We start from the raw sequence: 43,444 nt of genomic DNA, 5'->3' as shown, positions 1-43,444 counted from the left end.
GCGACTTTTTTCTCGACCATGCGCATCAGCAGCATCAAGCCCATGTTCAGGGTGAAGTAGATCAGCGTGGCCAAGGTGAACGCCTCGAACAGGTTGGCGGAGAACTCGGCGGTCTGCTTGGTTTGCGCCAGCAGCTCCATCAGGCCGATCAGCGAGGCCACCGAGGAGTTCTTGAACACGTTCAGGAATTCCGAGGTGAGCGGCGGAATGATGATCCGGTAGGCCTGCGGCAGCAGCACGTTGCTGTAGATCTGCGGCAGGCTGAAGCCCATGGCGCGAGCGGCGGCCTCCTGGCCGCGGGGCAGGGCCTGGATGCCGGTGCGCACCTGTTCGCAGACGCGCGCTGCGGTGAACAGGCCCAGGCAGATGACCACGCTGATCAGTGCCGAGGTGGTTGGGTTGAGGTCCTGCTTGAACCATTCCTGCAGGCCTTCGGGCAGCAGATCCGGAACCAGGAAGTACCAGATGAACAGTTGCACCAGCAGCGGCACGTTGCGGAACAGTTCCACGTAAGCGGCGGCAATCCCTGACACCAGACGGTTGGGCACGGTACGCATCACGCCAAGGATCGACCCCAGCAGCAACGCGATGATCCAGGCGGTGATGGCGATGGCGATGGTCCAGCCCAGACCGGTGATGTACCAGTCCAGGTAGGTTTCGCTGCCCACCCCGGTGGACTTGAAGAACACGCCCCAGTCCCAGTTGTAATTCATCGGGATTTCCCCTCAGACGATTGTTTCACGGGCACCTTTAAGCATCCGGGGGTGCAGGGCACCCTCGGATGAAAGGTTAGACACTTAATGAGTGGCCTGTCGGATCGATTCGCGCGGATGGGCGCCAGGCCACTATCTGCCGGTCAGGACTTCTTCTCGTCCGCGGCCTTGTCGGTCGGCTCGGCGATCAGTTTCTTCAGCTCGTCGCTCATCGGGAACTGCAGGTTCAGGCCTTTTGGCGGGATCGGCTGCTGGAACCACTTGTCGTAGCTCTTGTTGACTTCGCCCGACTTGAAGTAGGCGACGATGGCCTCGTCGACTGCTTTCTTGAACGCCGTGTCTTCCTTGCGCACCATGCAGCCGTAGATTTCATACGACTGCGGAGTACCGGTGATGACCCAGTCGGACGGCTTGCGGGCCTTGGCCATTTCACCGGCCAGCAGGGCGTCGTCCATCATGAAGGCCACGGCGCGACCGCTTTCGAGCATGTTGAAGGCTTCACCGTGGTCTTTGGCCGAGATCACGTTCATCTTCATCTGTTTGTCGGCGTTCATCGCCTTGAGGATGCGCTCGGAGGTAGTGCCGGCGGTGGTCACCACGTTCTTGCCGGCCAGGTCCGGGAAGTCTTTATAGGATGGCTGGCCATCCTTGACCTTGGTCAGCAGGCGGGTGCCGACCTCGAAGATGCCCACCGAGAAGCCGACTTGCTGCTGGCGCTCGACGTTGTTGGTGGTGGAGCCGCACTCCAGGTCCACGGTGCCGTTCTGCACTAGCGGGATGCGGGTCTGCGAGGTGACCAGGTTGTACTTGACCTTGATGTCGGTGCCCAATTGCTTCTTCAGGGCTTCGACGACGGCCAGCTGGATGTCGTGGGAATAGCCTACTGGCGCGGTGCTGCCGGCCAGGTAGGAGAACGGGATGGAGGAGTCGCGGTGGCCCAGGGTGATGGTACCCGAATCCTTGATCTTCTTCAGAGTACCAGTCAGCTCTTCGGCCATGACTGGCGATGCGATGACAGCGGCCGCGATGGCGGCGCCCAGCAATTGACGAACGATGCGCATCAAATTTTCCTCGACGTGTTTGTTTTTTTTATGGAGCCGTTGGCGGACTCTTTCGTTCAACGAATACAGCATGAAGCGTGGTGCATTCGGCTAGCAAGTGTAGAGCATGAGTCGTGCCAAGCCCTGATATCGATCATAACGCCGTGAAAACACGGCGGATTAATCTTTTTTGACGTGTTTGTTGGAGTACTGGCTTTCGGTATTCCGAATGGTGTGTTGGAGGGTGTTCGGAAATCCGAATGAGTGGGCCTGATTGACCGGGTTGCTGTTTTAAGTACCGCATCGCCGCTGCGTCGCAGTGCTTTTCTGTTTTTTTAGACAGGAGACCTACTGTGGCAACTCAAGCACTCTTTCCGTCGGCCTCGGTCGACCATCTTATCGAACGGCAACTGCCGGCATGGCTACTCGGCGCCCAGCGTGACCATCGCGATCGCTACCAGCAAGTGCTGCGTGAGCAGCAGGCCCTTGTCGAACGTCTGCGCCACTTGCTCGATCGGATTGTGCCGCCGGAACAATTCGCCGCGCCGTTATTGGAAAAAGCCCTGCTCGAAGCGGGCTTGCCAGCGATGGATCCACGCCAGGCGTTCGTTGATATCAAAGAACAGTTCAAGCGCCCCTCCGCTGCAGAGAAGTTCTACCAGCCGAGCGTCACTTACCATTCCCGGCAAAGCCTGCTCGCGGCTGCCCTGCACAATTTTCAGGCGCAGGAAACCCAACCCTGGTTCCTGCGTGAGGCCAAGTTGATCGGTGCCAAGAACAGGCGGCTGGCGTTGAGCTTCGAGCGATTTGCCAGCCTTTGTCGCACGCTGGATGTGGGCGAGCGTTATCAGGCGCTACTCAGGAGCGTGCTGCAACCCCGAGCGGGACGTGGGCAACCTGAGGGGCAGGCGCGCAGGAGCATTGAGCAATTGTTCGAAGAAACGTTGCGCGCGCAGTTGCAGGCTGCGGTGTACGAGGCACGGTTCAAGGGGCATATGGATGAATGGGATCTCCAGCGTCTGTTGTCGCTGTTCGCCAGGCAACCCTGGCAAGACCGCAAGTCGGGCAGCCTGACGCCCAGGCAGCTCTACCTGTTGGGCAAGTGCGTGACGGGGGTCATGACCTTTGAATGGCGTCCCGAACCGGGTGCTGATGTCGACGAGGTGATTGCCTGGATACCCGACGACCCGCAGAAAAGCCTGCGCCATTACGACAATTGGGACGCGCTCTATGCAGACTTCGCGCTGCGTTTACAGGTGCCTGGTTTTTATCGGTTTTTCTGCCGTTTCATCCGGGTACGAGACCGCTCGGGGTTTGATACGGCGCTTGCCAAGGCGATAGGCCAATCGAGCGCTGGGCAGGCGATTGAGCTGGATGGGCGGCATCTGCCGATCGAGGGGGATCCGTTTGCCCAGGGGCGAGCGTTGCAGATCGCCCGGATTTTCGACGACGCTCGCTGCCTGGCTGTCCCCACGGACGATGAAGATCGTGAGGCACGCCAGGCACGCCTGCAGCGGATGCTGAGCGCAGGGCTGGATATGCTGGGGCTGGCGGCCATTTTCGTGCCTGGGCTGGGCGAAGCGCTGCTGCTGGTCAACGCCGGACAGCTTTTGGGCGAGGTTTACCAAGGCTACCAGGCGTGGCGGCTGGGGGATCGCCAGGGCGCCTTGGATCACTTGTTCGGGGTTGCCCAATGCGTGGCACTGGCCGGTGTAGGCGCGGGGGCGGTGCATTTGCTGCAGCGAGTGCCGTTCGTCGATCTGCTGGAGCCGGTCACTGATAGCGCAACAGGGGCCAAACTGCGTCGAAATCTTCAACCCAGGCATACCGAGGATTCACCGGCGGCATTGCTGCAGGGCTGGCAAGCAGGTCGTTTCGAGGAGGGCCTTGCCGAGCACGCGCAGATCTTGCTGAACGCCAGCGGGTTGAGCGTCGACCAACTACGCAGACTACGGGTCGAGCAGGCGAAGCCGCCCGCGCGATTATTCGACCTCGACGAGCGCGTCAGGCTGCATATCTCCCGTGCGGAACTCAGCGGGGCGCAGTTCGAGCAGCAGTTGGCCAGCCAAGGGGTCGTGCCCACAGCCGACCAGGCGCTGCTGATCTCGGCTTTCCCAGGGCTGACGTCACGCGCTGCCGAAGAAATCATCGAGCACGCCAGTTCGGCGCAAATCGCACAATTGAGCAGCACCAAGCGGGTTCCTCTGAGCCTGGCCGAGCGGGCACGTTGGGCGCTGCGGGACAGCCGCATCGATCTCGCTTGTCTGGGGCTGCGGCTACAAGCAGGGTTCAATAGCGACAGTGAGCAATTGGCAATGAAACTGGTCGACCTCAAGGCGCCTTGGTCCGGTTCGACGGCAGTGCAACTTCGCGAGGCAAGCCCGGGGGGCCGGCTGCTGTTTGCCAGCCAGGCACCAGGGAGTGGGCCGGCTCGGGTCATTGTGCGACAGGGGCAGGGGCGTTACCGCCTGGAGGGGGCTCCATCGTCAGCGTCCGGCGGGGACGAGGCGCCGTTGCTCAAGGTGCTGCTGCAATGCCTGGACAAGGAGCAGAAGATCGCCTTGGGTCATGCTGACCTGAGCGTCAAGCAGTTGCGTCAGTGGTTGGTCGAAGCCGTCCGTGACGATCGCGAGCAGGCCGCGCGCCTGCTCGGCCTATCACCGATCGGTGCCGGCGTGCGGCCGCCCGGGCGGTTTGGCGACGGGCACCTGGCTTACCGCCTGAGCGGTGGCGGTGAAAGTAGCCAACAAGCGATTCGCCGCGGTATTCACCAGATCTTTCCGACTTTCAGTGAGCTGCAACTGGATGCCTACTTGAATGCCGTGCGCGCGCGAGGGCACAACCTTTGGGACCATTATCAGGTGTTGCAGCGTCAGCTTGCCGACCTGCGGCAGGCCCTGGACACTTGGCAGTCGCAATGGCGCACGCCCGCCGATGCTGTCCGGCGCCGGCGGGTGGTGGAAACCTTGCGCCGTGGTTGGCGGCGCAAGCTGGTGGATGCCAACGATGAGTATGAGCTGGTGATCAGCGGCGAGCACGTCGGGCAACTGCCGACCTTGCCGACAGGGGTCGACTATGCCCATGTCCAGCGCCTGGTGTTGCGCGACATGGGGTTGCAGACGATAGACGCCGATTTTCTCAGGCGTTTCCCCAACCTGGTCGAGCTCGACCTGAGCGGCAATCGTCTCACCCAGGTACCGGACGGCATTGAGACACTGGTGCACTTGCGCAGGATGGACCTGTCGCGCAACCAGTTGGCCATCGACACCGAGGCCAACCGCCGTTTCGCCCGGTTACGGTTGTTGGACACGATTGAACTGAGTTTCAACCCGCTGACGCAGGCGCCGGATCTTTCAGGGTTGCGTCATGTCCGGCATGTGCATTTGCGCTCGACCGGGCTGGTCGATGTGAACGAGCTGCTCGAGCGTGCGTCGTGGCGAGCGCTGGTCGATGCCCGAGATAACCGGATTAGCGAGCTTGCACAGGATCTGCATGGTTTGAGCTTGCGCCTGCCGCGTGTCGACCTGCACGACAATCCGTTGAGCGCGACAGGACGAGCGCACCTTGATCAAGTGCGTGGCAACGTCGCCGCGGGGCGTCGGGGAAGTGCTTCGTACCGGCACCGTGAAGCCACGACCGCAGTGCGCGGGCAGTGGACCGACACGCGCGACAGCACTTTACGCAGCCAGCGGGAAATGACCTGGGATCGCTTGCGACAAACATCGGGCTCCGATGACCTGTTTCGTTTTCTCGCTGACTTCAGCGCAACGGAGGATTTCGAGGCGCATCCGGGGCACTATCGGCGCAGGGTATGGCGCATTCTCGATGCCTGTGAGCAAAACGAAGTGTTGCGCGAGCAACTGTTCCGCGAGGCCGGTGGTCCACGCAGTTGCGAGGATCGCTTGTTGCTGTTGCTCAGTCAGCTGGAAGTGGGGGTACTGGTCCAGCAAGGGGTGGGTGGGCTTTCGGCGGCCATGGCCGAGCAGGGACTGTTGCGTCTGGGGCAGCAGCTATATCGGTTGGATCGGGTGGACGCCATCGCCGCCCGCCAGGTTGAACGGATGCGCGCCAGCGGGGGGCGAGAGGTCGACGAGATCGAGGTTCGCTTGTTCTACCGTAACCGCTTGGCACAAGCCCTGGAATTACCGGTGCAAGTCGACGACATGCACTTCGCTGCCTATGCCAATGTTACCGAGGCTGATCTGCTCAAGGCCCAGCTCGAAGTGCTGCAGAGCGAGACGCCGCAGGCGGTACGAGAGACGCTGATCCATCGACCGTTCTGGGAGCACTACGCGAGGCGGCGCTATGCGTCCCGTTTCGAGGCACTGGCAGAGCCGTTTCATCAGCGTTTGGCCACCCTCGAGGCGGAGGCGGCCAATGGTTCTGAACAATCCTATGTAGCGGGGGCCAATACGCTCATGCAGGAACTGCAACAGGCAGAACAGCAATTGCTCAAGACGTTGGCCGAGGAGGCCTGGGCGCGTTTGCCGATATGAGTGCTGGCCGTGGGCTCGTTCTTGGGACCACGGCGCCTCGGTAGGGCTCAGGCTGCGCGGGTAGCGGCTTGGGCGGCCTGCTTGCGCTGCAGGTAGTCCGCCAGTGCCTGCTGTTCGGCGGCGCTGGTGAACAAGCCCAGTTTGGTCCGGCGCCAGAGGATGTCTTCGGCGCTGGCGGCCCATTCCTGGGCGCAAAGGTAGTCGACCTCGCGCGTGAACAGCCCACCGCCGATGGATTGCCCCAGGTCCTCGGGGCCCTGCACCGCCTCGAGCAACTGCCAGACGCGGCTACCGTAGGTCTGCGCCCAACGCTTGGCGATGTCCACTGCCAGCCAGCCATGGCGGGCCAGCAGGGCATCGACCAATGCTGGCGCGGTGGTCATGTCCTCGCCACCGGGCAGGGGCGAGGTGGCGGTCCAGCTGCCGCGCATCTGGGTGAAGTAGGGTTTCAGTTCGCCCATCGCCGATTCGGCCAGCTTGCGGTAGGTGGTGAGCTTGCCGCCGAATACCGACAGCAAAGGGGCCTGCCCCTCGCTGGCGGACAGCGCCAGGGTGTAGTCGCGGGTTACTGCCGAGGGGTTGTCCGACTCGTCGTTGCACAGTGGGCGGACGCCGGAATAGGTGTGCACGATGTCACTGCGCCCGAGCTGATGATTGAAGTGCTCGTTGACCACCTTCAACAGGTAGTCGGTTTCCTGCTCGGTGATCGCCACTTTGGCGGGGTCGCCGCTGTATTCGCGGTCAGTGGTGCCGATCAGGGTGAAACGCTCCAGATACGGGATGCAGAAGACGATACGCTGGTCTTCGTTCTGCAGAATGTAGGCATGGTCGCCCTCATACAGGCGCGGCACGATGAGGTGGCTGCCCTGGATCAGGCGGATACCGTACGGTGCGTCGAGCTTGAGATCATCCTTGATGAAGCTGGCCACCCAGGGGCCGGCGGCGTTGACCAGGGCGCGGGCGCGGAGGGTCTGCAGGGTGCCGTCGGCGTGCTGCAGTTCCACCTGCCACAGGCCATCGATGCGTTCGGCGCGCAGGCAGCGGGTGCGGGTGCGAATGTCCGCGCCGTTTTCCCGGGCGGCCATGGCGTTGAGCACCACCAGGCGGGCGTCGTCGACGGCGCAGTCAGCATACTCGAAGCCGCGGGTGATGGCCGGCTTGAGCGGGTAGCCTGGGCCGAAGCGCAGGCCGCGCGAGGCGCCCAGGCGCTTGCGTTTGCCCAGGTGATCATAGAGGAACAGGCCAGCGCGGATCATCCAGGCTGGGCGCAGGTGCGGACGGTGCGGCAGCACGAAGCGCATTGGCTTGACGATATGCGGCGCCTTGGCCAGCAGCACTTCGCGCTCGGCCAGGGCTTCGCGCACCAGGCGGAACTCATAGTGCTCCAGGTAGCGCAGGCCGCCATGGATCAGCTTGCTGCTGGCCGAGGAGGTGTGCTGGGCCAGATCGTCCTTTTCGCAAAGGAACACCTTGAGGCCGCGCCCGGCGGCATCGGCAGCGATGCCCACGCCATTGATGCCACCGCCGATCACGGCGAGGTCGTAGCAGTCGTGCAGGGGTGGCTGGGACGAAACGGGCTGGGACACGGGCAAGGCCTCCTGGGGCGTTCGCATCGAATGCGAACATTGATGTTCGTTTTCGAAAATACTAGCGCAATGAACAGGCGGCTGCCAGTCAGTCTTTATAGAAAAAACTGATCGGATGACAGGGAAATGAACATTTACGAAAAGACAAGATGATTGGTTTGCTAAGTGGAGGCCTCGAGCGTCGCGTGGGCGGCGCTCGGTCTCAACGCGGTAGAGGCGCTCAAACCACGTCGAGGCGGATCTTGTGCTGATTGAGTAACTGGCTGAGGGCCGCAGATGGTGCCTGGTCGGTCACCAGGCAATCGACCAGGTTGATCGAGCCCAGGCGTACCATGGCGTTGCGGCCGAACTTGCTGGAGTCCGCGGCGAGAATGACCTGGCGGGCATTGGTGATGATCGCCTGCGACACGCGCACTTCCTGGTAGTCGAAATCCAGCAGGCTGCCGTCTTCATCGATGCCGCTGATCCCGACCACGGCGTAATCGACCTTGAACTGGTTGATGAAATCGACGCTGGCCTGGCCGACCACGCCGCCATCGCGGCGCACCGTGCCACCCGCCACCAGCACCTCGAAATCATCCTTGGCGGCGAGAATCGCGGCTACGTGCAGGTTGTTGGTGATGACCTTCAAGTGGCTATGGTTGAGCAGGGCTCGGGCGATGGACTCGGTGGTGGTGCCGATGTTGATGAACAGCGAGGCGTGATCGGGGATTTGTTGGGCCACGGCTTCGGCGATGCGCTGCTTTTCATCGCGCATCTGGTCGGCACGCATGGCGTAGGCGGTGTTCTCGATGCTCGAGTCATAGGCTGCGCCACCGTGGTAGCGGCGTAGCAGGTTGACTTCGGCGAGCTGGTTGATATCGCGGCGGATGGTCTGCGGGGTGACGACGAACAGCTGCGCCATCTCCTCGATGCTGACATAGCCACGTTCGCGGACCAGCTCGAGAATTTGTTGTTGGCGTGGAGGCAGATTCATGGGCGGTCCTTTGGGGCAGCCGGACAAATTCTGCAATGATGCCGTAGCTCGGGGTGTAGGACCAGCCTGGTAATTGCCTGAAGGGCCGTCGCCGCAAGCCCGCTGCCACCACCGATCAGGTAGGAGCGGGCTTGCCGCGGTATACCTCAAGCCTCAGGCGTCGTGGTCTTCCCAGTCGCGGGTGCGGTCCACGGCCTTGCGCCAGCCCTTGTACAGCTTCTCTTTGGCGGCTTCATCCAACTGCGGGCTGAATTCGCGCTCGATGATCGCCTTGTCGCGCAGCTCGTCCAGGCCGCTCCAGAAACCGCAGGCCAGGCCGGCCAGGTAAGCGGCGCCAAGGGCAGTGGTTTCGCGCATTTTCGGGCGCTCGACGCAGGTGCCGAGGATGTCGGCCTGGAACTGCATGAGGAAGTTGTTGGCCACCGCACCACCGTCCACGCGCAGTTCCGACAGGCGCTGGCCGCAGTCCTGCTGCATGGCGTCGAGCACGTCGCGGGTCTGGTAGGCAATCGACTCCAGGGCTGCGCGAATGATGTGATCGACCTTGACGCCGCGGGTCAGGCCGAACAGCGCGCCGCGGGCATAGGGGTCCCAGTATGGGGCGCCCAGGCCGGTGAAGGCTGGTACCAGGTAGACGCCGTTGCTGTCCTTGACCTTGCTGGCGAAGTACTCGGTGTCGTAGGCGTCGTTGACGATCTTCAGTTCGTCGCGCAGCCACTGCACGGTGGAACCACCGTTGAATACCGCGCCTTCCAGGGCATAGGCCACTTCGCCGCGCGGGCCGCAGGCGATAGTGGTGAGCAGGCCGTGAGACGACTTGACCGCCTTGTCGCCAGTGTTCATCAGCAGGAAGCAACCGGTGCCGTAGGTGTTCTTGGCTTGGCCCGGCTCGACGCACATCTGGCCGAACAGCGCCGATTGCTGGTCGCCGGCGATACCGGCGATATCGATGCCGCTCTTGGTCTTGCCATAGACTTCGGACGACGGACGGACCTTGGGCAGCATCTGGCGCGGAATGCCGAGGATATCGAGCAGTTTTTCGTCCCACTGCAGGGTATGGATGTTGAACATCAGCGTGCGCGAGGCGTTGGTGTAGTCGGTGACATGCACCTTGCCGCCGGAGAACTTCCAGATCAGCCAGGTATCGACGGTGCCGAACAGCAGCTCGCCGCGTTCGGCGCGTTCGCGGGCGCCTTCGACGTTGTCGAGGATCCACTTGAGCTTGGTGCCGGAGAAGTACGGGTCGGTGACCAGGCCAGTGGTTTCGCGGATGTACTGCTCGTGGCCGTCGCGCTTGAGCTGGGCGCAGATCTCGGTGCTGCGGCGGCATTGCCAGACGATGGCGTTGTACACCGGGCGACCGGTTTCCTTGTCCCATACCACCGTGGTTTCACGCTGGTTGGTGATGCCGATGGCGGCGACCTGGGCATGGCTGATGCCGGCCTGGGCCAGGGCCTCGACCATGGTGGCGCTCTGGGTGGCGAAGATTTCCATCGGGTCGTGCTCGACCCAGCCGGCCTGCGGGTAGTGCTGGGCGAACTCGCGCTGGGAGGTGCCGACCACGTTGGCGTCACGGTCGAAGATGATCGCTCGCGAACTGGTGGTGCCTTGGTCCAGGGCGATGATGTAGTTCTTGTCCAGGGTGTCTGTCATGTCGATGGCCTTGCAAGAAATTGGAGTAGGTCAGGGCGTGGCGGGTGCGGGCTGATCAGCCTCGGGCACGGCGCGGGCATCAGGAAACCTGGGTATCACCCTGGGGATTATCGTCTGTCTGGGTTGTTTCGGCGTGCGCGCTCGGCAGGTTGCGGGCAATCAGGCCGCGGTACAGGGCCGCACCCAGGCTGGCGCCGAGAATCGGTGCGAAGATCGGCACCAGGAAATACGGAACATCGCGGCCGCCGGTGAAGGCCACTTCACCCCAGCCAGCAAGGAATGTCATCAGCTTTGGGCCGAAGTCACGTGCCGGGTTCATCGCGAAGCCGGTCAGTGGGCCCATGGCGCTGCCGATCACGGCGATCAGCAGGCCGATCAGCAAGGGCGCGGTGGCACCCCGTGGCAGACCGTTGTTGTCGTCGGTCAGGGCCATGATCACGGCCATCAGGATGGCGGTGATGATCACCTCTACCAGGAAGGCCTGGCCGGTGGACAGCGCCGGGTGCGGGTAGGTGGAGAAGGTCGAGGCCAGCTCGAGGCTAGCCTGGCTGCCACGGACCATGGCATGGCTCTGTTCGAAATCGAAGAACAGGTTGCTGTACAGGAAGTACACCAGCGCGGCGCCGCAGAACGCGCCACAGACCTGGGCCAGCATGTAGAACGGCAGTTTGCGCTTGTCGAAGCCGGCGAACAGTGCCAGGGCGATGCTCACCGCCGGGTTCAGGTGCGCGCCGGAAACGCCGGCGGTGAGGTAGATCGCCATGCTCACCCCGACCCCCCAGATGATGCTGATCTCCCACAGGCCGAAGCTGGCGCCGGCGACCTTGAGCGCGGCGACACAGCCAGTGCCGAAGAAGATGAGTAGGGCGGTGCCGAGGAATTCGGCCAGGCATTGGGCGGACAATGTCGGTTGTCGCAGTGCAGTCGTCATGTATGACCTCGGTTCTTGTTGTTGTGAGGCGCAGGGCGCTCGACAGCAAAATGCCCGGCATCAATCCCCATTGACGACAGGCGGGTACAGGAAGTGCACCTTATAAGTGCACCATTTATTCATAAACGAAAAAATATAGACAAGAAACGCTGATGTCAAAGGTCGAAAATGAACGTCTGGCCACATTCTGACTGCCAGGCCTTGGCATGAATCCATGGCCGCTGCTCTAACCTGGGCCTTGCGCTGGCTGGTGTGACGGATTTGCCCTAAAGTAGCCGCCGACCTGTGAGCTACTGGAGCTACCATGACCCCCGCCCTGGACCTGTTGAAAAAAGCCCGTGCCGAGCATCGCGTGCACAGCTACGAACACGATCCGAAGAGCGCTTCCTATGGCCTGGAGGCCGCGGAAAAGCTTGGTCTGGACCCGCAGCAGGTGTTCAAGACCTTGCTCGCCAGCAGCGAAAAAGGCGAGTTGCTGGTGGCGGTGGTGCCCGTGGTCGGCACCCTCGATTTGAAAGCCCTGGCCCATGCGGCGGGGGTGAAGAAATGCGAGATGGCCGATCCCCAGGCCGCCCAGCGCGCCACTGGCTACCTGGTGGGTGGCATCAGCCCGCTGGGCCAGAAGAAGCGCCTGCGCACCTTCATCGATCAATCGGCGCAACAATATGAAACCATTCATGTGAGTGCCGGGCGCCGTGGCCTGGAGGTGGAACTGGCGGCAGCGGTGCTGGCGGTTCACACCCATGGGCAATTTGCCGAGATCGGGCGCGGCTGATCATCTGTACTGATTCAAATCCCACGACTCTGTCACTGTTCGGTCCCGGGGCATTACTCCATGCTCTGGGCCCTTCTCGCCGAACACAGGAGTCATGGCATGCAGCTGCATTTTCATCAGGTCGACGCATTCAGTGACCGCCCCTTCGCCGGCAATCCGGCCATGGTCTACCACCTGGAGCAGTGGCTCGACGACGGGTTGATGCAGCAGATCGCCGCCGAGCACAACCTCGCCGAAACCGCGTTCGTGGTGGCTGAAGGGCAGGGTTATCGGATCCGTTGGTTCACCCCGAGCACCGAGGTGCCGCTGTGTGGCCATGCCACGCTGGCCACCGCTCATGTGCTGTTCGAGGTGTATGGCGAAAAGGCCCAACGTCTGGATTTTCAGAGCCAGTCGGGATTGCTGAGTGTGACCCGTGAAGATGGGTATCTATGGCTGGATTTTCCGCGTATCGATCCGCAACCGCTGGCAGAACCGCTGGCGGTGGCCGAAGCCTTGGGTTGCGAGGTGCAGGAGGTGTACCAGACCAAGGAACTGATGGTCGTGCTGGCCGCGGAGCAGGCCGTGCGTGACTGTGCGCCGAACATGGCGGCGCTGGCAGATTTGCCGGGGCTAGGGGTGATCGTCACCGCCCCGGGCGAGCAGCATGATTTTGTGTCGCGTTATTTCGCGCCCGGCATAGGCATCCCGGAGGATCCGGTTACCGGATCGACCCACTGCGCGTTGATCCCGTACTGGGCGGCGCGTCTGGGCAAGTCCGAGTTGCATGCCTTCCAGCGCTCGGCCAGGGGCGGGGAGCTGTTTTGCCGCCTGGAAGGGGAGCGGGTGAAGATCGGTGGAGTGGCCCGGCGGGTGGCCAGTGGCACGCTGATGCTGTGATCTATCCAGAGCATGGCGTCGTGCGCTTCGCCAGCAAGGCTGGCTCCTACCTGTTTGGTAGGGCCAGCTTTGCGGGCAGTTATACGGATCAGTGCGCCGAGCTGACCCGGCGTACTCCGTTCTCATGGCGCGCCAGTTGCGCCGCCACGCTGCCAGGCACCGGGAACAGCACCAGGTGATCGGCCGCTACGGCAATGCCGACCTCCTGGCCGACCGGGTGATCGTTATGGCTGGGGAAGATCGCTTCGAGCTGGCTGCCGGTGGGCAACTGCAGGCGATACAGGGTCGAGGCACCGAGAAAACTCTTGCCGATGACCTGTGCGCGCAAGGTGCTGTCGGGCGCATGGATGATGTCATCGGGACGCAGCAACACGTCCACCGAGCTGCCGGGGGCCATGGTATAGGCGCGGTTGCCACGCAGCTCGCCGAGCTCGGTGGTCACCGCCTCGTGGCTGCTCATCTGGCCACGGATGAAGTAGCCCTGGCCAATGAAACTGGCGACGAACGGCGTCTGCGGCTCGTGATAGAGGTTGTAGGGCGTGTCCCATTGCTCCAGGCGGCCCTCCTTGAACACCCCGACGTGGTCGCTGACGGCGAAGGCTTCTTCCTGGTCGTGGGTGACGAGGATGGCACTGGTGCCACGGCTCTTGAGAATATCGCGCACCTCGTGGCTCAGGCGTCGGCGCAGCTCCACGTCGAGGTTGGAGAAGGGCTCGTCGAGCAGCAGCAATTGCGGTTCCGGTGCCAGCGCCCGAGCCAGGGCGACGCGCTGTTGCTGGCCGCCGGACAGCTCGTGCGGGTAACGCCCGCCGAGGCCGCCGAGCTTGACCAGGGCGAGCATTTCCTCGACCACTTCAGCCTGCTTGGGGTGCTTGCCGATGCCGAAGGCGATGTTCTGCGCCACGGTAAGGTGGGGGAACAGCGCGTAGTCCTGGAACACCATGCCGATCCGGCGCTTCTCCGGGGCCAAGGTGAAGCCGGCGCGGGAGATGACCTCGCCGGCTAGCTGGATCTCACCCTGGTGTACCGGCTCGAAACCGGCGATGGCGCGCAGGGTGGTGGTCTTGCCGCAGCCCGAAGAGCCCAGCAGGCAACCGATGTCGCCTGCGTTCAGGTGCAGGTTGAGGTTCTGGACGATGCGCTGGTCGCCATAGCCACAGGCGAGGTCGCGCAGGTTGAGCAGCAGGGATTGACTCATGCGTGGTGGTAAGCCGGTTCTACAAGGAATTCCAGAAGGGCCTTCTGTGCATGCAGGCGGTTTTCAGCCTCGTCCCAGGCGACCGAACGGGGGTCGTCGAGCAGGTCCTGGCTGATTTCCTCACCGCGGTGTGCGGGCAAGCAATGCATGAACAGGGCGTCGGGTGCCGCCAGGTCGAGCAGTTCGCGGGTGACCTGGTAAGGCGCGAAATGCGCCAGGCGCCGTGCAGTTTCCTCTTCCTGACCCATGGAAGTCCAGACATCCGTGGTCACCAGGTGGGCGCCACGCACCGCCTCCCTGGGGTCACGGACGATCTGCACGCGCTCGCCGCCCAGTTGCAGGAAGCGTGGGTCAGGGTCGTAGCCTTCTGGGCAGGCGATGCGCAGCTGGAAATCGAACTGCAGGGCGGCCTCGATATACGAGTTGCACATGTTGAAGCCATCGCCGACCCACGCCACGGTCTTGCCCTGGATCGCGCCGCGGTGCTCGACGAAGGTCTGCATGTCGGCCAGCAACTGGCAGGGGTGCGATTCATCGGACAGGCCGTTGATCACCGGTACCTTGGAATGGGCGGCGAACTCGGTGAGCGTGCTGTGGGCGTGGGTGCGGATCATCACCGCGTCGACCATGCTCGACAGCACGATCGCACTGTCGGCGATCGGTTCGCCACGGCCCAGCTGGGTGTCGCGCGGCGACAGGAAGATGGCTTGGCCGCCGAGCTGGATCATGCCGGCTTCGAACGACACCCGGGTACGGGTCGAGGATTTCTCGAAGATCATGCCCAGCACACGGTTCTTCAGCGGCTCGAACAGCACGCCACGCTTGCGCAGGTCCTTCAGCTCGATGCCTCGGCGGATCACACCGAGCAATTCGTCGGTGGTGAAATCCAGCAGGGAGAGAAAGTGCCTAGCGCTCATGATTGACTACCTTATCTGCAACGTTCTGCAGGTCGACCGTATGGTTTTTGTTGACAACGGAGGTGACCTGCGGCGTAAGCCGCACGGGGCGGACGGAATAGGGAAAGGCGCAATACTATAATTAAATGTCGCCTGAAACCAAGAGGGGAAACGCTGCCACTGTGGCAAAGGGTGTCGTAACCCTTTGGCAGGCAGCCGTTTTTTATTTGCTACAGAGGTTGTACACGGCTCGGCGCGGCTTTGGCAAACCCACTGTCGTGAATCGCCGGCCTGATGTCGCCCGATTCACGCGGCGAAGCGCGCTGGCACGCCGCAATGGCGCGGCGCATAGTCGAACGTCCAGACCAACAAGGCAGAGGCGGCCATGACCAAGACCCTGCATCACCGAGCCTGTCACCTGTGCGAGGCCATCTGCGGCCTGAACATCGAAGTTAGCCACGAGGTCGATGGTCGGGCGCGCATCAGTTCGATCAAGGGAGACCCGCAGGACCCCTTCAGCCGTGGCCATATCTGCCCCAAGGCCGTGGCCCTGCAGGACATCCAGGAAGATCCGGACCGCTTGCGCCAGCCGCATCGGCGAGTGGCCGACGGCTGGCAGCCGATCAGTTGGGAGCAGGCATTCGAGTTGGCCGCCGAACGGTTGTGGGCGCTGCAGCAGGCGCACGGGCGCAATACCGTGGCGGTGTACCAGGGCAACCCCAGCGTGCACAACTACGGCTTGATGACCCACAGCAACTACTTCCTCGGCCTGCTCAAGACGCGCAACCGCTTTTCCGCGACCTCGGTCGACCAGCTACCACAGCACCTGACCAGCCACCTGATGTATGGCCACGGCCTGCTGCTGCCGATCCCGGACATCGACCATACCGAGTTCATGCTGATCCTTGGCGGCAATCCATTGGCCTCCAACGGCAGCATCATGACGGTCCCGGATGTGGAGAAGCGGCTCAAGGCGCTGAAGGCCAGGGGCGGGCGCCTGGTGGTGGTGGACCCGCGCCGTAGCGAGACGGCGGCGATGGCCGACCAGCACCTGTTCATCCGCCCAGGTGGCGATGCGGCGCTGCTGGCGGGGCTGCTGCATACCCTGTTCGCGGAGGATCTTGCCCGTGGATCGCATTTGCCGGTCAACGGCTTGGTACAGCTGCGCACAGCCCTGGCGCCGTTCGCTGCCGATGCCATGAGTGCGTGTTGTGGTATCCCGGCCGAGGCAATCCGGCAGTTGGCCCGGGATTTCGCCGCCGCCGACAAGGCCGTGTGCTATGGCCGCATGGGGGTGTCGACCCAGGCCTTCGGCACGTTGTGTCACTGGCTGGTGCAACTGATCAACCTGGTGACCGGCAACCTCGACCGCGAGGGCGGCGCGCTGTGTACGGAGCCTGCGGTGGACCTGGTGGCCAGTACCGCGGGCGGGCACTTCGACCAGTGGCGCAGCCGCGTCTCGGGCTTGCCCGAGTATGGCGGCGAACTGCCGGTGTCGGCCCTGGCTGAGGAAATTCTTGAGCCGGGCGAGGGGCAAGTGCGGGCTTTGGTCACGGTCGCCGGCAACCCGGTGTTGTCCACGCCCAATGGTCGGCAGTTGGATGAAGCGCTGGCAGGCCTGGACTTCATGCTCAGCATCGATTTGTACATCAACGAGACCACGCGCCATGCCGACCTGATCCTGCCGTCGACCTCGGCCCTGGAGAACGACCACTACGACTCCACCTTCAACCTGTTGGCGGTGCGTAACGTCACCCGTTTCAACCGGGCGATCCTGACCAAGCCCGAGGGCGCGCTGCACGACTGGGAAATCTTCGTGGGGCTGGCCGAGGCGTTTGCCGCGCGCGCCCAGCTTGAGCTGAAGGCGACCTTGCCGCCAGCGCAGATGATCGATCAGGCGTTGCGCAAGGGCCGTCATGGCGACGGTTCGATCTGGCAGCTCTCGTTACAGACGCTCGAGCAGCATCCCCATGGCCTGGACCTGGGGCCGTTGCAGCCGAACTTGGCTGGCCGCCTGCGCACCGCCAGCCAGGCGGTCGAGGCCGTACCGCAGGTCTTGCTCGACGACCTGCAGCGCCTGGCTCGACAGCGGCCGCCGGTGCCAGGTCAACTGTTGTTGATCGGTCGTCGCCATGTGCGCAGCAACAACTCCTGGATGCACAACTTCCAGCGCCTGGTCAAAGGCAAGCCGCGCCACCAGTTGCTGATGCACCCGGAGGACTTGCGCCAGCGTCACTTGCACGATGGCCAGACCGTGCGGGTTCGTTCGCGCACCGGGGTGCTGGAGGTACAGGTGCAGGCCAGCGAGGACATGATGCCAGGGGTGGTCAGCCTGCCCCATGGTTTTGGCCATGCCCGCCAAGGGGCGCGTCTGCAGGTGGCGGCCGTGTTGCCTGGGGTCAGTGCCAACGACCTGACCGACGAGCGTCTGCGTGACGGCGTGTCTGGCAATGCCGCGCTCAATGGCGTACCGGTGCAGGTGGAGGCCGCCTGAGGTACGGCAAGGCCGAGCACGCTGCTCGGCTTTCCGTTACAATGCGCCACCGTGCCGACGATCACGTCGGAAAGTTCAGCCGAGGTGCTTCATGGATATCATCGAAACAATCAAAGAGCAGATCGCCAACAACACCGTTCTGCTTTATATGAAAGGCTCGCCGAATGCCCCGCAGTGCGGCTTCTCGGCCCGTGCTTCGCAGGCTGTGATGGGTTGTGGCGAGAAGTTCGCCTATGTCGACATCCTGCAGAACCCGGAAATCCGCGCCAACTTGCCCAAGTACGCCAACTGGCCGACCTTCCCGCAACTGTGGGTGGCCGGTGAGCTGGTCGGCGGCAGCGACATCATGCTGGAGATGTTCGAAAAGGGTGAGCTGCAGACCCTGATCAAGGAAGCGGCTGCCAAGGCCAAGGCTTCCGAAGCCTGATTCGGTCCTCGCATGACAAAAAGCCCCGCAATTGCGGGGCTTTTTGTTGCGTAGTGTCACCGCGTCGCCTGATTCGCCAGCAAGGCTGGCACCTACGGTTGAAATAAACGTCTGTAGGAGCCGGCTTGCCGGCGAATACCGGTAGGCCTGGTGCCATCCACTGCGGCAGTGGCAGGGCTTATTCTTCGCCCATCTGCGATTGCAGGTAGTTCTCGATGGTGATCTTGTCGATCAGGCCCAGCTGGGTCTCCAGCCAGTCGATGTGCTCTTCCTCGGACTCGAGGATATCTTCGAGCAAGTCACGGGAACCGAAGTCGCCAGCGGTTTCGCAATGGGCGATGGCGGCTTTCAAGTCGGCGTGGGCTTTTTTCTCAAGCTTCAGGTCGCAGTCGAGCATCTCCTTGGTGTGCTCGCCGATCATCAGCTTGCCCAGGTCCTGCACGTTGGGGATGCCTTCGAGGAACAGAATACGCTTGATCAGCTTGTCAGCGTCCTTCATCGCGGTGATGGACTCTTTGTACTCGAGCTTGCCCAGCTTGTTCAGGCCCCAATCTTCATACATGCGTGCGTGCAGGAAGTACTGGTTGATCGCGACCAGCTCGTTTCCGAGGATCTTGTTGAGATGCTGGATGACGCTTACGTCGCCTTTCATAATGGGGTCCTGCCCTGTAGAAGTTGAGCCAATGAAATCAAGTTTGAGCCCGACCACTATCTATGTCAAACCTAAGTTATTGAATAATAAGTGAAAATTAATAGGAATAAGAATGTTTGTGAACCGCGTTAGGACGCTAAGTTATTGAATTGAAGGCATAAAAAAACCGGACACGAGGTCCGGTTCTTTGAATTCTGTCAGGTCAGGCGGCGTTGAATTCTACGGGGTAGGGCAGCACGGCCTGTTGGCTCAGTTGCAATTCGGTGAGCGTTTCACGCACCACCTGCTTGGCCAGGCAGGCGCATTTGCCGCACTGGCTGGCGACGTTGGTCGCGGCTCGAACTTCCTTGTAGCTGCAGCATCCTTCGTAGATCGCATCGCGGATCTGTCCGTCGGTGACACCGACACAAAGACACACATACATAAAGGCTGACCATCGCAGGGTTGAGTCGATGGGTTGGAGAGTAATGGTAATGAGAATGCTTGTCAAAGCACTTTCTGAAAGGGCCATGCTTGAGCGACCGGTGGCACAGATTCGGCCTGTCACGCAAAGCTGTGTATGATGGTCAACCTTTGCTGGATCCGGGGGAATGCGTTCCACCCGGGCAAGCTTCTTCACCCCCTCATCAGGAGAAATCGAATGAGCGTACTCGTTGGCAAGAAAGCCCCTGACTTCACCGTACCGGCTGTGCTGGGCAACGGCGAAATCGTCGACAGCTTCAACCTGGCCTCGGCCATCAAAGGCAAGTACGGCCTGGTGTTCTTCTACCCGCTGGACTTCACCTTCGTCTGCCCGTCCGAGCTGATCGCCCTGGATCACCGCATCCCGGACTTCCAGGCCCGCAACGTGGAAGTGATCGGCGTGTCGATCGACTCGCACTTCACCCACAACGCCTGGCGTAACACCCCGGTCAACAACGGCGGCATCGGCCAGGTCAAGTACACCCTGGCGGCCGACATGACCCACGAAATCTGCAAGGCCTACGACGTCGAGTCCGAAGGCGGCGTGGCTTTCCGTGGCGCCTTCCTGATCGACACCAACGGTGTCGTGCGTTCGCAGATCGTCAACGACCTGCCACTGGGTCGTAACATGGACGAGCTGCTGCGCCTGGTCGACGCCCTGCAATTCCACGAAGAGCACGGCGAAGTCTGCCCGGCCAACTGGAAGAAAGGCGACAAGGGCATGAACGCTTCGCCGGAAGGTGTTGCCGCCTACCTGAGCGAGAATGCTGGCAAGCTGTAATTTGCCAAGCGCAAAAAAAACCGGCCCTGGTGGCCGGTTTTTTTTGCCTCAAGCTTCAAGCCTCAAGTGAAAAGCACGGCGCATGCAGGCAGCTCTTTCTTGTCGCTTGAAGCTTGTGGCTTGCAGCTCAGTCGTTGAAATCGCGCCAGCCGCCCATCTCTTTCCAGCGATTGACGATGCCGCAGAACAGCTCGGCGGTCTTCTCGGTGTCGTAGCGCGCCGAATGCGCTTCCTTGCCGTCGAAGTCGATGTCCGCACTCTGGCAAGCCCGGGCCAGCACAGTCTGCCCATAGGCGAGCCCGGCGAGGGTGGCGGTGTCGAAGCTGGAGAACGGGTGGAAGGGGTTGCGCTTGATATCGTTGCGCGCTACCGCGGCATTGAGGAAGCCCAGGTCGAAGCTGCTGTTGTGGCCGACCAGGATCGCCCGCTTGCAGCCATTGGCCTTCAGTGCCTTGCGCACGCCACGGAAGATGTCGGTCAGCGCGCTGTCCTCACTCACCGCCATGCGCAGCGGGTGGTCCAGCTTGATGCCGGTGAACTCCAGGGCGGCCTGCTCGATGTTCGCGCCTTCGAAGGGCTCGACCCGATAGAAATAGGTGTGTTCGGGGAACAGGAAACCCTTCTCATCCATGCCGATGGTTACTGCGGCGATTTCCAGCAGGGCGTCGGTGGCGCTATTGAAACCGCCGGTTTCGACGTCCACCACCACTGGCAGGTAGCCACGGAAGCGCTCGGCCATCGGGTGGCGCGAGCCGCTGCTGACCGCGTTGTCCTGGTCGTCTTCGTAGAGGTCTTCGCTCACGCGTTGTCCTCCAGCAGGCGCCAGCGCAAGGTTTCACCGGCGCGCAGGGGAACCACGGTGGTGTCGCCGAACGGCAGGCTTTCAGGCGCCGACCATTCCTCGCGCACCAGGGTGATAGTGTCGGTGTTGCGTGGCAGGCCGTAGAAGTCCGGGCCGTGCTTGCTGGCGAACCCTTCGAGCTTGTCCAGGGCATTGCGTTGCTCGAACGCCTCGGCGTACAGCTCGATCGCGGCATAGGCGGTGTAACAGCCGGCACAGCCGCAGGCGGCTTCTTTCGCGTGCTTGGCGTGCGGCGCCGAGTCGGTGCCGAGGAAGAACTTCGGGTTGCCGCTGGTGGCCGCATCCAGCAGCGCCACCTGGTGGGTGTTGCGCTTGAGGATCGGCAGGCAATAGAAGTGCGGGCGAATGCCGCCGACCAGCATGTGATTGCGGTTGTATAGCAGGTGCTGGGCGGTGATGGTCGCGCCGACGTTGGCCGGGGCCTCGCTGACGAACTGCGCGGCATCGCCGGTGGTGATGTGCTCGAACACCACCTTGAGGGTCGGGAAGCGCTCTACCAGACGACGCATGTGCTCGTCGATGAAGCGCTTCTCGCGGTCGAACACGTCGATCTCGCTGCGCGTGACTTCACCGTGCACCAGCAGTGGCATGCCGGTCTCGGCCAAGGCCTCGATCGCCGGGAAGATATTGTCGATGCTGGTCACGCCCGAGTCGGAGTTGGTGGTGGCGCCGGCCGGGTAGAGCTTGGCGGCGTACACGACGCCGCTGGCCTTGGCCGCGCGGACATCCTCGGGGCTGGTGCGGTCGGTGAGGTACAGCACCATCAGCGGCTCGAAGCGGCTGCCGGCAGGGCGGGCGGCAAGGATGCGCTCGCGGTAGGCGCCAGCTTCGACGGCGTTGCGCACCGGCGGCACGAGGTTGGGCATGATGATGGCACGGGCAAAGGTACGCGCCACGTCACCGACGGTATGTGGCAGGACGGCACCATCGCGCAGATGGATGTGCCAGTCGTCGGGGCGCAGGAGGGTCAGGCGATCGGACATTGGGAATTCCAGGCGGGTCGAACTCAGACCTCAATGCTACCGGAAAACCCCTTGTCGAGCACGGCTATCAAGTTTTCCCACGGGCGTCCGATAGCCTTGAGGTAAGCCGTCAGAATCTGTGGAGCCGCCCGTGCGCCAGCGTTACCTAGCCCTGTTCACCCTTGTCGCCAGCCTCCCGGCTGGGGCATTGACCTTCCAGACCCGCGTGGAGAACGTCGCCTGGAAAGTCGAGGGGAACCAGTTCGAATGCCGCCTGATCCAGCCGATCGACGGTTTCGGCAGCGGTGAGTTCGTGCGCCGCGCTGGTGAGCAGCCGACCTTCCAGCTGCGCTCGGACAGCAATGTGCTGGGGGCTGGCTCCGCCACCCTGCTGGCCGCGGCGGCGCCCTGGCAGCCCGGGCGCGGCGATATCAACCTGGGTGTGGTGCGCATGGCCCGCAACGGCGTGCTGTTCACCTCCAGTCAAGGGCAGGCCAGCCGCCTGATCAACGGCCTGCTCGATGGGCGCAGCAGCGTGGTGCGCAACTACGCCGGTGAAGGCGGGCGGGCCATGGAAGTGCATGTGATGCCAGTGAGTTTTGCCAAGGCTTACAGTGACTACCAGGTCTGCGCGGCCAAGCTGCTGCCGATGAACTACGACCAGATCCGCCAGACCCAGGTCGGCTTTCCCGGTGGCGGCATTGAACTGGACAGCTCGGCGCGCGCGCGCCTGGACGTGATCCTCGACTATCTGAAGGCCGATCCGTCGGTCAATCATATCGAGCTCAATGGCCACTCCGACAACAGCGGCAATCGCCTGACCAATCGCGACACCTCGCGCCGGCGGGCCCTGGCGGTGGCCGAATACTTCAAGGCCCATGGCGTGCCGGATGAGCAGATCACCGTGCGCTTCCATGGCGAACGCTACCCGCTGGCCAAGAACAACACGCCAGCCAACCGTGCGCGCAACCGCCGAGTCAACATCCAGCTTGACCGGGTGACGCCGGTGGAGAAGCCCGTCGAGCAGCCGCAGGTGCAGACCCCGCCAGCACCCACTGCTGCGCCTGCAGCTGCGGCCCCGGCAGGTGCCGCGGCACTTCCCGTGCAGCCCGCGCCAGGGAAATAATCCAGGGTGCGACCGCTGGTCGCGCTCTCGACAATTCCTGTCGCTTTGTCGTCACAAGCTGTCGCCCCATTGTAAATTTTTCGGCAAGGCCGGTAGAATCATCGGCTTTCCGTACAACCCCGTGGAGTGATGGCATGGCGGACGTAAAAAAGGTCGTATTGGCGTATTCCGGCGGCCTTGATACTTCGGTGATTCTCAAGTGGCTGCAGGACACCTACAACTGTGAAGTGGTGACCTTCACCGCCGACCTCGGTCAGGGCGAGGAGGTCGAGCCGGCCCGCGCCAAGGCCCAGGCAATGGGCGTGAAAGAAATCTACATCGACGACCTGCGCGAAGAATTCGTGCGTGATTTCGTGTTCCCGATGTTCCGTGCCAACACCGTCTACGAAGGCGAGTACCTGCTGGGTACTTCCATCGCCCGCCCGCTGATCGCCAAGCGTCTGATCGAGATCGCCAACGAAACCGGCGCCGATGCCATTTCCCACGGCGCTACCGGCAAGGGCAACGACCAGGTGCGCTTCGAGCTGGGTGCCTATGCGCTCAAGCCCGGCGTCAAGGTCATCGCTCCATGGCGCGAGTGGGACCTGCTGTCCCGCGAGAAACTGATGGACTACGCCGAGAAGCACGGTATCCCGATCGAGCGCCACGGCAAGAAGAAGTCGCCGTACTCGATGGACGCCAACCTGCTGCACATCTCCTACGAAGGCGGAGTCCTGGAGGATACCTGGACCGAGCACGAAGAAGACATGTGGCGTTGGAGCGTCTCGCCGGAGAATGCGCCAGACCAGGCCACCTATATCGAGCTGACCTACCGCAACGGTGACATTGTCGCCATCGACGGCGTCGAGAAAACCCCGGCCACGGTCCTGGCCGACCTCAACCGCATCGGTGGCGCCAACGGCATTGGCCGCCTCGATATCGTCGAGAACCGCTATGTCGGCATGAAGTCGCGCGGCTGCTACGAGACCCCAGGCGGCACTATCATGCTCAGGGCCCACCGTGCCATCGAGTCGATCACCCTGGACCGTGAAGTCGCTCACCTGAAAGATGAGCTGATGCCGAAGTACGCCAGCCTGATCTACACCGGCTACTGGTGGAGCCCGGAGCGTCTGATGCTGCAGCAAATGATCGACGCGTCCCAGGTCAACGTGAACGGTGTCGTGCGCCTGAAACTGTACAAGGGCAATGTCACCGTCGTCGGCCGTAAGTCCGACGACTCGCTGTTCGACGCCAATATCGCGACCTTCGAGGAAGACGGCGGGGCCTACAACCAGGCTGATGCCGCAGGCTTCATCAAGCTCAATGCCCTGCGCATGCGAATTGCTGCCAACAAGGGCCGTGCACTGCTCTAAGCAGGCGGTTGAAGAAAAAACCCGGCCAGTGCCGGGTTTTTTTATGCCTGGATTTCATGCTTGATGTTCCTCGTCGAACGCCGTTTCGGCGTTGTCGAGCATAGGTTCCACCGACAGGTGAATGCATACCCGTGCATCCAGGTTGTACAGGACCCAGCGCCGCGCCGAGGGCGGTGGGCGCTCGATCATGCGCAGTACATGGTTTTCGATCATCTTGAGGCCCTCTGAACCTGATATGGCGATGATGATTGCGCCTTGATCGTGGCTGGAGGGCCTGATGGCTTCATCGGGCATCGTGGGGCTGTGAGGTGCCGGTGTCTGTTCGGAGCTTGGGCCGGTGGCAGAAGAGGGCGGCTGACAACTTGAACCGGGCTCGTGTTTCTCGGGGGCGAACAATGAGCCGGTGTTGAAGTTGAGGGTGAGGAAGAACAATACCGTCAGGAAAAACGGAAACCCCACCAGAAACCAAGTGTAGATACTCTGGCTCTGCTCACTCAGAAAGGGAAGAGAGGCCAGTGCCGAGGCTTCGATGACGCCGGCGAACACGGCGATAAGGGTCAGGGGACTAATGGATTCTTGGTTCATGATGAGTATCCGGTCGAGCGTCGCTCATCTGTACGTTGTTTCTTTTCCAGACAGCAGTGTGAGGCACTTCCATTATTGGAAATGAATCTCCTTCAACCTTTCTCCTGTACCTATAAGTGAAATTTCCTGCGAGCTATGTAAGGGGTCGGTACTTGGATCCCATCAGCGGGGCTGTTAATTTTTGTGACGGTTAATTCAGGCATGAATCTATTACAGGTTGTGAAATAGGTACGCGTAGGATTAATCCTCAATAGTTGTAGTCCTCTTCTTTTGATGTATCTGTCAGGGAAACCTCATAACTAATCGGCCGCAAGGTCGGTTAAGGTGGCCTGGCGAATTGAAAATAACGAATCAATGGATATCGCATGAATAAAGTGCTGATCGTGGATGATCACCCGGTCATTCGCCTGGCCGTACGCATGCTGATGGAACGGCATGGTTACGAGGTGGTGGCGGAGAGCGACAATGGTGTGGATGCCCTGCAACTTTCACGGGAGTATCTTCCGGACATCGTTGTGCTGGATATCGGGATCCCCAAGCTGGATGGGCTCGAGGTGATAGCTCGGCTGGCCCTGCTGAGCCCTGCGAGCAAGGTGTTGGTACTGACATCACAGACCCCGGGACATTTCTCGATGCGCTGCATGCAGGCGGGGGCGGCGGGTTACGTATGCAAGCAGCAGGAATTGACCGAGTTGCTCAGCGCAATCAAGGCAGTGCTGTCCGGCTATAGCTACTTCCCCAACCAGGCGTTGCACAAGGGGCGGTCTGGTGTCGGGGGGGCGACGGAAAGCGAGATGGTCGAGCGTCTGTCTGGGCGAGAGATGATGGTGTTGCAGCAACTGGCGCGGGGCAAAAGCAACAAGGAAATCGCTGACAGCATGTTCCTCAGCAACAAGACCGTCAGTACCTACAAGACTCGACTATTGCTCAAGCTCAATGCGCGTTCCCTGGTCGACCTCATCGAGTTGGCCCAGCGCCATGGGCTGGTCTGAGTGTGATTGAAAAAGCCCCCGTGGTGGAGGCTTTTCAGGGTTACAGGTCGTAGTCGAAATCGGCCAGTTGTCTCTGCAGTCGCCGCTCTTCGAGCATGTTGTCGATGGTGCGGCGTTTGCTGAGGTTGGTCTTGGCCGGTTCGGCCTGAGGCTCTTCGTCTTCGTCCACGCTCTGGAATTCTTCGTCGATAGTCAGGTCTTCTTTATCGGTGCTCATGCGTCACTCCAAGCCAAAGGGCCATTGGCCGTCCTTATAACGGGATTCGCAGGGCGGGTAAAAAAGATTTTTTCAATCGTCCAGGGACGTAATTCACTATCGCCTCAATCGTCCGAGGTCTTGTGCTTGTACTCGCACAGGTCCTCGATCCGGCAACTCCCGCAACGTGGCTTGCGCGCCTGGCACACATAGCGGCCGTGCAGGATCAGCCAATGGTGGGCATCGAGCAGGTAATCTCGGGGGACGAACTTCAGCAGTTTTTTTTCCACCTCGAGCACGGTCTTGCCCGGGGCAATGCCGGTACGGTTGCTCACGCGGAAAATGTGCGTATCGACTGCCATGGCCAACTGGCGGAAAGCTGTGTTCAAAACCACGTTGGCAGTCTTGCGCCCAACACCCGGCAGTGCTTCGAGTGCTTCGCGGGTTTGTGGCACTTCGCCGCCGTGTTGTTCGACCAGCAGGCGGCAGGTCTCGATGACATTCTTGGCCTTGCTGTTGTAAAGGCCAATGGTCTTGATGTACTCGCTCAGGCCTTCCACGCCCAGGGCATGGATCGCCTGCGGTGTATTGGCCACCGGGTACAGCCGGGCGGTGGCCTTGTTGACCCCTACATCGGTGGCCTGGGCCGAAAGAATCACGGCGATCAGCAGTTCGAACGGGGTACTGTAGGCCAGTTCGGTCTTTGGATCGGGATTGTCTTCATGCAGCCTGCGAAAGATCTCCAGGCGTTTGGCGGCATTCATGGGGTCAACGGGTTCCTTGGCGACGTGAGGGGTGGATCCGTGGGCGCAGGTGATTGTACAAGCCCAGCAGCAAGCCGAGGAGCACCAAGGCACCCGGCGCCAGCTCGGCAATATGCAGGCCAAGCGAATGGGCCAGCAGTTGCCGGCAGGCTCCCAGGGTGATGCAGGCTGCCAGCAGGCCGCCAAGGCTGATGCACAGTGCTCGCCAGCGTTCACGTTGTGGCAGCAGCGGGTCGATGGCCAGGCAGGTCAGGGCCAGCAGGGCGGGATAGTGGCCCAGTTGCACGGCCAGGGGGAGAGCCCAGGCCCGCAGGCTCAGCAGCAGGCAGGTGGTCAGGGCGCTCACCAGCACAATGTTCGCCCAGGGCAGGGTGCTGCTGTCGAGATGCCGGCGCAGGGGGGCCATCAGCACTTGGTGCAGGCCTGCGAGCACGAGCGCGCACAGGCCGATAGCCGCACCTTGGGCCGCGCTGGCGGTGGCGCCCAGTAGCGGAGCAAGGCCGGTTAGCAGTAGCCACTGTGCGCTCATGGCGTCGCCTCGCCAAGTAGTGTCGGGCGCTGCTCATCGAAATAACGCAGGGCATCTTGCAGCGCATCGATCACGGCCCGCGAGGTCACCGTGGCCCCCGCCATCTGGTCGAAGGTGCCATGGTCGCGCTTGATCGCCCAGGCTTGGTCGAGGGCCTTGCCGGTGAACTGGTCCAGCCAATGCAGGGTCGGTTTGATCAGTTGGTCGCCCAACCCTGGGCTCTCCTGTTGCCTGAGCACATGCACGCCGAGCAGGCGGCCTTGCCTGTCGATGGCGATCGCCAGTTCGACAGGGCCGGCATAGCCCTGGAAGCTGCTGTGCAGCAGGATGGCCACCGGCGTGCCGGCCAGGCTGGCACGGTAGGCGGCGAGCAGGCGGCTGTGCGCCAGGGTCGGTTGCACCAAGGGCAAGGGATTGGCCAGTGGACGGTTGTCGTAACTGCCTGCGGGAAGCACCGCCAGCCATTGCCGTTCCTTCCACTGCTGCGTGGCTTCGGCGATCGGGCCGGCGGTCCAGTGTCGCCAGGTGAGCGTGGCAGCCAAGGCCAGTGCAGTTATCAGCACCAGCAGCAGGTGGCTGCGCCAGCGGACATTCATGCGCGCACCCGCTCGCGGGCTTCTGCCAAGCGGTCCAGGGCAGGCGCGGCCAGGTTCATCAGCAGGATGGCGAACGCCGTGCCGTCGGCAAAGCTGCCCCAGGTGCGAATCAGATAGATCAGCAGGCCGGCGCCGCAGCCGAACAGCAAGCGGCCAAGCGGGCGCTTGCAACCGGATACCGGCTCGGTGGCAATGAAGAACGCCGCCAGCATGGTCGAGCCGGAAAACAGGTGCAGCAGGGGCGAGCCGTTGGAGTCGGACCCCGAGCCGTTCCAGCCCAGCAGGCTGAACAGAAACAGCCCTCCGAGCAGGCCGACCGGCGCGTGCCAGCTGAACAGCTTACGCTGCAGTAGCAAAAGGCCGCCGAGCAGGAAGGCGAGGTTGACCCATTCGCCGCCCCTGCCACCCCAGTGTCCGAAGGCCATATCAGTGCTGAACAGTTCGTCGACGGTCAGGCTGCGGTTGTGGCGCAGTACGTCCAGGACCGTCGGGCTGGCCCAGGCGTCAATCTGCTCGTTGGCGGCAAAGCTAAGGTGCAGGCTGTCCAGCAGGCCCGGGCTGTGGCCAGACCAGTGATGCATCTGCAGCGGGAAGCTGAGCAGAACAAAGGCGTAGCCGACCATCGCCGGGTTGAACGGGTTGCGTCCGACGCCGCCGTAGGCTTGCTTGCCCAGGCCGATGGCGACGCTCGCGGCAGCCACCGGCAACCACCAGGGCGCCTGGGCGGGCAGGGCAGCGGTCAACAGCACGGCGGTGACCCACGCACTGCCATCGCCGAGCGCCACGGCTACAGGCAGCCTGCGCCAGCCCAGCAACAGGGCCTCGGTCGCCAACGCGGCGGCGCTGCACAGCAGCAGGTTGACCAATACTCCCCAGCCGTGCAGCCAGAACAGCACCAGCAAGCCTGGCCCGCAGGCCAGTAGCACCAGGTTCATGGCGCTGCGCAGGCGCGGGTCAGACACTGGCATGGGCTTGCAGCGCTTCAAGGTGCTGGCGAGCCTGCTCGGCGCTGGCCTCAAGGGCCTGGAGTTGCGCGAGCTGTTGCGCCTCGGGGGCGGCGCCCAAGGCGCTGCGGGCCTTGCTCAGTTGGGCGCGACTCATGGCCGCGGCAACCTTCGCCTGCTTGAGGGCGGTATCGTTGTCGACAGGATGTTGCCGCGCCTGGCGTTGTGCCTGGCGCAGGGCTTCCTCCCGGCGCTGGCGCGCTTCGCGCTGTTCGTGGCGGTAGCGTGCCCGGTCACGCCGCTGGCTGCGTGCCAGGCATTGCTCGGCGCCATGGGTCAGGTCGCCGACGATAGGAGTCACATTGGCCGGCAGCGGTAACAGGTCGATGCAATCGACGGGGCAGGGCGCCAGGCACAGGTCGCAACCGGTGCACTCGTTGGCGATCACGGTGTGCATCAACTTGGTCGCGCCGACGATGGCGTCCACCGGACAGGCCTGGATGCACTTGGTACAGCCAATGCACTCGGCCTCGCGAATGAATGCCACCTGCGAGGGGCCAGGTGGGCGTTGAGGGTCGAGCGCGATCACCGGTACCTGCAGCAGCGTGGCCAGGGCAGCGATGGTCTCGCGGCCGCCGGGCGGACATTTGTTGATTGCTTCTCCCGCGGCCAAGCCTTCGGCATAGGGTCGGCAGCCGCCGTGGCCACATTTGCCGCACTGGGTTTGCGGCAGCAAGGCATCGATGCTTTGTATCAGACTCATTGGGTGAATAATCCGTTGAACCCGGAAAACGCCAGGGCCATTACCCCGGCTCCAATCAGCTCGATCGGCAGCCCGCGCAGCGCCACAGGCAGGTCCGGGTGGTGACTGCGTACACGCAGGTCGGCGAACAGCACCAGGGCAAGCCAGAAGCCCAGTGCCGCGCCAACGCTGTAGATCAGTGCTTGGCCAATGCTGCTGGCATCACTGGCAAGCTGCAACAGCAAGCCTAGCACCACGGCATTGCCCATCAGCAACGGCCTCAGGCCGTCCACGGGCCAATCGGGTCGCCAGCGGCTGAGCAGGGTGGGCATTGCCCAGGCCAAGGCGCTTAACAATGGCAGTAACAGGAGCAGTTGCAGGTCGCGCCATGCCGCCGGCAGCAGCAGGCCGATGGGCAGCGCCAGCAGCACTAGCCCGGTGCATAGCCCTAGCAGGTGCACGCGGGCGCGTTCGACGGGTTCGCCCAGCAGGGCCAGGTGATTGACCAGCGCGGCGCTGACCAGGACCAGAACGTAGTCGCTCATGGAAATGCCGAAGTCTGCGGGAAAACCTGATTATCCGACAGCACGCGGTCGATGCAAATGCCCCGGCCATGGGCCGGGGCAAAGCTTACTTGATGCGCTGGCCGGGCTTGGCGCCGCTGTCGGGGCTCAGCAGGTAGATCTCTTCCCCGCCAGGGCCGGCGGCCATGACCATGCCCTCGGAGATACCGAAACGCATCTTGCGGGGCTTGAGGTTGGCCACCATCATGGTCAGCCTGCCTTCCAATTGAGACGGGTCCGGGTAGGCCGACTTGATACCCGAGAACACATTGCGGCGCTCGTCGCCGATGTCCAGGGTCAGTTGCAGCAGCTTGTCGGCACCGGGTACAGCCTCGGCCTTGACGATCAGGGCCACGCGCAGGTCTACCGCAGCGAAGGTGTCGAATTCGATCTCGGCCGACAGCGGATCCTTGGCCAGCTCGCCGTTGCCTGCCGGGGCGGCTTTGGCTTCGGCGGCCAGCAGGTCTTCCTTGCTGGCGGCGACCATGGCTTCGACCTTGGCCGGCTCGATGCGGCTCATCAGCGCCTTGAACGGGTTGAGCTTGTGGTTTTCCAGGCGCGACTGAAGGTCGCTCCAGGTCAGCGGCGCGACATTGAGGAAAGCCTCGGCGTCGGCGGCCAGCAGCGGCAGCACCGGCTTGAGGAAAATCACCAGTTGGCGGAACAGGTTGACGCCCTGGGCGCAGATGGCCTGGACTTCGTCCTGCTTGCCTTCCTGCTTGGCCAGGGACCACGGCGCCTTGTCGGCGATCCAGGCATTGGCGCGGTCGGCCAGGGCCATGATTTCGCGCATGGCGCGGCCGAAGTCACGGCCTTCGTAGGCCTCGGCAATCGACGGCGCGGCGGCAAGGAAGGCTTCGGTCAGCTCAGGCGCGGCATCGCCCGCAACCATCAGGCCGTCATTGCCCTTGTGGATGAAGCCGGCGCAGCGGCTGGCGATGTTGACCACCTTGCCGACCAGGTCGGAGTTGACCTTCTGCACGAAGTCCTCGAGGTTCAGGTCGAGGTCGTCGACACCGCGGCCGAGCTTGGCGGCATAGTAGTAGCGCAGGTATTCCGGTTGCAGGTGGTCGAGGTAGGTGCGCGCCTTGATGAACGTACCGCGCGACTTGGACATCTTCGCGCCGTTGACGGTCAGGTAGCCGTGCACGTTGACCGCGGTCGGCTTGCGGAAGCCCGCGCCTTCGAGCATGGCTGGCCAGAACAGGGCGTGGAAGTTGACGATGTCCTTGCCGATGAAATGGTACAGCTCGGCCTGCGAGCCTTCGCTCCAGAACGCGTCGAAGTCCAGCTCCGGGCGGCGTGCGCAGAGGTTCTTGAAACTGGCCATGTAGCCGATTGGCGCGTCCAGCCACACATAGAAGTACTTGCCTGGCTCGCCGGGGATCTCGAAGCCGAAGTACGGCGCGTCACGGGAGATGTCCCATTCCTGCAGGCCGGCGTCCAGCCACTCGGCGAGTTTGTTGGCCACGGCGTCTTGCAGGGTGCCGCTGCGGGTCCACTGCTGCAACATGGCCTGGAAGTCCGGCAGCTTGAAGAAGAAGTGCTGCGAGTCGCGCAGTACCGGGGTAGCGCCGGAGATCGCCGACTTGGGGTTCTTCAGCTCGGTTGGGGCGTAGGTGGCCCCGCATTTTTCGCAGTTGTCGCCGTACTGATCCTCGGCCGCGCACTTGGGGCAGGTGCCCTTGATGAAACGGTCGGCCAGGAACATGCCTTTTTCAGGGTCGAAGTACTGGGTGACGGAACGGGTGGCGATGTGGCCGGCGTCGCGCAGGCGGCCGTAGATCAGGCTCGACAGCTCGCGGTTCTCCTCGCTGTGCGTGGAGTGGAAGTTGTCGAAGTCCACCAGGAAATCGGCGAAGTCGCCAGCATGCTCGGCCTGGACGTTGGCGATCAGTTGCTCGGGGGTGATGCCTTCCTTCTCGGCGCGCAGCATGATGGCCGAGCCGTGGGCGTCATCGGCGCAGACGTAGACGCACTGGTTGCCGCGCAGCTTCTGGAAGCGCACCCACATGTCCGTCTGGATGTACTCGAGCATATGGCCAAGGTGAATGGATCCATTGGCATAGGGCAGGGCGCTGGTGACGAGAATCTGACGTGGCTCGGACATGGTGGCTCGGCTACTTATCTGGCGACGGGGTAAAAATAAGGATGATCGGCCACTATAAAGGGCTGGCGAATTTATTTCACCCCGCGTGCGCATCTGCTGACGATTGACGGGTTAGCATAGGCGCTTGTTTCGTATTCCGTTTGCCAATGGGAGCCTCCATGAGTGCCGTCACCCGTGCCGCCGTCGAAGGCGTGCTTCGCCAGTACACCGACCCCTACCTGAACCAGGACCCGGTCAGCGCCGGGTGCGTGCGCGCCATCGATATCCACGGCGGGCAGGTCAAGGTGCAGTTGCAACTGGGTTATGCCGCTGGTCTGTTCAAGAGTGGCTGGGCCCAGGTACTGCAGACCGCCATCGAGAACCTGGAGGGGGTCGCCTCGGCACAGGTGAGCATCGACTGCGTGGTCGCCACCCATAAAGCCCAGGCCCAGGTGCCGGCCATGGCCAACGTGAAGAACATCATCGCCGTGGCGTCGGGCAAGGGCGGGGTGGGCAAGTCGACCACCGCGGCCAACCTGGCCCTGGCCCTGGCCCGCGAAGGCGCCCGGGTCGGTATTCTCGACGCTGACATCTATGGCCCGAGCCAGGGCGTGATGTTCGGCATCGCCGAAGGCACCCGTCCTCAGATCCGTGAGCAGAAGTGGTTCGTGCCGATCAAGGCCCATGGTGTCGAGGTGATGTCCATGGCGTTTCTCACCGATGACAACACGCCGATGGTCTGGCGTGGTCCGATGGTTTCGGGGGCGTTGCTGCAACTGGTGACCCAGACCGCCTGGGACGACCTCGACTACCTGGTGATCGACATGCCGCCGGGCACCGGCGACATCCAGCTGACCCTGGCGCAGAAGGTGCCGGTGGCAGGCTCGGTGATCGTCACCACGCCTCAGGACCTGGCGCTGCTGGATGCGAAAAAAGGCGTGGAGATGTTCCGCAAGGTCAATATCCCGGTGCTGGGCGTGGTGGAGAACATGGCCGTGCATATCTGCTCGAACTGTGGCCATGCCGAGCACCTGTTCGGTGAGGGCGGCGGCGAGAAGTTGGCGGCGCAATACGGCGTCGAGCTGCTGGCGTCGTTGCCGTTGTCGATGTTGATCCGCGAGCAGGCCGACAGCGGCAAGCCGACCGCCATCGCCGAGCCGCAAAGCCAGATCGCCATGGTCTACCAGGAGCTGGCACGGCAGGTGGGGGCGCGGATCGTGCTGCAGGAAGCGGCGGCGCCGGCGATGCCGAGCATTACCATCAGCGAAGACTGACGCGTTACCTGTAGGAGTGGCCTTGCCGAGGCGTCGGACCGGTCGGAAAGGGCCGCACAGCGGCCCCGGCATTTCCTGCATCACCGCTGAAATCCTGGGGCTGCTGTGCAGCCCATTCGCGACACAAGGCCGCTCCTACAGGGGGGCGGCGGATAACTTTCGAGCAGGCACAAAAAAACCCGCCAATGGCGGGTTTTTTTTGAAAGCGAGGAAGCGAGATCGACTTAGGCGATCTGAACTTCTTCAGCCTGCATGCCTTTCTGGCCGCGGGTAGCGACGAAAGTAACAGCTTGGCCTTCTTTCAGGGTTTTGAAGCCGTCAGCTTGGATGGCTTTGAAGTGCACGAACAGGTCGTCGCCCGACTGAGGGGTGATGAAGCCGTAGCCCTTCTCATCGTTGAACCACTTAACAACACCGGATTGGCGGTTGGACATTTTTCTGTCTCCTTGGACAAAGTTGATAACGGTCAGGAAACACCCTGACCGGGACTGAGCGCAAAGAGAGCAGAAAATTCAGCGATGGGCCGATCAGGATCGTGCATCAAACTAGAGATTCTCGGTGTCACGTGCAGCACAGTGGCGCCACCTTAACCCACTTTCCACAACCTGCCAATGGCCAAGAAGCGCTTTGATGAAATTCGGATCGGCGGCCTGTGCAGCCCCCGTCCGGCGCGGGATCGGGCAAGGAAACTTTAACCTGGACGTCGGGACCGGTAAGATGCGCATCTGGTTTTTCACCCCGCACTCTTTCAGGACACCCCGCCATGAGCATCAAATCGGACAAGTGGATTCGCCGCATGGCGCAGGAACACGGCATGATCGAACCCTTCGTCGAGCGCCAGGTGCGTGGCGAGCAGGACAGCCGAGTCATTTCCTTCGGCGTTTCCAGCTACGGCTACGACGTGCGCTGCGCCGATGAATTCAAGGTATTCACCAACATCAATTCGGCCACCGTCGATCCGAAGAACTTCGACGCCGGCAGCTTCGTCGACATCAAGAGCGATGTTTGCATCATCCCGCCGAACTCCTTCGCCCTGGCCCGTACCGTCGAGTACTTCCGCATCCCGCGTGACGTGCTGACCATCTGCCTGGGCAAGAGCACCTATGCCCGTTGCGGCATCATCGTCAACGTCACCCCGCTGGAACCCGAGTGGGAAGGCCATGTGACCCTGGAGTTCTCCAACACCACCACGTTGCCGGCGAAGATCTACGCCAACGAAGGCGTGGCGCAGATGCTGTTCCTGCAATCCGACGAAGAATGCGAAGTTTCGTACAAGGACCGTGGCGGCAAGTACCAAGGCCAGCGCGGCGTCACCCTGCCACGCACCTGAGCCGACCAAACGCGGGGAATTGTTTCTCCGCCTGGCACTCCAACAGGTGAATAGCCCTGGTGCGCACGACGCGCGCCGGGCCTCGCCAGGAGCCGCCGATGAAACTCGACCCCGCCATCAGTGCCAAGCTGGCCGTCCTGCAGCCGAACCAGATCGGCTTGCCGGTATGGTCGCTGTTGGCCCACCCGCCGATCGCCACGCCGATTCCCATGCAGGCCGGTGGCGTGCCGCACCAGCCTGACCCCGACACGCCGCAACCGCCGGAACCCGGTGAGCATCCGCCCATGGAGCCTGGCGAGCCGACCCTGCCTGATGAGCCGCCACCGGCCCCGGTGGCCTGAGCGACCTCAGTTGCCCAGCAGGTAACCGCTGCGGCAGATCTGCTCACCGGCAACATGGGCGACGACCATGCCCGCCGTGGCCATGCGCCGCACACTGCGCGCGTACATCAGCCCGGCCTGGCTGTTGCGCAGCGGAGTAACCCGGTCGCTGAGCGGGTCGATGACTTCGGCGATCAGTTGACCTGCCTCCAGGTACTGCCCTGGCTTGGCATGAAACACCAGCAGGCCGCCGAGTGGCGCGGTCACCGGCTCCACCGCCGCCAGGGGCGTGGCGGGTTGGCGCAGGGCGGGCAGCGGGGCAGGATGGCCCTCGATGACGCCGCTGTGGGTGAGGAAATCGAGGATCGCCTGGCAGTCCTGGGTCGCCAGGGCATGGCTGACATCGGCCTGGCCTCGTAGCTCGATGGTCACCGAGAAGCTGCCCTGGGGAATCGGGAAGCGCTTGCCGAAGCGCTGCTGCAGTTGCCACCAGACCAGGCTGAAACATTCGTCGAACGACTGTCCGCCGGAATCGGTGGCCAGCAGGCTGGCTTGCACGCCGAGGTAGCGGGCCAGCGGCTCGACCTGCGGCCAGGCCTCGGGCGTGGTGTACAGGTGCTCGACCGCTTCGAAGTCGCAGTGCAGGTCGAGCACCATGTCGGCGTCGCAGGCCAGGCGTTGCAGGGTCAGGCGCTGCGACTGCAGTGGCGTGCGTGGCGCGTGTGCATCCAGGCCGCGACGCAGGTATTCGCGAATCAAGGCCAGGTTGTGCACGGGGTCCTGGGTGAGGTGGGCCTCGACCTGGTCGCCGATGCTGTCCGACAGGTCGACGAAATGGCGGTTGAAGTTTTCTCCGCTCTGCAGCTCGAAGCGGCCCAGCGGCGCATCCAGCAGTACCTGTTCCAGGCCCACGGGGTTGGCGACCGGCACCAGGATCACTTCGCGCTGCAGGCGCCCCTGTTGTTCCAGTTCGCCCAGGCGTTGCTTGAGATGCCAGGCCACCAGCATGCCCGGCAGTTCGTCGGCGTGCAGCGAGGCCTGGATGTACACCTTGGCGCCACCGCGTGGGCCGAAGTGAAAACTGTGCAGCTGGCGGGCGATGCCCGGGACGGGGGACAGCAGGTCATGGGTCGAATGGTGCATGGTGGTCCTGGTCGGAGCGTCTGCGGTAGGGGCTGGGATCAAGGATAGAAGCACAACTTGCGCTGGGGTGCATCATTTGCCGTGTGCCCCAAGGCTAAGCCAAGTACCGCGTCGCCTGGTTCGCCAGCAGGGCTGGCTCCTACAAGTGACGCGCATGGCTTGAGGCCTGTGGGAGCGGGTACACCCGCGAACACCCGGCGTAGCCGGTGCCAGGCACCGCGTCGCTTGCTTCACGGGGGCGCCCTGCCAGCGAAAGGCCGGCAGCTGTCCGTTTGCCTACCTGCCCGGCACCAGCGTCAGGCGCTGGCTGCCATATGCCCGGGCGAAGTTCTGCGGTTGCAGCGGCAAGCTCATGAAGCGGCCCTTGAACCAGGCATCCAGCCCGTCGCTGTAGTGGCGGCTGGCCGGGTTGCCGGATTGGCCGCTGCTGGTCAGCAGCTGCAGGGGTTCGGCCTGGCCGAAGTCCACGACCATGCGCGTCGAGGCTGGCAGTTGGCTGTCGAGGCGGCTGCCCCAGGCGTAGGGGGTCAAGGCCAGGGTGCTGAAGTCGCCACCGGCGGCCAGCGGCGCGCGGTTCAGGTTGTCGCCCAGGCCCTGGTAGTTCGATGCCGGCCAGCGGTACTGGTGCAACCTGCCCCATTGCCAGGCGCGGCGGTCGGCGCCCAGTTGCGCGGTGCCGGTATCGATCGCGGCGGCCAGGCTGCGGGCCAGGATGGCCGGTTTGTCTTCTTTCTGCGCGGTGCCGCGGTCGTCCCAGAACGGGCTGTCCTCGCGCCCCAGCAGGTGGTCGGCCTGGGCCGAGTAGGACAGTTGCGCGTTGCCGACAAACGCCTGCCATGCCGGGCTGGACTCCGGGCCCAGTTCGTCGAGGAAGGTCTGCCGGGTGACTTCCTGAAGGAACAATTCATACATTGCGGCATCCGCCGAGACCGGGCTCAAGCGGCCATCGAAAGCCTTGAGCCGGGCCAGCGCGTCGCGGGCCTTGTCGCGCTGGGCGGCGGGCAAGGCATCGATGGCCTGCTTGAGCGGCTGGGCCATGCCGGGGGCGTCAAACATCTGCTTGAGCTTGTCGGCCAGCAGCGTCACCTGGTCGTTCTGCAGCGCCATCAGGCTGCGGCTGTCGTGGCGTCCATTGCTGGCCAGCTGGGCCAGGCGCTCGGCGCGCTCGGGGTAGTACCAGCTGCTCGACAGCTGCATGCCGTAGCCCTTGGGCAGGCTGCGTTGGTTGGCGTGGCCGATGAAACCGTTCGGAGGGTCCTGGTCGTAGGGATGCAACATGGCGTCGGCGAAGCCATCCCAGTCGTAGCGCCCGTCCCAGCCTGGCGAGGGCAGCAGGCCCTGGCCTTCGCGGCGATTGGGGTAGCGGCCACTGACCTGCCAGCCGATATGCTGCGGCTCGGCGAAGACGAAATTGAGGGCCGCGGCGCCGACCTCGCGGGTGCTGTCAAAGGCCTTCTCGATGTTGGCCGCGCGGGTCAGGTCGAACAGCGCATCGAGGCTGCGGTCATCCTTGAGTTGCGGCAGGTGCAGCGCCAGGGCCAGGCTGCCATGGCCCGGCAGCAGGGTGCCATGGCGGGTGTCGTACAGCACCTCGCGCTGCGGGCGCTGGCCCCGGACGAAGAAGGTTTCGTTGCGCGCGCGGGCCGTCTGCCACTTGCCATCGGCCAGGTAGCTCAGCTGGCTGCCCTGGCGGCGTACTTGTTCGAGGAACAGGTCCTGGTTGTCGGCCATTACCGCGCTGGCGCTCCAGGCCAGCTTGCCGTTGTAGCCGGCCAGCACGATCGGCAGGCCAGGCAGCGACAGGCCGGCGACCTGGTACTTGCTGGTGTGGATCTGTACCGGGCTCAGTGCCCAGGTGGCGCGGCTGTCGCTGGCCAGCAGGCTCTTGCCGCTGCGCGAGCGTTGAGGGCCCAGGGCCAGGTTGGACGAGCCAGGGGCGCCGAGCAGGCCGAGGTCGGCCAGGCGCTGGCCGGCTGCCGCCAGCGAGGCCAGGCCCGGTAGTTGGCTGGCCAGGTTCAGGCCTTTGAGCTTGTCCACCTCGGCTTCGGCCAGCGGTTCGTCGGGGGCGCCGGGCAGCAGCCAGGCCAGTTTGTCGCTGCCAACCTTTTGCGCCAGGGTCAGGGCCGACAGTTCCTCCTGCAGGTTCACCGACTGGCTGAAGGCATACAGGCTGAAGATCAGCGCCGAATCCTCGGGCTTCCAGTACTCCGGGCGGTAGCCGCTGCTTGCCAGCTCAGCCGGCAGCTTGTCGCGGTAGCGGAACAGGTAGGCATTGACCCCGCGGGCATACACCTCGAAGAAACGTTTCAAGCGCGGCGAGGCATCGGCATAGAGCTGGCCGGCGCTCTGCTTGAGATTGGCCGCGCGCATCAGGCGGTCGATCTCCAGTGCCTCGCTGCCGGCCAGTTCCGCCAGGCGGCCCTGGGCCAGCAGACGCATGGCGACCATCTGCCCGATGCGGTCGCCGGCATGCACGTAGCCCAGGCTGAATAGTGCGTCATGGAAGGTGCTGCTTTCGATCAACGGCGCGCCCATGGCGTTGCGCCGCACCGAAACGTTCTGTGCCAGGCCCTTGAGTGGTTGCACGCCGGTGGTCGGCGGCACGCTGTCCTGGTAGCCACCCAGTTGGCAGCCGGCGAGCGCGAGCATGCCGAGCAATACGGCGGCGCTGCCCAAGCGTGGGCGGAAGGGTGGTAGGACGGGGGCGGCCATGACTAGGCTCCTGCAGGGCGTGGCGGGGTTGTGAAAGGCGCTAAGGTAGTGAGCGCGCAGTCGCCGTGCAAGGTGCCGGAGAGCTTTATTTACCAGCGGTCGTGGTGGGCTGGCTCGAGCGTGGGGTGGGCCCGCTCCCGCGGCATTTGCCGGGGAGCGGTAGTGCGTCGGTCAGGCGCCGTGGCACTTCTTGAATTTCTTCTGGCTGCCGCATGGGCAAGGGTCGTTGCGGCCGACGTCCTTCAGGGCGTTGCGCACCGGCTCCTGGTGGCTGTGGTTGCAGTGCGGGCCGTGCACATGGCCGTGATCGTGATCATGCTGGTGGTCGTGATCGTGGTTGCAGTCGGGGCCATGGACATGGGGTTGCTGGGTCATTACGGTGTTACTCCGGTTGAAGATCGCCGGGGATTATCTCACCCCTTTGCGTCATGTGCAGGTCTCGATGCACGATCAACCCGGTAGCCAGTTCGCCGCGCAGTTGGTACTGCAACGGTTGCCCGCTCTTGAGCAGCTTGGCCAGTGGCTTGAGGTGCTGCCAGAGGTTGGTGTATGCAGTGATCTTGAAGGTGCGCCGGGCATGGCCGCCGACGCTGCGCCAGAGGCTGGCCTGGTCCTCGGCCAGCAACAGATCGCCGAGCTTGACCGAATAAGCCAGGTTGCGGATGAACAGGCGGCTGTCATTAGGATTGTCGACCTGCAGGTGCAGGACGAACTCCTGCTGGTGCAGGTGCAGCTTGACCGGTTCGACCTTCAGCAGGTGCACCTGCGGTTCGCGCCAGGCATCGCCGCCCCAGTTCGCGCAGCCCGCCAGCCAGGCCAGTAACAGGCCGATGGTGAGCAGGCGGGTCAGGAGGCGCATGCTCAGCTACCGAGGTAACTGGCGCAGCATTTCTTGAACTTCTGCCCGCTGGCGCAGGGGCAGGGGTCGTTGCGCCCGGCCTTGAAAGGCACCGTCGGGTCGATGAAGTACCAGCGCCCAGCGTGCTGGACGAAGGCCGAACGCTCGCGGTGCTGGTGATCGCCCTGCTGGTCGTGCCAGCGCGCGGTGAAGGTGACGAAAGCATGTTCGGGCTGGCCACCAAGCACCTCGGCGCTTGCCACTTCCAGCCCCAGCCAGGTGCTCTGGGCGCTCCAGGCGGCGATGCCGGCGCGGTCCAAGTCAGCTTGCTGGGCCGGCAGGGTAGTGGCCACCAGGTAGTCCACCAGCCCCAGCACATAGGCGCTGTAGCGCGAGCGCATCAGGGCCTGGGCGTCTGGCGCCGGGGTACCGCTGTGATAATGCCCGCAGCAGGCGTCGAGCAGGTTGCCACTACCGCAAGGGCAGACCGAGACACTCATTGAATCACCACCAGTACTTGCCAAAATTTTCCGGGTTGGCCCAGAACCTGGCGTTGAGCCAGTCCGGGACCTGTTTGTAGTCATGCAGATCATAGGTGAACAGGCTCAGCACCTGCTCGTCGCGCTGGAATTTTTCGCTGGCCGAGAGCGCCAGCGAATAGAAGTCGGTGTCCCGCCAGCCGCAGGCGCTCAGGTCCGCCAGCACCGCGACGCGGCTGGCATTGAGGTTGCGGATGCCGCCCAGCAGCTCGAGGCCAGTACGCTTGGGCAGGTGCTCCAGGCAGTCCACCAGTACCGCCAGGTCGAAGCGTCGGGCCGCTTGTTCGCTGGGCAGCGGGCCGGGCGCGGCAACCTCGATCTGGCTATCGGGGTGGGCGGCGGCGAAAGCCTCGAGGGCTGGGAAGCGGCTGCCCACCAGCAGCAGATGGCGCGGGGTGAAGCGTTCGAGCAGGGCGGCCAGGGCCTGCTGGGGTGTACGTTGTGAGAAAACGTCGGTCATTGCCATTCCTCGTTCAGGTCGCTCAAGACTAGCGGTCCCCGGCGATCGGGCAAAGCGCCGCGTCGTGGCTTCTTGCTGGCAGGGCGGGAATCGCCGGTCTTTACTCCCAGGGCATCGGTTTTGCACCGATTCCCCTAGGAGAAGCAACAAGATGAGCATAGTACGCACAGCGATACCCCTGGTTCTGCTCACCAGTGTGTTGACTGGTTGTGCAGGTTTGCAGAAAACCGACTGGCCCAAGTGCGCTGCCGTCGGGGGTGTGGGCGGCGCGGCCCTGGGCGCGATCGAGAGTTCCAGCTGGGCAGGCTGGGGCGCCTTGCTCGGCGGCGGTCTGGCGGCTGGCTACTGCTGGGCCCATGGCGATGGCGACGAAGACGGCGATGGCGTGCCGGACAGCCGCGACAAGTGCCCGGGCACGCCGCGCGGGGTGCAGGTCGACGCCAACGGTTGCCCGCCGGAGCCTGCGCCAGTGGTCGAGGAAGTCGTGGTGCAGAAGGAAGAAGTCATCGTCATTCGCGATGTGCACTTCGAGTTCGACTCTGCGCGCTTGACCGCGACCGACAAGGAGCGCCTCAACACCGTCGCCACGCGCCTCAAGCAGGAAGCCCCTAGCGCCCGCCTGAGCGTCAGTGGCCATACCGACAGCGTCGGCTCCGATACCTACAACCAGAAGCTCTCCGAGCGTCGCGCCCAGTCGGTGACCAGCTACCTGGTCGAAAGCGGTGTGCCGCGTGGTAGCTTCGTTTCGGTGGTGGGGGCCGGCGAGACCCAGCCGGTGGCCGACAACGCCACGGCCGATGGCCGCGCGATGAACCGCCGTACCGAGATCAAGATCCAGCGTTGATGGCGTGGCGCCTGTACCTTGAGAAGTGGCGCGGGCGCGTCTTTACTCCTGTGTGACCGGTAGCGGCCGGTGACACAGGAGCATTCACCATGCGTGTTTTGTCGAAGGCGGCACTGCCGCTGGTAGTGGCCACTAGCCTGCTGGCAGGTTGCGCCACCCACAGCGACGGCAGTGCGCCCCTCAATCAAAGGACCTGGCCCATCTGCAGCCTGCTTGGCGGGCTGGTCGGTGGTGGCCTGGGCGCCATCGAGAGTTCCAGTTGGGCGGCCGGCGCCGGTGTTGCCGGGGCCATTGCCGGTGGTTTGATCTGTTATGCCCAGGATGGCGACGAGGATGGCGATGGGGTCTTCGACCGCCGCGACCGCTGCCCGGACACGCCGGCGGGGACGCAGGTCGATCATATGGGCTGCCCGTTGCCGCAGTACCCTGCATCGGCGCCGGCCCCAGTGCCTGTGGCGACACCTGAAGTGATCACCCTGGACGACCAGGGCCAGGTGTTGTTCGCCTTCGATTCCGCCGAACTCACCGGCGGTGCCCAGCAGCGGCTGCACAGCCTGCTGCCCAAGCTCAACGATCCCAGCGTGACCAGCGTCAAGGTGGTCGGGCACACCGACAGCGTAGGCTCGGACAGCTACAACCAGAAACTGTCCGAGCGGCGTGCCAGTAGTGTGGCCGAATACCTGATCAGCCAGGGGTTGGCGCCGACCAAGGTGACCAGCCAGGGACGTGGCGAGGCGCAGCCGGTGGCCGACAACGACACCGACGAAGGTCGCGCGCATAATCGACGGGTGGAGTTGCACCTGAACTGACCCCTCTGGCGCGCGCTCCAGCTGTAGGGTTACTGTTGTCGGCACGGCCCGCTCGAACGGGCCGCTCCGACATAACAACAATCCTTTGGGGGCGGGGCTATGAAGTTCATCCTGGGCCTGGGCAAGGCCCTGACGGTGGTGTTCTGGTGGGTGGTGCTGGTCAACCTGTTCATGCCGCAGCCCTTGCCGTTCAACCTGCTGATCAACGCCGCGGGCGCTTTCCTGCTCGGCTTGCATGCGCTGGAGGTGCTGTTTTTCAATGGCAGCCTGCGTGGGCGCAGCCATCGCTGGTTCGATCGGTTGCAGATCTTGCTGACCGGCATTTTCCACGTCATGTCCATCCCACGGCCGCAGGAGGCGTCGAGCCATGCGTAAATTGATGTTGTTGGCCGCATTGGCCACCCCTCTGGCTCAGGCCGAGAGCCTTGAAGTTGCCGCCCATTCGATGCTGCGCCTGCCCAACAAGTCGGCCAGTGTGCACCTGGAGCAGTTGCGGGTGGCCGATTCGGCGACCTTGCTGCTGCCGGCCAGCCTGACTGAATTGAAGATCGACCGGCTCGAACTGGGGCGCGATGCGCGCATTGCCATTGCCCCGGCCGAGCATGAGCTGAATATCGTGGCGGCGCATGCGGCGTTGGCCGAAGGCAGCGAGTTCAGCGCGCCGGGCGCGCCGGGCACCTACGAGCGCGCGGCGCGGCCGGGACGCAACCTGGATCTGCGCCTGGAGGCGCTGGAGGCCGAGCGGTTGGCTATCGATGCCCGCGGCGGGGCGGGGGCGCCTGGGTATTTCGGGCTCGATGGCGCCAATGGCACGCCGGGTGGTTGCACCTGGGGTCAGGCTAGCCGGGGGGCCAATGGTGATGATGGGGGCAATGGCCATGATGGCGCCGCGGGCGGGCGGATTCGCTTGAGCG

The 43,444-nt window shown here is 63.3% G+C and carries 43 protein-coding genes and 1 pseudogene; 16 read left to right on the top strand and 28 right to left on the bottom strand.

Features of this window, described 5'->3' with window-relative positions; genetic code table 11:
* Window positions 1-713: amino acid ABC transporter permease (locus E3U47_RS21805; RefSeq protein ID WP_134693672.1), on the bottom strand; the 713-nt coding region annotated here is incomplete at its 3' end.
* A 143-nt stretch (window positions 714-856) separates the two neighbouring features.
* Complete coding sequence (locus tag E3U47_RS21800) at window positions 857-1,774, bottom strand: glutamate/aspartate ABC transporter substrate-binding protein (protein ID WP_134693671.1); 918 nt, start codon at window positions 1,772-1,774, stop codon at window positions 857-859.
* Window positions 1,775-2,106: 332 nt separating this feature from the next.
* Here E3U47_RS21800 and E3U47_RS21795 point away from each other — a divergent pair, with 332 nt between their 5' ends.
* On the top strand, window positions 2,107-6,249 hold the full coding sequence (locus tag E3U47_RS21795) for an NEL-type E3 ubiquitin ligase domain-containing protein (protein ID WP_134693670.1): 4,143 nt from the start codon (window positions 2,107-2,109) through the stop codon (window positions 6,247-6,249).
* Window positions 6,250-6,296: 47 nt separating this feature from the next.
* On the opposite strand, the gene glpD is transcribed toward E3U47_RS21795, so the two are convergent.
* The 4 genes from glpD to E3U47_RS21775 all read right to left on the bottom strand — a co-directional run bounded on the left by glpD (window position 6,297) and on the right by E3U47_RS21775 (window position 11,395).
* Window positions 6,297-7,835 (bottom strand): glycerol-3-phosphate dehydrogenase, encoded by a 1,539-nt coding sequence (gene glpD / locus E3U47_RS21790; RefSeq protein ID WP_177414262.1) that lies wholly within the window; start codon window positions 7,833-7,835, stop codon window positions 6,297-6,299.
* A 220-nt stretch (window positions 7,836-8,055) separates the two neighbouring features.
* Window positions 8,056-8,811, bottom strand: a complete 756-nt coding sequence (gene glpR / locus E3U47_RS21785) for a DNA-binding transcriptional repressor GlpR (protein WP_134693668.1) — start codon at window positions 8,809-8,811, stop codon at window positions 8,056-8,058.
* Window positions 8,812-8,964: 153 nt separating this feature from the next.
* Window positions 8,965-10,464, bottom strand: a complete 1,500-nt coding sequence (gene glpK, locus E3U47_RS21780) for a glycerol kinase GlpK (protein WP_134693667.1) — start codon at window positions 10,462-10,464, stop codon at window positions 8,965-8,967.
* A gap of 79 nt (window positions 10,465-10,543) precedes the next feature.
* Window positions 10,544-11,395, bottom strand: a complete 852-nt coding sequence (locus E3U47_RS21775; RefSeq protein WP_134693666.1) for an MIP/aquaporin family protein — start codon at window positions 11,393-11,395, stop codon at window positions 10,544-10,546.
* A gap of 304 nt (window positions 11,396-11,699) precedes the next feature.
* On the opposite strand from E3U47_RS21775, the gene ybaK reads away from it, so the two are divergent.
* The gene (ybaK, locus tag E3U47_RS21770; RefSeq protein WP_134693665.1) at window positions 11,700-12,170 is read left to right on the top strand and encodes a Cys-tRNA(Pro) deacylase; all 471 of its coding nucleotides are present in this window, start codon (window positions 11,700-11,702) and stop codon (window positions 12,168-12,170) included.
* A 99-nt stretch (window positions 12,171-12,269) separates the two neighbouring features.
* Window positions 12,270-13,049, top strand: coding sequence for a PhzF family phenazine biosynthesis protein (locus E3U47_RS21765; protein ID WP_134693664.1), 780 nt, complete (start codon window positions 12,270-12,272; stop codon window positions 13,047-13,049).
* A gap of 88 nt (window positions 13,050-13,137) precedes the next feature.
* On the opposite strand, the gene E3U47_RS21760 is transcribed toward E3U47_RS21765, so the two are convergent.
* The gene (locus E3U47_RS21760; RefSeq protein WP_134693663.1) at window positions 13,138-14,247 is read right to left on the bottom strand and encodes an ABC transporter ATP-binding protein; all 1,110 of its coding nucleotides are present in this window, start codon (window positions 14,245-14,247) and stop codon (window positions 13,138-13,140) included.
* A complete protein-coding gene (argF, locus tag E3U47_RS21755) occupies window positions 14,244-15,164 on the bottom strand; it encodes an ornithine carbamoyltransferase (protein WP_134693662.1) in 921 nt (306 codons plus the stop codon). Before argF ends, E3U47_RS21760 begins: the two co-directional genes overlap by 4 nt.
* Before the next feature lie 364 nt (window positions 15,165-15,528).
* On the opposite strand from argF, the gene E3U47_RS21750 reads away from it, so the two are divergent.
* Window positions 15,529-17,637 (top strand): molybdopterin oxidoreductase family protein, encoded by a 2,109-nt coding sequence (locus E3U47_RS21750; RefSeq protein WP_134693661.1) that lies wholly within the window; start codon window positions 15,529-15,531, stop codon window positions 17,635-17,637.
* Between the two features lie 91 nt (window positions 17,638-17,728).
* Complete coding sequence (gene grxD / locus E3U47_RS21745; protein ID WP_027918973.1) at window positions 17,729-18,064, top strand: Grx4 family monothiol glutaredoxin; 336 nt, start codon at window positions 17,729-17,731, stop codon at window positions 18,062-18,064.
* A 178-nt stretch (window positions 18,065-18,242) separates the two neighbouring features.
* Here the strand turns inward: grxD and bfr are convergent, their stop codons facing one another.
* The gene (gene bfr, locus E3U47_RS21740) at window positions 18,243-18,716 is read right to left on the bottom strand and encodes a bacterioferritin (protein ID WP_134693660.1); all 474 of its coding nucleotides are present in this window, start codon (window positions 18,714-18,716) and stop codon (window positions 18,243-18,245) included.
* Window positions 18,717-18,918: 202 nt separating this feature from the next.
* Window positions 18,919-19,140 (bottom strand): bacterioferritin-associated ferredoxin, encoded by a 222-nt coding sequence (locus tag E3U47_RS21735; protein ID WP_011532520.1) that lies wholly within the window; start codon window positions 19,138-19,140, stop codon window positions 18,919-18,921.
* A 216-nt stretch (window positions 19,141-19,356) separates the two neighbouring features.
* On the opposite strand from E3U47_RS21735, the gene E3U47_RS21730 reads away from it, so the two are divergent.
* Window positions 19,357-19,959, top strand: a complete 603-nt coding sequence (locus tag E3U47_RS21730) for a peroxiredoxin (protein WP_009684560.1) — start codon at window positions 19,357-19,359, stop codon at window positions 19,957-19,959.
* Between the two features lie 127 nt (window positions 19,960-20,086).
* On the opposite strand, the gene rnt is transcribed toward E3U47_RS21730, so the two are convergent.
* A complete protein-coding gene (gene rnt / locus E3U47_RS21725; RefSeq protein ID WP_372239547.1) occupies window positions 20,087-20,698 on the bottom strand; it encodes a ribonuclease T in 612 nt (203 codons plus the stop codon).
* 59 nt (window positions 20,699-20,757) lie between these two features.
* Window positions 20,758-21,804, bottom strand: coding sequence for a dihydroorotase (pyrC, locus tag E3U47_RS21720; protein ID WP_134693658.1), 1,047 nt, complete (start codon window positions 21,802-21,804; stop codon window positions 20,758-20,760).
* A gap of 130 nt (window positions 21,805-21,934) precedes the next feature.
* Between pyrC and E3U47_RS21715 the strand changes: the two genes are divergently transcribed.
* Entirely contained in the window at window positions 21,935-22,909 is a 975-nt protein-coding gene (locus E3U47_RS21715) for an OmpA family protein (protein WP_134693657.1), read from the top strand.
* Window positions 22,910-23,043: 134 nt separating this feature from the next.
* Window positions 23,044-24,261 carry an argininosuccinate synthase gene (locus E3U47_RS21710; protein ID WP_134693656.1) on the top strand — a complete coding sequence of 406 codons (1,218 nt, stop codon included), beginning with the start codon at window positions 23,044-23,046 and terminating at the stop codon, window positions 24,259-24,261.
* A gap of 54 nt (window positions 24,262-24,315) precedes the next feature.
* Here the strand turns inward: E3U47_RS21710 and E3U47_RS21705 are convergent, their stop codons facing one another.
* Window positions 24,316-24,846 (bottom strand): hypothetical protein, encoded by a 531-nt coding sequence (locus E3U47_RS21705; protein ID WP_134693655.1) that lies wholly within the window; start codon window positions 24,844-24,846, stop codon window positions 24,316-24,318.
* 365 nt (window positions 24,847-25,211) lie between these two features.
* Here E3U47_RS21705 and E3U47_RS21700 point away from each other — a divergent pair, with 365 nt between their 5' ends.
* A complete protein-coding gene (locus tag E3U47_RS21700; protein WP_134693654.1) occupies window positions 25,212-25,838 on the top strand; it encodes a response regulator transcription factor in 627 nt (208 codons plus the stop codon).
* A 40-nt stretch (window positions 25,839-25,878) separates the two neighbouring features.
* On the opposite strand, the gene E3U47_RS25035 is transcribed toward E3U47_RS21700, so the two are convergent.
* The 8 genes and pseudogenes from E3U47_RS25035 to metG all read right to left on the bottom strand — a co-directional run bounded on the left by E3U47_RS25035 (window position 25,879) and on the right by metG (window position 32,282).
* Window positions 25,879-26,055, bottom strand: a complete 177-nt coding sequence (locus E3U47_RS25035) for a PA3496 family putative envelope integrity protein (RefSeq protein ID WP_167659518.1) — start codon at window positions 26,053-26,055, stop codon at window positions 25,879-25,881.
* A 104-nt stretch (window positions 26,056-26,159) separates the two neighbouring features.
* The gene (gene nth / locus E3U47_RS21695; protein ID WP_134693653.1) at window positions 26,160-26,798 is read right to left on the bottom strand and encodes an endonuclease III; all 639 of its coding nucleotides are present in this window, start codon (window positions 26,796-26,798) and stop codon (window positions 26,160-26,162) included.
* A 4-nt stretch (window positions 26,799-26,802) separates the two neighbouring features.
* Window positions 26,803-27,327 (bottom strand): Rnf-Nqr domain containing protein, encoded by a 525-nt coding sequence (locus tag E3U47_RS21690; protein ID WP_134693652.1) that lies wholly within the window; start codon window positions 27,325-27,327, stop codon window positions 26,803-26,805.
* A complete protein-coding gene (locus E3U47_RS21685; RefSeq protein ID WP_134693651.1) occupies window positions 27,324-27,923 on the bottom strand; it encodes an RnfABCDGE type electron transport complex subunit G in 600 nt (199 codons plus the stop codon). Before E3U47_RS21685 ends, E3U47_RS21690 begins: the two co-directional genes overlap by 4 nt.
* Window positions 27,920-28,891, bottom strand: a complete 972-nt coding sequence (locus E3U47_RS21680; RefSeq protein ID WP_134693650.1) for an RnfABCDGE type electron transport complex subunit D — start codon at window positions 28,889-28,891, stop codon at window positions 27,920-27,922. The genes E3U47_RS21685 and E3U47_RS21680 overlap by 4 nt, the downstream gene beginning before the upstream one ends.
* Window positions 28,887-29,630, bottom strand: a pseudogene (locus E3U47_RS21675) (RnfABCDGE type electron transport complex subunit B); the annotation flags it as partial. The gene E3U47_RS21680 and the pseudogene E3U47_RS21675, both read right to left, overlap by 5 nt.
* A complete protein-coding gene (locus E3U47_RS21670; protein ID WP_134693648.1) occupies window positions 29,627-30,154 on the bottom strand; it encodes an Rnf-Nqr domain containing protein in 528 nt (175 codons plus the stop codon). The pseudogene E3U47_RS21675 and the gene E3U47_RS21670, both read right to left, overlap by 4 nt.
* 85 nt (window positions 30,155-30,239) lie before the next feature.
* Window positions 30,240-32,282: a methionine--tRNA ligase gene (gene metG, locus E3U47_RS21665; RefSeq protein WP_134693647.1), complete on the bottom strand. Its 2,043-nt coding sequence runs from the start codon at window positions 32,280-32,282 to the stop codon at window positions 30,240-30,242.
* 158 nt (window positions 32,283-32,440) lie between these two features.
* Here metG and apbC point away from each other — a divergent pair, with 158 nt between their 5' ends.
* Window positions 32,441-33,535, top strand: a complete 1,095-nt coding sequence (apbC, locus tag E3U47_RS21660) for an iron-sulfur cluster carrier protein ApbC (protein WP_134693646.1) — start codon at window positions 32,441-32,443, stop codon at window positions 33,533-33,535.
* A 224-nt stretch (window positions 33,536-33,759) separates the two neighbouring features.
* On the opposite strand, the gene E3U47_RS21655 is transcribed toward apbC, so the two are convergent.
* Complete coding sequence (locus E3U47_RS21655) at window positions 33,760-33,969, bottom strand: cold-shock protein (RefSeq protein WP_003254922.1); 210 nt, start codon at window positions 33,967-33,969, stop codon at window positions 33,760-33,762.
* 329 nt (window positions 33,970-34,298) lie between these two features.
* Here E3U47_RS21655 and dcd point away from each other — a divergent pair, with 329 nt between their 5' ends.
* The gene (dcd, locus tag E3U47_RS21650; protein WP_003258001.1) at window positions 34,299-34,865 is read left to right on the top strand and encodes a dCTP deaminase; all 567 of its coding nucleotides are present in this window, start codon (window positions 34,299-34,301) and stop codon (window positions 34,863-34,865) included.
* A gap of 98 nt (window positions 34,866-34,963) precedes the next feature.
* Window positions 34,964-35,206 carry a hypothetical protein gene (locus E3U47_RS21645; RefSeq protein ID WP_134693645.1) on the top strand — a complete coding sequence of 81 codons (243 nt, stop codon included), beginning with the start codon at window positions 34,964-34,966 and terminating at the stop codon, window positions 35,204-35,206.
* A 6-nt stretch (window positions 35,207-35,212) separates the two neighbouring features.
* Here E3U47_RS21645 and E3U47_RS21640 read toward each other — a convergent pair whose 3' ends face one another.
* From E3U47_RS21640 to E3U47_RS21615, 6 genes are all read right to left on the bottom strand, one after another.
* A complete protein-coding gene (locus E3U47_RS21640) occupies window positions 35,213-36,328 on the bottom strand; it encodes a succinylglutamate desuccinylase/aspartoacylase family protein (protein ID WP_134693644.1) in 1,116 nt (371 codons plus the stop codon).
* A 276-nt stretch (window positions 36,329-36,604) separates the two neighbouring features.
* Window positions 36,605-39,040: a penicillin acylase family protein gene (locus E3U47_RS21635; RefSeq protein ID WP_134693643.1), complete on the bottom strand. Its 2,436-nt coding sequence runs from the start codon at window positions 39,038-39,040 to the stop codon at window positions 36,605-36,607.
* Between the two features lie 171 nt (window positions 39,041-39,211).
* A complete protein-coding gene (locus tag E3U47_RS21630) occupies window positions 39,212-39,415 on the bottom strand; it encodes an SEC-C metal-binding domain-containing protein (RefSeq protein ID WP_134693642.1) in 204 nt (67 codons plus the stop codon).
* A 7-nt stretch (window positions 39,416-39,422) separates the two neighbouring features.
* Window positions 39,423-39,899: an LEA type 2 family protein gene (locus tag E3U47_RS21625; RefSeq protein ID WP_134693641.1), complete on the bottom strand. Its 477-nt coding sequence runs from the start codon at window positions 39,897-39,899 to the stop codon at window positions 39,423-39,425.
* A 2-nt stretch (window positions 39,900-39,901) separates the two neighbouring features.
* A complete protein-coding gene (locus E3U47_RS21620) occupies window positions 39,902-40,378 on the bottom strand; it encodes a YchJ family protein (protein ID WP_134693640.1) in 477 nt (158 codons plus the stop codon).
* Window positions 40,379-40,382: 4 nt separating this feature from the next.
* Window positions 40,383-40,877: a DUF6231 family protein gene (locus E3U47_RS21615; protein WP_134693639.1), complete on the bottom strand. Its 495-nt coding sequence runs from the start codon at window positions 40,875-40,877 to the stop codon at window positions 40,383-40,385.
* Window positions 40,878-41,028: 151 nt separating this feature from the next.
* On the opposite strand from E3U47_RS21615, the gene E3U47_RS21610 reads away from it, so the two are divergent.
* From E3U47_RS21610 to E3U47_RS21595, 4 genes are all read left to right on the top strand, one after another.
* The gene (locus E3U47_RS21610; protein WP_134693638.1) at window positions 41,029-41,721 is read left to right on the top strand and encodes an OmpA family protein; all 693 of its coding nucleotides are present in this window, start codon (window positions 41,029-41,031) and stop codon (window positions 41,719-41,721) included.
* Between the two features lie 89 nt (window positions 41,722-41,810).
* Window positions 41,811-42,530: an OmpA family protein gene (locus tag E3U47_RS21605; RefSeq protein ID WP_134693637.1), complete on the top strand. Its 720-nt coding sequence runs from the start codon at window positions 41,811-41,813 to the stop codon at window positions 42,528-42,530.
* 99 nt (window positions 42,531-42,629) lie between these two features.
* Window positions 42,630-42,905: a DUF1145 domain-containing protein gene (locus tag E3U47_RS21600; protein WP_134693636.1), complete on the top strand. Its 276-nt coding sequence runs from the start codon at window positions 42,630-42,632 to the stop codon at window positions 42,903-42,905.
* Window positions 42,898-43,444, top strand: a 547-nt coding sequence (locus E3U47_RS21595; RefSeq protein WP_134693635.1) for a collagen-like protein, incomplete at its 3' end; no start/stop codon positions are given. The genes E3U47_RS21600 and E3U47_RS21595, both read left to right, overlap by 8 nt.

This window comes from Pseudomonas sp. RIT623, from assembly GCF_004519305.1.
Classification (GTDB): Bacteria; Pseudomonadota; Gammaproteobacteria; order Pseudomonadales; family Pseudomonadaceae; genus Aquipseudomonas.
This window is presented reverse-complemented; position numbering and strand designations above follow the sequence as displayed.

Excerpts from the sequence above, each read along its gene's own strand:
- metG (WP_134693647.1), bottom strand. The coding sequence starts at position 32,282 with ATGTCCGAGCCACGTCAGATTCTCGTCACCAGCGCCCTGCCCTATGCC.
- ybaK (WP_134693665.1), top strand. The coding sequence starts at position 11,700 with ATGACCCCCGCCCTGGACCTGTTGAAAAAAGCCCGTGCCGAGCATCGC.
- E3U47_RS25035 (WP_167659518.1), bottom strand. The coding sequence starts at position 26,055 with ATGAGCACCGATAAAGAAGACCTGACTATCGACGAAGAATTCCAGAGC.
- rnt (WP_372239547.1), bottom strand. The coding sequence starts at position 20,698 with ATGGCCGAGCGCTTCCGTGGCTACCTGCCAGTGGTGGTGGACGTCGAA.
- E3U47_RS21605 (WP_134693637.1), top strand. The coding sequence starts at position 41,811 with ATGCGTGTTTTGTCGAAGGCGGCACTGCCGCTGGTAGTGGCCACTAGC.
- E3U47_RS21655 (WP_003254922.1), bottom strand. The coding sequence starts at position 33,969 with ATGTCCAACCGCCAATCCGGTGTTGTTAAGTGGTTCAACGATGAGAAG.
- E3U47_RS21600 (WP_134693636.1), top strand. The coding sequence starts at position 42,630 with ATGAAGTTCATCCTGGGCCTGGGCAAGGCCCTGACGGTGGTGTTCTGG.
- E3U47_RS21760 (WP_134693663.1), bottom strand. The coding sequence starts at position 14,247 with ATGAGTCAATCCCTGCTGCTCAACCTGCGCGACCTCGCCTGTGGCTAT.
- E3U47_RS21645 (WP_134693645.1), top strand. The coding sequence starts at position 34,964 with ATGAAACTCGACCCCGCCATCAGTGCCAAGCTGGCCGTCCTGCAGCCG.
- argF (WP_134693662.1), bottom strand. The coding sequence starts at position 15,164 with ATGAGCGCTAGGCACTTTCTCTCCCTGCTGGATTTCACCACCGACGAA.
- bfr (WP_134693660.1), bottom strand. The coding sequence starts at position 18,716 with ATGAAAGGCGACGTAAGCGTCATCCAGCATCTCAACAAGATCCTCGGA.
- E3U47_RS21765 (WP_134693664.1), top strand. The coding sequence starts at position 12,270 with ATGCAGCTGCATTTTCATCAGGTCGACGCATTCAGTGACCGCCCCTTC.
- glpR (WP_134693668.1), bottom strand. The coding sequence starts at position 8,811 with ATGAATCTGCCTCCACGCCAACAACAAATTCTCGAGCTGGTCCGCGAA.
- E3U47_RS21615 (WP_134693639.1), bottom strand. The coding sequence starts at position 40,877 with ATGACCGACGTTTTCTCACAACGTACACCCCAGCAGGCCCTGGCCGCC.
- E3U47_RS21710 (WP_134693656.1), top strand. The coding sequence starts at position 23,044 with ATGGCGGACGTAAAAAAGGTCGTATTGGCGTATTCCGGCGGCCTTGAT.
- E3U47_RS21625 (WP_134693641.1), bottom strand. The coding sequence starts at position 39,899 with ATGCGCCTCCTGACCCGCCTGCTCACCATCGGCCTGTTACTGGCCTGG.
- E3U47_RS21735 (WP_011532520.1), bottom strand. The coding sequence starts at position 19,140 with ATGTATGTGTGTCTTTGTGTCGGTGTCACCGACGGACAGATCCGCGAT.
- grxD (WP_027918973.1), top strand. The coding sequence starts at position 17,729 with ATGGATATCATCGAAACAATCAAAGAGCAGATCGCCAACAACACCGTT.
- E3U47_RS21680 (WP_134693650.1), bottom strand. The coding sequence starts at position 28,891 with ATGCCAGTGTCTGACCCGCGCCTGCGCAGCGCCATGAACCTGGTGCTA.
- E3U47_RS21705 (WP_134693655.1), bottom strand. The coding sequence starts at position 24,846 with ATGAACCAAGAATCCATTAGTCCCCTGACCCTTATCGCCGTGTTCGCC.
- E3U47_RS21800 (WP_134693671.1), bottom strand. The coding sequence starts at position 1,774 with ATGCGCATCGTTCGTCAATTGCTGGGCGCCGCCATCGCGGCCGCTGTC.
- E3U47_RS21640 (WP_134693644.1), bottom strand. The coding sequence starts at position 36,328 with ATGCACCATTCGACCCATGACCTGCTGTCCCCCGTCCCGGGCATCGCC.
- E3U47_RS21610 (WP_134693638.1), top strand. The coding sequence starts at position 41,029 with ATGAGCATAGTACGCACAGCGATACCCCTGGTTCTGCTCACCAGTGTG.
- E3U47_RS21690 (WP_134693652.1), bottom strand. The coding sequence starts at position 27,327 with ATGAGCGCACAGTGGCTACTGCTAACCGGCCTTGCTCCGCTACTGGGC.
- E3U47_RS21700 (WP_134693654.1), top strand. The coding sequence starts at position 25,212 with ATGAATAAAGTGCTGATCGTGGATGATCACCCGGTCATTCGCCTGGCC.
- E3U47_RS21630 (WP_134693642.1), bottom strand. The coding sequence starts at position 39,415 with ATGACCCAGCAACCCCATGTCCATGGCCCCGACTGCAACCACGATCAC.
- E3U47_RS21775 (WP_134693666.1), bottom strand. The coding sequence starts at position 11,395 with ATGACGACTGCACTGCGACAACCGACATTGTCCGCCCAATGCCTGGCC.
- apbC (WP_134693646.1), top strand. The coding sequence starts at position 32,441 with ATGAGTGCCGTCACCCGTGCCGCCGTCGAAGGCGTGCTTCGCCAGTAC.
- glpK (WP_134693667.1), bottom strand. The coding sequence starts at position 10,464 with ATGACAGACACCCTGGACAAGAACTACATCATCGCCCTGGACCAAGGC.
- E3U47_RS21730 (WP_009684560.1), top strand. The coding sequence starts at position 19,357 with ATGAGCGTACTCGTTGGCAAGAAAGCCCCTGACTTCACCGTACCGGCT.
- pyrC (WP_134693658.1), bottom strand. The coding sequence starts at position 21,804 with ATGTCCGATCGCCTGACCCTCCTGCGCCCCGACGACTGGCACATCCAT.
- nth (WP_134693653.1), bottom strand. The coding sequence starts at position 26,798 with ATGAATGCCGCCAAACGCCTGGAGATCTTTCGCAGGCTGCATGAAGAC.
- E3U47_RS21750 (WP_134693661.1), top strand. The coding sequence starts at position 15,529 with ATGACCAAGACCCTGCATCACCGAGCCTGTCACCTGTGCGAGGCCATC.
- E3U47_RS21670 (WP_134693648.1), bottom strand. The coding sequence starts at position 30,154 with ATGAGCGACTACGTTCTGGTCCTGGTCAGCGCCGCGCTGGTCAATCAC.
- E3U47_RS21620 (WP_134693640.1), bottom strand. The coding sequence starts at position 40,378 with ATGAGTGTCTCGGTCTGCCCTTGCGGTAGTGGCAACCTGCTCGACGCC.
- E3U47_RS21685 (WP_134693651.1), bottom strand. The coding sequence starts at position 27,923 with ATGAATGTCCGCTGGCGCAGCCACCTGCTGCTGGTGCTGATAACTGCA.
- dcd (WP_003258001.1), top strand. The coding sequence starts at position 34,299 with ATGAGCATCAAATCGGACAAGTGGATTCGCCGCATGGCGCAGGAACAC.
- E3U47_RS21635 (WP_134693643.1), bottom strand. The coding sequence starts at position 39,040 with ATGGCCGCCCCCGTCCTACCACCCTTCCGCCCACGCTTGGGCAGCGCC.